The sequence below is a fragment of the Aminobacter sp. GW821-FHT11F06 genome (assembly GCF_058808215.1).
Window position 1 is genome coordinate 657,161 of sequence record NZ_JBXARL010000002.1, and the last position, 56,209, is coordinate 713,369.

The window sequence follows — 56,209 nt, forward strand, 5'->3', positions numbered from 1 at the left end:
CACTCTATGTCGCTTGGTTCAGGCTCGAGGAGCCCAAAAAGGGAGCTCCCGCGCATCAGCCGGCAGAGGCACCGGCAGCATAAGCTGCCGGTTGGTCAGCTCAGTGCAGGCCGCCGACGCCGAGCAGGCGCTCGACGACATCAGGCTGAGCGGCAAGCTCAACCGGCGTGCCCGACCAGGCAATGCGGCCACGCTCCAGGATGATGGCGTGGTCGGCGAAATCGAGCGCGCTCTGGATGCGCTGTTCGACAAGGACGACTGTCATATCGCCACCCGAGGCGAGTTTCGAAAACACCACCATCAGCTCTTCGCAAATGACAGGGGCCAGGCCTTCCAGCGGCTCGTCGAGCAGCAGCACCGTCGGCTTGCCGAGGATGCTGCGGGCGGTCGACAGCATCTGCTGCTCGCCGCCGGACAGTTGCGAGCCCAAGTTCTTGCGGCGCTCCTTGAGGCGCGGGAACATGTCGTAGGCTTCCTCGATCGCCGAGCGGTCGCGGCCCTTGAGTCCGACAAACAGGTTTTCCTCGACGGTGAGCGAAGGAAAGATGCAGCGCGCCTGTGGCACGTAGCCGAGGCCGCTGCGGGCACGCGCCGCGCTTTCCTGGCTGCTCATGTCAGTGCCGCCGAGGCGGATCGAACCGCCATAGCGCTTGGTCTGGCCGGCGATGGTGGCAAGCAGCGTCGTCTTGCCCATGCCGTTGCGGCCAAGCACGGCAAGGCGCGAGCCGGCGGGCACGGAGAAGCTGATGCCTTCCAGCACGCGCGTCGGGCCGTAGCCGGCGCTCAGGTCTTTGACTTCAAGCGGCGCTGCGGTCATTGGCGTAGCTTCCGAGATAGGCTTCGCGCACACGCGCGTCCTTGGTGACGTCCCCGGGCGAACCATCGAAGATGATGGCGCCGGCGGCGAGAACGATGACACGCTTGGCGAAGCGGAAAACGAGATCCATGTCGTGCTCGATCATCAGCACGGCAAGGTCGGATGGCAGGCCGGCAAGGGCGGCTTCGATGCGCGGCGTATCGCTTTGCGGCACGCCAGCGGCAGGTTCGTCGAGCAGCAGCACCTTGGGCTTGAGCGCCAGCGCCAGGGCGATCTCCAGCAGACGCTGCTGGCCATAGGCGATCTCGCTGACCTTGCGGGTGGCGATGTGATCGAGGCCAAGCGTGCGCAACAGCTCGGCAACCTCGGCCATGACATCCGGCATGGAATGGAAATGGCCGAAGATGCGACCGGTGCGGCCGGTACGCTGCATGACGGCGAGTGCGAGATGTTCTTCCGGCGTCATGTCGGGGAACAGCCGCGTGACCTGGAACGAGCGCACGAGCCCTTGGCGGACGCGCGGCACAGGCCCAAGGGACGTGACGTCGTTGCCGCCGAGCATGACCTTACCGGAATCGGGCTCCAAGTGGCCCGTCACCAGATTGACGAAGGTGGTCTTGCCGGCGCCATTGGGGCCGATCAGCGCCACCCGGTCGCCGGGGTTCATGGTGATCGACACGTCCTGCGTGACGGCCAGGCCGCCGAAGGATTTTTTCAGGTTTTCGACCTGGAAGACCGCACTCATTTGCCGGCTCCCTTGAAACGATCGAGCAGCGTCAAGGCAGTGCCGTAGAGGCCGCGCGGTGCAAACAGCACGACGGCGATCAGCAAGGCACCGACGATGGTGAGCCAGTGGAACGGGTTGGCCGCCGAAACGAAATCCTCGAACCACATGAAGCTGACGGTGCCGATGAGCGCGCCATAGAGCGAACCCGTGCCGCCGAGCACCAGCATGACCAGCGCTTCAGCAGAGAGCGTGAAGCTGAGCGAGTCAAGGCCAACGACCTGGGTCGAGATGGCGTTGAGCGCGCCGCCGACGCCGGCGACAGCACCCGAGATGACATACATCTTGAGCAGCGTGCCCTGCACCGATGCGCCCATGGCGCGGATGCGGATCGGGTCTTCCTTGATGCCGCGGCAGAGCATGCCGAAGGGCGAGCGGGTGATCAGGCGCAGCACGATGAAGGTGATGACCACCAGCGCCACGGCGAAACCGTAGGCGGTGCGGCCCCAGAGATCGAAGGCGAACATGCCGAAGATCGGGTCGGGCGAGATGCCGGACAGGCCGTCGCTGCCACCGGTATAGGCGGAGGCCTTGTTGGCGGCCTCGTGGAACAGGTGGACGACCGCGATCGACAGCACCAGCTGTGCCAGCCCATGGCCGCGCAGGATAACCGCACCGGAAACGATGCCGGCGAGCGCCCCGCCAATGGCACCTACGACGACCATCAGCAGCGGGTCGGTGATGCCGAAATGGACCGCGGCGATGCCCGAAGCGTAGGCGCCGGCGCCGAAGAGTGCTGCATGGCCAAGGGTGGCGACGCCGCAGAAGCCGGTGACGAGGTCGATTGACAGGACCAGCAGTGCGACGCCCAAGATGCGCGTCAGCAGGGCCAGATTGTTGGGGAACAGGAAATAGCCGATCGCGGCGAAGGCCAGGATCACGGCGAGACCGATGAGGTCGCGCACCAGCCAGTTCGGGCGTGCCGCGGCAGGCTTGGCAGCGGCGGTGTTTTCGATGGCGGCCATCTACTTGCTCCTGCCCAAAAGGCCGCGCGGGAAGACGCAGACGATGGCAATGACGGCGAGGTAGAAGAAGAACTCGCCATATTCCGGCAGAAGATAGCGGCCGGTTGTGTCGATGGCGCCAAGCAGCAGGCAGGCGAGCAGCGCGCCAGGGATGGAACCAGCGCCGCCGACCGAGACGACGACCAGGAAGGTGACCATGTAGCGCAGCGCGTAATAGGGCTCGATCGGCAGAAGCTCGGCGCCGACGATGCCACCGAAAGCGGCGAGGCCGACGGCGACCGCGAAGCTCACGGCGTAGACGATCTTGGTACGCACGCCGAGCGAGGCAGCCATGGCGGCATTATCGACCGAGGCACGCAGCTTGACGCCAAAGGATGTCTTTTCGATCAGGAACCACAGCGCACCTGCAACGGCAACGCCGCACGCGATGGCAAACAGCTTGTGGGCAGCAATCGAGCGGAAGCCGAGATCGACCGGGCCGCGCAGCGTTTCGGGCAGAGGAATTGTCTTCAGCGTCGGGCCGAAGACATAGTTGGCGATGCCGATGACGCAAAAGGTGATGCCGATGGTCATCAGCACCTGGGTGAGTTCAGGCGCGCCATAGATACGGCGATAGAGGAACCGCTCGACCGGAATGGCGATGATGATGGTGCCCACCACCGCGACAAGGATCGCCACGCCATAGCCGAAGCCGAGCGTTTGGGTGGCATAAGAGGCGATATAGCCGCCGATCATGGCGAATGCGCCATGGGCGAGGTTGACCACGCGCATCAAGCCCATGGTCACCGAAAGTCCAATCGAGATGACGAACAGCACCATGCCATAGGCAAGGGCGTCGATCCCAACACTGAAAACGGTTTGCATCGTTTTATCCAGCAGCAGCCCGGAAGCCGAGGTGGCGTCCGGGCCCTGTCGTTGGCGTAACGCTGTTACTTCGCAGCCGCAAGGCCGGGGTCGCCCTGCTTTTCGAAGGTCGCGATTTCCTTGTTGTAGTAGGTGCCGTCAGCGGCCTTGGCGACCTCGCGCAGATAGATGTTCTGCGTCATGTGACGGCTCTCGGGATCGATCGAAACCGGTCCGCGCGGGCTTTCCCAGGCAAGGCCCTTGACGGCATCGACCGCTTTCTGGGCGTCCTGCTTGCCGCCGGTCGCCTCGATCATCTTGTAGATGACGTGCATGCCGTCATAAGCACCGACCGAAGGGAAAGACAGCTCGGCCGGGTTGCCGATCGCCTTGTGGGCGGCCTCGACGAACTTCTTGTTTTCAGCCGAGTCATGCGAGACGGCATAGTGGAAGGTCGTCAGCAGGCCTTCGGCCGCCTGGCCGAGTGCCGGCAGGTCGGACTCCTGGGTCAGGTCGCCCGGCGCCAGGAACTGGACGCCAGCCTTGGCGAGGCCGTTTTCGTTGTAGGCCTTGACGAAGCCCAGCGTGGTCGGGCCCGACGGCAGGAAGGCGAACACGGCATCGGCGCCGGAATCCTTGACGCGCTGCATGATCGGGCTGAAGTCGTTTGTCGACAGCGGCAGGCGGATGGACTCGACGACCTCGCCGCCTTCGGCCGTGAAGGTGGTCTTGAAGGCGTTTTCGGAATCGACGCCCGGGCCGTAGTCGGAGACCACCGTGATGACCTTCTTGACGCCGCGCTCCTTGGCGACCGTGGCCATCGGCGCCGAGGTCTGCCAGGTGGTGAAGGAGGTGCGCACGACCAGTGGGCTCTTGGTGACGATCGCCGAGGTGGCGGCGTTCATGACGACCAGCGGCACATTGGCCTGCACGAGCAGCGGGGTGACCGCCATGGCGTCGGGGGTGAAGTAGAAGCCGGCGAGATACTGCACGCCTTCCTTGACGACCAGCTCCTGGGCCAGCGCCTTGGACTGTGCCGGATCGGCGGCCGGCAGGTCGCGGTAGACGATCTCGACGTCGCTGTCGCCGACCTTGGAGCCGTTCAGCGCCATCCAGGCGTCGATGCCGGCTTTGAAATTCTTGCCCTGGATGGCGAACGGGCCGGAGAAAGGACCAACGACGCCGACCTTGATGGTGTCGGCAAAGGCAGCGCTCGAAAGCGCCAACACCGCCAAAGCGGCCAAAACAGACTTCTTCAATTTTTCCTCCATGTGGTCGAGCCGGCACTGTCGGGCGCGCCAGTCTCGGTTTCTCCGTATCGTGCCAAGTGTCATGCTCGAAACGGTAATGTAAAATGAAAAGAAACGCACATCCTATAACCTGACGGATATGTGACCTGCTTGTTTCCTCAGTAAATCAGTAGGGCAATCCAACGTAGTTTTCGGCGAGCGAGGCAGATGCCGCTTGCGAATGGACGAGATAGTCCAGCTCAGCCTCCTGGATGCGCTGGCCGAAATCGTCGGTGTCGGGGAAACGGTGCAGCATGGTGGTCATCCACCAGGAGAAGCGCACTGCCTTCCAGACGCGCGACAGGGCCCGCACTGAGTAGACATCGATGCCGGCGCGCGACTTGTCCTGGTAGAACTCGCGCAGGCCATCATAGAGGTAACGCACATCGCTGGCGGCGAGATTGAGGCCCTTGGCGCCTGTCGGCGGCACGATGTGGGCAGCGTCGCCGACGAGGAACATGCGGCCCAAGCGCATCGGCTCGGCAACGAAGGAGCGCAGCGGCGCGATCGACTTTTCGAAGGACGGGCCCGTGACGACGCGTGCGGCGACCTCCGGTGGCAGGCGAAGGCGCAGTTCGTCCCAGAAGCGGTCGTCGCTCCAGTCCTCGACCTTGTCGTCGAGCGGGCACTGGACATAGTAGCGGCTGCGGTGGGTCGAGCGCATCGAGCACAGCGCGAAGCCCCTGGGATGATTGGCGTAGATCAGCTCGTGATCGGCTGGCGGCACCTCGGCCAGGATGCCGAGCCAGCCGAACGGATAGGCCCGCTCATAGGTCTTGATCGCACCTTCTGGCACCGATTTGCGGCTGACGCCATGGAAGCCGTCGCAGCCGGCGATGAAGTCGCAATCGATGCGATGGGTAATGCCATCCTTCTCGTAGGTGACGAAGGGAGCGTCGGTATCGAAGCCTTGCGGCGTAACGTTCTTCGCGTCGTAGATGGTGGTCAGGCCTTCGGCCTGGCGCTTGTCCATCAAGTCGTGCGTTACCTCGGTCTGACCATAGACCATGACACGCTTGCCGCCGGTGAGCGCGGCAAGGTCGATGCGGTGAAGCCGGCTGTCAAAGGCAAGCGAGATGCCGTCATGCGGCAGTCCCTCGGCATGCATGCGCGCGCCGGCACCCGCCTCGTCGAGAAGGTCGACCATGCCCTGTTCCAATACGCCGGCGCGGACGCGACCGAGCACGTAGTCGCGGTCGACGCGTTCGAGGATGACGTTGTCGATGCCGCTGTTGGCAAGCAATTGTCCGAGCAGAAGACCCGAAGGGCCGGAGCCGATGATGACCACTTGCGTGCGCATTTGTTGTCCTTCTTGCCGCGCTGCCCATCCGTCGCGTGGCCGTCTCGGCCAGCCGTCGGCCGGGGCGCTTGGTTGCCTGGGCCTCGGCTAGTTGCCCGCTTTTGCGCCTATGCTTTCGATCTGTCCGGCGAGCGTATTGGCCAACCTTAGAGACGCCGCCGTCGCCACCGCCATCTGCGGCAGGAGAAGCCATTCCAGCGTCCAGGCCGCGCCGGAGCGTTCCTGTTCGTGTACCAGCGCCTGATGCATGCCCGAGAGCTGCGTCGCATTGAAACGCGCGAGCGTGACCAGCACTTCGGCTGCGACCGGGTTCTGCTTGTGCGGCATGGCCGACGAGCCGCCACCACCGCTGAGCGCGATCTCGTCGCCCCCCTGCGCCATCAGCGCGATGTCCTGGCCGAACTTTCCGAGGCTGCCTGTGATCAGCGACAGCAGGCTTGCGAAATCGGCGAGCCGGTCGCGCTGGCTGTGCCATTGCGGCGCGTCGTTGAGGCCGAGTTTTCGCGCCAGCGATGTGCGCACGGCGGCACCCTTTTCGCCGAGCTTTTCCAGCGTGCCGGCAGCACCGCCGAACTGGACGACAAGCAACTCCGGCTTCATGGCGGCCAGGCGCGCACGATGACGCTCGAGCGGTTCGCGCCAGGCGCGGATACGGTCGGCGACCGTGATTTCGATCGCTGCCTGCATGCGTGTGCGGCCCATCATGGGATTGGCGCCGAAACGCCGTTCGAGCGCGGTTAGCTTCGAGACTATTTCGACGAGCAGGCCGTCGAGCCGGTCGGCAATCACCTTCAAGCGCAGCACCAGTGCGGTGTCGATGACATCCTGGCTGGTGGCACCGAAATGGAGCTTGTCGCTGTGCGGCTTGCCGACTGCTGCACGCAACTGGCGCACCAGCTCGGGCACGACGACGCCATCGCGAGCAACGGCTTGCTTGAGCGCAGGCACGTCAGGCACAAACGAAGCCAGCGCCGAAACGATGGCGTCTGCGGCATCGCCGCCAATCACGCCCTCGGCGGCTTGCGCTTCGGCAAGCGCGCGCTCGAATGCAACCATCGCCGCCACCTCCGCTTCCACGGAAAACTGGCGAGACGCCTGCTCGTCGCCGAGCAGGCCTGACAGATAGGGGTGATCGAATGGCGAAACTGTCATGATCTAGATGTCAAGGAACACGGTTTCCTTGTCGCCCTGGAGGTGGATGTCGAAGACATAGGCATCGCCCGCGCGCGCGGCGATGAGGGTCGCCACGCGATGACGATGCTCGATGCGGGCGAGCACGGGATCCTCCGCATTGGCCTGTTCTTCGTCGGCAAAATACATGCGCGTGTTGAGGCCCAGATTGATGCCGCGCGCGACGATCCAGAAGCTGATGTGCGGCGCCATCAGCCGGCCGTCCTTGAATGGAGCGCGGCCGGGCTTGATGGTTTCGAAGACACATTCGCCCGAAACCATGTCGGTGGCCTTGCGGCCCCAGCCGGTGAAATTGGGGTCGGCTGCACCACGCAGTTCGGACGGGGAATTGTAGAGACCGGCGGCATCGGCCTGCCAGATTTCGATCAGCGCGTCCTTGAGCGGGGTGCCGGTGCCGTCGAGCACGCGGGCACGCACTGTGATGCGCTCGCCCTTGGTCTTGGCATTGACCATTTCGGTGCCGAGATCCTTGTCGTAGACCCCCGTGATGCCCGAGAAGTTCGGCGTCAAGCCGATATGGACGTAAGGGCCGGCGGTCTGCGAGGGGCTTTCCTTGAGCCGATTGAGAGCCTGAACCATCAGTTGCCCTCCAGGCGGTTTTCAAACAGCGACGAACGGCGGCCGCGCAAAACGATGTCGAACTTGTAGGCGCGCGCGTCCATCGGGATTGTCGCCTGCATGTCGAGTGCTGCGACCAGCATCTCGATCGCAGCGCGGTCGGGGATCGTCTTGACGATCGGGCACTGCCAGATCATCGGGTCGCCCTCGAAATACATCTGGGTGATGAGGCGCTGGGCAAAGCCGTGGCCGAAGACCGAGAAGTGGATATGCGCCGGGCGCCAGTCGTTGACGCCGTTCGGCCAGGGATAGGGTCCCGGCTTGATGGTGCGGAAAGCGTAGGAACCGTCCTCGTCGGTGATGGCGCGGCCGCAGCCACCGAAATTCGGGTCGAGGGCGGCAAGGTAGCTTTCCTTCTTGTGGCGATAGCGGCCGCCGGCATTGGCCTGCCAGAATTCGAGCAAGGCACCCGGCACGCCCTTGCCGCGCTCGTCGAGCACGCGGCCATAAACGATGATGCGTTCGCCGATCGCGCTCTCGCCGGGCTTCGCAAAATTATGGATCAGGTCGTTGTCGAGCTCGCCCAGCATATTGTGGCCGAAGACCGGGCCGGTGATCTCGGAAATGGTGTTGTCGAGCGACAGGAGCGCCTTTTGCGGCGAGCGCAGCACCGAGGTCTTATAGGTCGGCGTGAAGGCCGGCGGGTGCCAGTCGCGGTCACGCTGGAAGAAGGCACCTGTCTCGGGCTTGCGGTTGGAACTGGGATCAGTGGTCATCGGACTTGCCTGCATCCATTTCGGCGAAGACGTGCTTGGCGATCTTGATGGCGCGGTTGGCCGCCGGCACGCCGGCATAGATCGCGACATGCAGGAAGGCCTCGCAGATGTCCTCGCGCGAAGCCCCGGTGTTGGCGGTGGCGCGCACATGCATCGCCACTTCCTCGTCATGGCCAAGGGCTGCCAGCAGCGCCAGCGTCACCATCGAACGCTCGCGCTTGGTCCAGGTCGGGCGCGCCCACACCGTGCCCCAGGCGGACTCGGTGATCAGCTCCTGGAACGGCCGGTCGAAATCGGTCGAGCCCGTTTCGGCGCGGTCGACATGGGCATCGCCGAGCACGGAGCGTCGGACGGCGAGACCTTCGCGATACCTGGTCGAGGCTGGCGCCGATGGGTTCATTGTCAGTTCACTCCAGTGGAAGGCGGGCAACGAAGCGCCGCATGAGGGCGACCAGCGCTTCCGGCTGCTCGACACAAGGGATGTGGCCGGCGCCGTCGATGATCTTGAAACGCGAACCAGGGATGAGATCGGCCATGGAACGCACCAGTGCAGGCGGCGTCGAGCCATCCTGGTCACCGACGACGCAAAGCGTCGGCACCGATATCGCCTTGGCGGCTTCGGTGTAGTCGGCGTCGCGCAGCGCGGCACAGGTGCCCGTGTAGCCGGCAAGCGGCTGGCGCGCCAACATGTTGCGGTAGCCGATCAGGTCGTCCTTGCGCTTTTCATGGAATTCCGGCGTGAACCACAGCTTGAGAACGCCATCGGCAATGGAGGCGATACCGTCCTTTTCGACAGCGGCGATGCGGCTGTTCCAGTATTCGGTCGTGCCGATCTTGTGGGCGGTGTCGCAAAGGATCAGCGCGCTTACCAGATCGGGGCGCCTGGCATAAAGGCCCTGCGCGATCAGCCCGCCGACCGACAGGCCGCAGATGATGGCGTTCTTGACCTTCAGATGATCGAGCAGGCCAGCGAGATCGCCGATATGGTCGTCCATCGAATAAGGAGCAGTGCCGATGTCGGAAAGACCATGGCCGCGCTTGTCATAGGTGACGATGGGAAAGTCGCCGGCAAGGCGAACGATGACGTCGCGCCAGATACGGAAATCGGTGCCCAGCGAATTGGCGAAGACGATGACCGGCTTGTCCGCGGGCCCGCCGATGAGCTGGTGGTGCAGCGTGATGCCGCCGATGTCTGTGAACTGCACTCGATTTCTCCTCGTGATGACAGTGGATGAGTTGTTTGGTTTGGTAAAATGATATTTTGTGGCCTTCTCTTAACTGCTGGGTTATGAAAAGCCATGATCGAAAGCCGTGTCAGGTTCCGCCATCTCCAGACGTTCCTAGAAGTCGCGCGCCAGAAAAGCGTGGTCAAGGCGGCCGGGCTCCTGAATGTCAGCCAGCCGGCGGTGACCAAGACGATCCGCGAGCTGGAAGAAGCGCTCGGCGTTTCCGTGTTCGAGCGCGACGGGCGCGGCATCAAGATCACGCGCTCGGGCGAGGTGTTCATGCAGCATGCCGGCATGGCGATCACGGCACTTCGCCAAGGCATCGATTCGGTTGCCAATTCACGCGCCGAAGGGGCTCCGCCGATCCGTATCGGCGCGCTGCCGACGGTTTCAGCACATATCATGCCGCGCGCGATGAGCCTTTTCCTGAGCGAAAATACCGGCGGCACGATCAAGATCGTCACCGGCGAAAACGCGGTATTGCTCGAACAGCTCAGGCTCGGCGAGCTCGACCTCGTCGTCGGCCGCCTGGCGGCACCCGAGAAGATGACCGGCTTTTTCTTCGAGCACCTTTATTCCGAGCAGGTGGTGTTTGTGGTGCGAGCCGGCCATCCCCTGCTCCAGGCGGATCAGGATGTGTTCGAGCGGCTGAGCGAGTTTCCGCTTTTGATGCCGACACGTGGCTCGATCATCCGGCCCTTTGTCGAGCGCTTCTTCATCACGAATGGCGTGGCCTCGATCCCGACCGAGATCGAGACGGTTTCAGATGCTTTCGGCCGCGCTTTCGTGCGCCAGAGCGACGCGGTGTGGATCATCTCGCACGGTGTTGTCAGCGACGACATCAAGGCCGGCACGCTGAAGATGCTGCCCGTCGACACCTCGGAGACACGCGGGCCGGTGGGGCTGACCATGCGCACCGACACGCAGCCCTCGCCCGCGTTTTCGATCCTGCTCAAGACCATTCGCGAGGCCGCCGCCGAACGCGGCTGAAAGCAGCCGCCATTCGTCGCGCCCCCTCGCAATGGCAAGGTGCATCCGCTACATACGCTTCAAGCTTGGAATGAGGATGAGATGGCCGAGAAAACCGAAGGGCGAAAGACGATCGTATTGACCGGAGCCAGCCGTGGTATCGGCCATGCGACGGTGAAGCGCTTTTCGCGCGAAGGCTGGCGCGTCATCACCTGCTCGCGCCAGGCATTTTCCGACGACTGCCCGTGGCCGGCCGGCCCGGATGACCACATCAAAGTCGACCTCGCCGACCAGGGCGACGTCGGCAGCGCTGTTTCGGAAATCCGCCAGCGGCTCGAAAAAGAAGGCGGCCTGCTGCACGCACTGGTCAACAATGCCGGCATCTCGCCCAAGCACCAAGGCGGCGGGCGCATGAACTCGATCGACACGCCGATGCATGTCTGGCGCGACGTGTTCCAGGTCAATTTCCTGGCGCCGATCATGCTGGCGCGCGGCCTGTTCAAGGAACTCGCGGCAGCCAAGGGCTCGGTGGTCAATGTGACGTCGATCGCCGGAACCCGCGTCCACCCCTTTGCCGGCACGGCCTATGCAACGTCGAAGGCAGCGCTCGGCGCGCTGACGCGCGAGATGGCCGCCGATTTCGGCCCGCACGGCATCCGCGTCAATGCGATCGCGCCCGGCGAGATCGACACGGCAATCCTATCGCCCGGCACCGAAAAGATCGTCGAGACGATCCCGATGCGCCGGTTGGGCCTGACCTCGGAGGTCGCCGACATCATCTATTTCCTGTGCTCGAGCCAGGCGTCCTACGTCTCCGGCTCCGAAATCCACATCAATGGCGGCCAGCACGTGTGAAGGCACCCTTTCCTTCTCCCGTTGCGGGAGAAGGTGCCGCTATCCCGCCGACCCGGGTTGCTCATGCCCCTGGGGTGTGGGGAGACTTAGCTTGTCGAAGGGCCAGGCAAGTTAGGATGCGCACCCGCGCACATAAGCGTGACATTGCACCGCTTCAGACGTCGCCTGCGTCACGGCATAGATTCCCGACACTCTCCGCTCGTTTCACTCGCTCACGAGGTCGGGAATGACGACTTCATGTGCCGGTTTTAGCCAAACTCGAATGTCGGTGACCGGTGCAGGCGGCAACATGGCAAATGTTGCAGCCATTGGAGCTGTCGGCACAGCTGGTAGTTGGCGAAGGCGCCCCAATTCAGCCCGTCATTCCCGACCTCGTGAGCGAGGAACGAGCGGAGAGTGTCGGGAATCTATGCCGTGACGCATCTGAAATCCGACGCGGTGCAATGCTAACCTTGTGTGTACCGCTCAGGGAGCGCGCGCCCAAGCAGGGCACGGCCAAAACGAAAACGCCCGCCGAAGTGGAAACTTCGGCGGGCGTTTTGATTTGGTGGCCTGATATCAGGCCTTGATCTGCTTGGCTGCCTGATCGAGCGACAGCTTGACCGCGTCGACGATGTCGTCGACCTGCTTTTCGGTGATGATCAGCGGCGGGCAGAAGGCGAGCGCGTCGCCCATGTTGCGGGAGATGACGCCGTTCTGCTGCAGGATGCCGTTGACGAGGCCGCCGAGCGCGCCGACATTGCCCCATGGTGCCTTGGTCGCCTTGTCGGTGACCAGCTCTATGGCGCCGATCAGCGCGACACCGCGCACTTCGCCGATCAGGTCGTGCGAGGTCAGCTCGCGCAGGCGCTTTTGCATGTGGGCGCCGACGTCGCGGGCGTTGTCGACAAGGTTGCGCTCTTCGATGATGGCGATGTTTTCAAGTGCTACAGCCGCGGCGACCGGGTGGCCGCCGGCGGTGAAGCCATGGCCGAAGGTGCCGATGCGGTTGCTTTCGTCGGCAATCGGCTCGAACACCTTGTCGTTGATCAGCATGGCCGAAATCGGCAAATAGGACGACGAGATCTGCTTCGACATGACCATGATGTCGGGCTTCATGGCGTAGGTCTCGGTGCCGAACATCTTGCCGGTGCGGCCGAAGCCACAGATGACTTCGTCGGCGACGAGCAGGATGTCGTATTTCTGCAGCACGGCCTGGATCTTCTCCCAGTAGCCGGCTGGCGGCACAACGACACCGCCCGCGCCCATGACCGGCTCGCCAAAGAAGGCGGCGATGGTCTCAGGGCCCTCAGCCAGGATCAGCTTTTCGAGATCGTCGGCGAGACGGGTTGAGAATTCCTGCTCGGTTTCGCCCGGCAGCGCCTCGCGCCAGTAGTGCGGCGAGGAGGTGTGCAGCACATTGGCGATCGGCAGGTCGAAGGACAGGTGATTGTTGGGCAGGCCGGTGAGGCTGGCCGAGGCAATGGTGACGCCATGATAGGCGCGCTTGCGCGAAATGATCTTCTTGCGTTCAGGCTGGCCGAGCGCATTGGAGCGGAACCAGATCATCTTCATGGCCGTGTCGTTGGCCTCGGATCCGGAATTGGTGAAGAACGCCTTGCTCATCGGCACCGGCGCCATGGTGACCAGCTTCTCGGCCAGGTCGATCAGCGGCGAGTGACCCTTGTGGGTGAAGTTGTGGTAGAAGGGCAGCTTGGACATCTGCCGGGTTGCCGCATCGACAAGGCGCTGCTCGGAGAAGCCGACGCCGACGCTCCACAGGCCCGACATCGCCTCGATATAGCGTTTGCCGGCGATGTCCTCGACATAGATGCCGTCACCCTTTTCGATGATCAGCGGGCCGACTTCCTGATGCCGGCGGGCATTGGTGTAGGCGTGCATATGGTATTTCTTGTCGCGCGCCTCAGGCGAATTGGGCTGGCTGTCCATGGTGAGTTCCTCTGCTCGGTTTGCGGGCAGGCTTGTCGCCATCCGCGCTCAATCGGTCCGGCCGGTCGACGGCCGCTCTTGCAAAATCCGCGTTTTGCTGTTTGATGCATCATGTTTTTCCGACATTGGACTGTCAAGGGCCAGCGCGTGCCCGCAAGCAGGCCACGCCGTGTCGGCAGGATCGGGCAACGATGAACGAGAATTTCGGCTTACAGATGGTGGAACACGACAATCTCGGCGAGATTGTCTATGCTCAGCTGTCGGACGCGCTGATCAAGGGACGCTTTGCGCCAGACGCGCGGCTGACCATCCGCGATCTCGCGCAGTCGCTCGGCACCTCCGTGACACCGGTGCGTGACGCCATCCTGCGGCTGATCCAGGACGAGGCTTTGGTGCAGAAATCGGCGCGCGAGGTGCGCGTGCCCGTCATGACGCTGGAGCGCTATCTCGAAATCCGCCAGATCAGGATGAAGCTCGAGGGATTGGCCGCCCGCGAGGCTGCACTCAAGGCCGAGGACAAGGACATCGCCCGCCTGCGCGACCTGATCGCGCGCAACGAACAAGCGATCACTAACGAGGACTGGGCGACTGCGCTCGAACTCAACCAGACCTTCCACTTCGCCCTTGCCCAGATCGCCAACATGAATGTGCTGCGCGGCATCCTCAACCGGCTGTGGCTGCAGATGGGGCCGATGATCGCGGCATCGTACGAGCATGGCGGACGAGCGATGATCGACCAGCATCATGTGATCCTCGCGGCCATCGAGGCCCGCGACGCCGACAAGGCCGAACGCGCCATCGTCGACGACATCAGGGGTGCCAGCTCGTTCATCATCGACCAGCTCGCAGCGCTGAAGCCCGCCGGGAGTGCCGCCTGAGATGGACACTGTCGACTGCATCATCGCCGGCGCTGGTGTCATCGGCCTTGCCGTGGCGCGTGAGCTTAGCCGGCTTGGCATGGAGACTGTTATCATCGAGGCGGCCGATGCCATCGGCACCGAGACCAGCTCGCGCAACTCGGAGGTGATCCACGCCGGCATCTATTATCCAACCGGCAGCCTGAAGGCTGCGCTGTGCGTTGCTGGCCGCGGCAAGCTTTATGCCTATGCCGCCGAGCGTAACATTCCGCACAAGCGGTGCGGCAAGCTGATCGTGGCAACACTGCCCGAGCAGGTGGCGACGCTTGCCGGCATCATCGACAAGGCCAAAGCGTGCGGCGTCGATGATCTCGTCATGCTGAGCGCTGCCGAAGCGATGGCCATGGAGCCGCAGCTGACCTGCCAGGCCGCCGTGCTGTCGCCGTCGACCGGCATCGTCGACAGCCATGCCCTGATGCTTTCGCTGCTCGGCGAAGCGGAAGAAGGCGGCGCTTATCTCAGCCTCAATACGGAGATCGTATCAGGGCGGATCGAAGCCGACCGTTTTGTGCTGCGCACGCATGATCGCAGCACCGGCAGCGAATACGAGATCGCCGCCCGCCATTTCGTCAACGCGGCCGGGCTCGGCGCGAATGCACTGGCAAGCAGGCTCGAAGGTCTCGACCCGCAATTCGCACCAAAACTTCGTCTGGCGCGCGGCAACTATTTCTCGGTCACCGGCAAGCGAGCCTTTTCCAGGCTGATCTACCCGGTGCCGGAGCCGGGCGGGCTTGGCGTGCACCTGACGCTCGATCTCAATGGCGGCATGCGCTTTGGCCCCGATGTCGAGTGGATCGAAGAAAAGGACTACAGCGTCAATCCGCGCCGCGCCGACCATTTCTATGGCGAGATCCGCAAATATTGGCCCGACCTCGCCGACGGCAGCCTGAGCCCGACCTATAGCGGCATCCGTCCCAAGCTTTCCGCGCCCGGCGAGCCGGCAGCCGACTTCGTCATCCAGGGCCCGGAAACCCATGGCGTCAAAAACCTGGTCAATCTGTTCGGCATCGAAAGCCCGGGGCTGACCTCGTCGCTGGCGATCGCCGAACTGGTGGCACAAAGACTTATGCCAACCTATCTCTAGCCAAGCCTCCCAGACTCGCGTCTAGGCCAGCGCCGACGCAAGCCCCGCCCACTCCTCACGAACGACCCAGCAAGGACACAACATGTACCCGGAAGTGAAACTGTTCATCGATGGCAAATGGACGGCTGCTGAAGGCGGCAAGACCATCGACGTCTACAATCCCGCGACCAACGAGGTGATCGGCAAGGTCGCTTCGGCCGGCAAGGGCGATCTCGACCGGGCACTCGCCGCCGCCGAGCGTGGCTTCAAGGTGTGGCGCAAGGTTTCGCCGTTCGAGCGCTCCAAGGTGCTGCGCCGCGCCGCCGAACTGATGCGCGAACGCGCCGACGCGATTGCGGCACTGATGACGCAGGAACAGGGCAAGCCGGTCGGCGAAGCCAAGATGGAGATTCTGTCGTCGGCCGACCTGTTCGACTGGTTCGCCGAAGAAGGCCGCCGCACCTACGGCCGCGTCATTCCCGCCCGCGCTCCAGGCATCCAGCAGCTTGTCGTCAAGGAGCCTGTCGGCCCTGTCGCGGCGTTCACGCCGTGGAATTTCCCGGTGTCGCAGGCCGTGCGCAAGATCGGTGCTGCATTGGCCACAGGTTGCTCGATCATCGTCAAGCCGCCGGAAGAAACGCCTGCCTCGCCGGCTTGCCTGGGCGACATCTTTAGGGATGCCGGCCTGCCTGATGGCGTGCTCAACCTCGTCTATGGCAACCCGCCGGAGATTTCGGGCTATCTCGTACCGCATCCCATCATCCGCAAGGTGTCGTTCACCGGCTCGGTGCCGGTCGGCAAGCATCTCGCAGCCCTTGCCGGCACGCATATGAAGCGTGCGACGATGGAACTCGGCGGCCATGCGCCGGCGATGGTGTTCGACGACGCCGACATCGACGCCGCGGCGTTGACGCTTGCCACCTCGAAGTTCCGCAATGCCGGCCAGGTCTGCGTGTCGCCGACGCGCTTCCTGATCCAGGAAGGGTCCTACGACCGCTTCCTTGGCAAGTTCGTCGAACACGCCAAGGCGGTGAAGGTCGGCGACGGTCTCGACGCCAGCAGCCGCATGGGCCCGCTGGTCAACGAACGCCGCCTGGAAGCGGTCGAAAAGCTGATCAACGAAGCCGTCGCCGACGGCGCCAAGATCGAGACCGGCGGCAAGCGCATCGGCAACAAGGGCTCCTATTTCGAGCCGACGGTGCTTTCGGGCCTGCGCACCGACATGCGCATCATGAACGAGGAGCCGTTCGGCCCCGTCGCACTGGTTGTGCCGTTCAAGAGCTTCGACGATGTCGTGACCGAGGCCAACCGCCTGCCCTACGGGCTTGCGGCCTATGCCTTCACCACGTCGAACAAGACGGTCACCAACCTCGGTGCCGAGATCGAAACCGGCATGCTGACGATCAACCATCTTGGGCTGGCGCTGCCGGAGGTGCCGTTCGGCGGCATCAAGGACAGCGGCTACGGCTCGGAAGGCGGCTCGGAAGCGCTCGAGGCCTATCTGGTGACCAAATTCGTGACCCAGGCAGCCGTCTAAGCAACCATCAAGCCGGCGCCCCAAAAGGGCGCCGGTTTTCCTTCACGACGTCTTCGGTCGTTTCGACTGCAAGATGTTGCGGATCGAAAAGCTCGAATGGATGCGGGCGAGCCCCGGCAGCGCCGACAGGATCTCCTTGTGCACGCGCTCGAAATCAGCGGCACTCGCCACCTCGACGCGCAGGAAATAATCGGAGTCGCCGGTCATCAGGTAGCACTCCTTGATCTCGGGATAGCGCCGCACGGCAAGCTCGAAGCGGTTGAAATATTCCTCGGTCTGCCGCTCCAAAGTGATCTGGACGATGACGGCGATGCCCTCGTCGGCGGCGGCGTTGCCGATGATCGCGGTATAACCGCGGATCACGCCCTCCTGTTCCAGCAATTGCACCCGCCGCAGGCATGCCGATGCCGACAGCCCGACCTCGGCCGCCAGCTTGGCATTGCTGACGCGCGCATTGGCGCGCAACGCCCGGATGATGCCGCGGTCGATGGCATCCAGAGACGACATCGCATTTCCTTTCAAATAGACGATGAAAATTTCACTCAAGCGCAATTGTTCGCATAGTCTTCGTCACATTGGCAAGATTTCCGTCGATCATTGCGGTATTCTCTTGGCTTGGTGAGGACAGTTTTCCGGAAATGAACATGGGTGCGCAAAGCGACATCGAAAGCCGTGCGGCTTGTGGCGTGCTGACCATCGACCTGGCAGCGCTGGTTGCGAATTACGAGCAGTTGTGCCGGCAAACCGCACCCGGCAAGGCTGCGGCGGTGGTCAAGGCCGACGCCTATGGGCTCGGCGTGGCAGAGGTGGCACCGGTGCTCTACGATGCGGGTTGCCGCGACTTCTTCGTTGCGCATTTCATCGAGGCGATCAGGCTGAAGCCGCATCTCGCCGCCGACGCGCGCATCCTGGTGCTCAACGGCCTTTTGCCCGGCAGCGAGGATGATTGCGCCGACCTTGGCATCGTTCCGGTGCTGAATTCGCTCGAACAGGTCGCCAACTGGTCGGCCACGGCCAAGGCGCGCGGCGTTACTTTGCCAGCGGTGCTCCAGGCCGATACCGGCATGTCGCGGCTTGGCCTCGCGCCCGAAGAACTCGACGCGCTGCTTGCCGAACCAAAGCGGCTCGACGGCATTCATGTCGACATCATCATGAGCCACCTTGCCTGCGGCGACGAGCCGGCGCATGGCGCCAATGCCCGCCAGCTGGCACGCATGGGCGCTGTTCGCGCCCGCTTTGCCGACGCCAAACTGTCCTTTGCCAATTCGGCCGGCATCTTCCTCGGTGAAGATTTTCGTGGCGACCTCGCCCGGCCGGGAATAGCACTTTATGGCGGCGCACCGCTCGCCGAAGGCGACAATACGATGCTGCCAGTGGTGGGGCTTGAGGTCGGCGTGGTGCAGACCCGCACCGTGCCGTCAGGTGCCGAGATCGGCTATGGCGCGAGCTTCGTTGCCAAGTCCGAGATGCGGCTTGCCACCATCGCCGCCGGTTATGCCGATGGGCTGCCGCGCCATCTCAGCAATTCGGGTGCTGCCTATTTCGGCGACGTGCGCCTGCCGATCGTCGGGCGTGTGTCGATGGACAGCATCATTCTCGATGTCACCGCCCTGGCGCCCGGCACGCTCAAGCTCGGCGACATGGTCGAGCTGATCGGTCCGCACCAGACGCTTGAGATGATCGCGGCGGATGCCGGCACCATTTCCTACGAAATCCTGACCAGCCTGGGCCGGCGCTACAAGCGCCGTTACCTCAGCCCGGCAGCGCGCTAACCACAGGGGCAATCATGCGCATAGTCATTCTCGGTGCCGGTGTCATCGGCGTCACCTCCGCCTACTATCTGGCCAAGGCCGGACACAAGGTCACCGTGCTCGACCGCCAGTCGGGTCCCGCACTTGAGACCAGCTTTGGCAATGCCGGCGAGATCTCTCCCGGCTACGCCTCGCCCTGGGCGGCACCCGGCATTCCGCAGAAGGCGATGAAGTGGCTGTTCATGAAGCATGCGCCGCTGATCATCCAGCCGATGCTCGACATCTCGACCTGGCGCTGGGTGACGGCGATGCTGCGCAACTGCACCTCGTCGCGCTACGCCCTCAACAAGAGCCGCATGGTGCGCCTTGCCGAATACAGCCGCGACTGCCTGATTTCGCTGCGCGACGACACCGGCATCGAATACGACCACCGCACGCAAGGCACGCTGCAGCTGTTCCGCTACCAGAAGCAGCTCGACGGCATGGCCAAGGACATCGAGGTGCTGCAGAGCGACGGCGTGCCGTTCGAGGTGCTGGACGCCTCAGGCTGCGTTGCCGCCGAGCCGGGCCTGGCGCCCGTGCGCGAAAAGGTTGCCGGCGGCCTGCGCCTGCCCAATGACGAGACTGGCGACTGCTTCAAGTTCACCAACGAGCTGGCAAAGCTTGCGGAGGCACTCGGCGTCGAATTCCGCTTCGGCGTCAAGCTCGAGGGCCTGCGCCAGCAGGGCAACCGCATCGTTGCCGTCAGCACCTCGGAAGGCGAGGTCGAGGCCGACATGTTCGTCGGCGCGCTCGGCAGCTTCACGCCTGCCTTCGTCAAGCCGCTCGGTCTCAAAGTGCCCGTCTATCCGGTCAAAGGCTATTCGATCACCGTGCCGATCATCGACGAAGCGCGCGCGCCGGTGTCCACCGTCATGGACGACACCTACAAGATCGCCATCACCCGGCTCGGCGACCGCATCCGCGTCGGCGGCATGGCCGAGATCGCCGGCTTCAACACCGATCTGTCGCCGTCGCGCAAGGCAACGCTGCAGTTTTCGGTCGAGGACCTATTCGGCGGCGCCGGCGACCAGAGCCGCGCAACCTTCTGGAGTGGGCTCAGGCCGATGACGCCAGACGGCACGCCGGTTATCGGGCGCACGAAGTTCGACAATTTCTACCTCAACACCGGCCACGGCACGCTGGGCTGGACCATGGCCTGCGGCTCGGGCCGCGTGCTCGCCGACATGATCGGTGGCATCCGTCCGGAGATCGACGTCGCCGACCTTTCGCTGTCGCGCTACGCCTGAGCAAAGTCGCTGGGCTGAGAAATCTCGGTCCAGCTACTCGGCGGCCTTGAGCAGCTTTGGTCCCTCGGCCGGTTTCGGCTCGACCTGTTTTGTCCCAACGGTAGCCCGCTTCACCCATTCGCCAAGCCGCTCCATGTAGAGATAGAGCACGGGCGTGACGAACAGCGTCAGCGTCTGGGACACCACGAGCCCGCCGACGACGGCGATGCCGAGCGGCTGGCGCAACTCGGCACTGGCGCCGGTGCCCAGGGCGATGGGCAAGGTGCTCATCATCGCGGCCAATGTCGTCATCATGATCGGACGGAACCGCATCAGGCATGCCTTGTGGATCGCCTGCGCCGCCACCATGCCGTCGCGCCGCAAGGTGAGTGCGACGTCGATCATCATGATCGCGTTCTTCTTGACGATGCCGATCAGCATCAAAAGCCCGATCACGGCGATGACCGACAGGTCGAAGCCGAGCCAGGACAGCGCAAGCAGCGCACCGACAGCCGCCGCCGGCAGGCCCGACAGAATGGTCAGCGGGTGGATGAAGCTCTCATAGAGCATGCCGAGCACGACATAGATGGTCAGGATCGCGCCGAGGATCAGCAGGCCCTGGTTGGCGGCGGCATCCTGGAAGGTCTTGGCCGTGCCGTAGAAGCTGGTCACGACATTCTGCGGCATGCCGATCTCGGCCTTGAGCTTGTCGATCTGGGCGATGCTGTCACCCAGGGCGACCTTGTCGGGCAGGTTGTAGGAGATGGTAACGGCGGGAAGTTGGCCGAGCTGGTTGACGGTCAGGGCACCAGCACTCCGCTCGACATGCGAGAACGAGCCCAGCGGTATGAGCGTGCCGTTGGCGCCGGCGACTTCGATTCGCGCCAGCCTCTCCGGCGTCCAGTCGACGCGCGGATCGAGTTCCATGATCACCTCATAGCTGTCGCTTGGCGTATAGATCGTGGAAACCTGCTGGGTGCCAAAGCCGCCATAGAGCGTCGAGCGCAGCACATCGGCGGTAACGCCAAGCGAAGCCGCCTTGTCGCGGTCGATGACCAGCTTGGCCTGGAGCGCGTTGTTCTGCAGGTCGGAACTGACATCGGCGAAAACTGTCCTTTCGGCGGTCATCGCGTCGGTCAGCTTCTGCGCCCACTGGTTCATCAGCTTTCCATCAAGGCTCTGGACGACCAGCTGGTACTGGCTGGCCGAGCCGCGCGCCCCAACCGACAGGTTCTGCACCGGCGACATGAAGGCCTGGATGCCCGCGATCGGCGCAAGCTGCCGGCGCAGATCGGCGAGCACCTGCTGCAAGGGCGGACGTTCGGTCTTGGGCTTCAGTTCGACAAAAAGCCGCGCCGCGTTCATGGCGCCGGAGCCGCCGCCACCGCCGCCGACATTGGAGGCGACGTGGGCGACATAGGGCGACTTGGCGAAGACATCCACGACCTTGGCCTGCAGCGCCTTCATCGCATCGAACGAGATATCCTCGCGCGCCTGGGTGGTGACCTGAAGCTGGCCGATGTCTTCGAGCGGAAAGAAGCCCTTGGGCATGGTTTGGAGTTGATAGGCGGTCATGGCGACCGTTCCGAGGAATATGGCGAAAACCACCGGATGGAAGCGGAAGCAAAGCTTGAGCATGCGGTCGTAGCCGCGCAGGACCGCTTCAAAGCCTCGCTCCAGCGCACCACCGAGCCCGGTGTCGCTGTGCGAGGCAATCGGCAGCCGTGACGCCAGCATCGGCGTCAGCGTCAGCGAAACGAATGCCGACACCAAAATGGCGACGACGACCACGACGGCGAACTCGTAGAAGATCTTTCCGATCACCCCACCCATCAGGAGCACGGGGATGAACACGGCGACCAGCGACAGCGAAATCGCGATGATGGTGAAGCCGATCTCGCGCGAGCCTTTCAGCGCCGCCGCGAATGCGCCTTCGCCATCCTCCTCGACATGGCGGACGATGTTTTCCAGCATGACGATGGCATCGTCGACGACTAGGCCCACCGACAGCGTCAAGGCCATGAGCGAGATGTTGTCGATCGAAAACCCGAAGAGATACATGACGCCGAAGGTGGCGATCAGGGAAATCGGCACGGCAAGTGCCGGGATCAATGTGGCCCAAAGCCGGCGCAGGAAGAGGAAGATCACCAGCACCACAAGCGCGATCGTCAGCCCAAGCGTGAACTGCACGTCGCTGACGGCAGCGCGGACAGACGCGGCTCGGTCGTTGAGGGACTCCAGCGACGCGGCCGCCGGCAACTCGCTGCGGAATGTCGGCAGCATTGCCTTGACCTTGTCGACCACAGCCACGGTGTTGGCGCCGGGCTGGCGCTGGACCGCCAGGATGATGGCGCGTGTGCCGTCATACCAGCTCGCCGTCTGCAGGTTGGCGACGGAATCGATGACCTTGGTGACGTCGCCGAGGCGGACAGGCTTGCCGTCCTTGCTGGCGATGATGAGATTGGAGAAGTCCGAGGCATTGTTCAGCTGCGTGTTGGCGACGATTGTCAATTGCTGCTGGTTGCCCTGGAGTGTTCCCAAGGGAGCATTGGAATTGGCGCCGGAAATCGCCGTCGAAAGCTGGGCGGTGGAAATACCGCGCGCCGCCAGAGCATCGGCATCGACCTGGATCCGCACGGCATATTGCTGGCTGCCAAAGATCGACACCTGCGCGACGCCGTCCAGTGTCGACAATGAAGGTGAAATGACCTGCTGGGCAAAGGCGTCGAGGTCGGTGAGCGGCACGACATCGCTCTTGAGGGCCAGCAGCAGGATCGGCGCATCGGCCGGATTGACCTTGCGATAGCTCGGCGGCGAGGGCATTTCGTCCGGCAACGCGCGGGCGGCGCGGGCGATGGCTGCCTGCACGTCGGCGGCGGCGGCATCGATGTTGCGGTTGAGCACGAACTGGATCGAGATCGACGTCGAGCCGAGCGAATTGGTCGTCGAGATGCTGTCTATGCCAGCGATCGTGGCGAATTGCTTGATCAGCGGCGTCGCCACCGAGGTGGCCATGGTGTCGGGCGCGGCCCCGGGCAGGCTCGCCGAAACGTTGATCACCGGGAAGTCGGCCTGCGGCAGGGCCGCCACCGGCAATCTGCCGTAGGCGAACAGGCCGGCAAGCACCAGAGACAGCGACATCAAAAGTGTCGCGACCGGCCGGCGTATGCAGAATTCGGAAATGTTCATTGCCGCGCTCCCGCGGAGCCAGGCCGCGCGACATAGGCCGCTGGCTGCACCTTGGCCGCATCGCCGGTCGCGGCTGCAGCGGCGGAGGGCCGTACGGCAGCACCCGGCTTCAGCCGCAGCTGGCCTTCGGTCACCACCTGGTCGCCAGGATTGAGGCCGGAAGCGATGGCGGAGTTCGCGCCGTCGCTGACCGCCACCTGGACGGGGCGAAGCTCGACGGTGTTGTCGGGCCGGACAAGATAGACGAACTGGCCGTTCTGGCCGGATTGCAGGGCAACCGTCGGGATGATCGTCGTATTGGGCACGGATGGCTGATCGACCTCGACATCGACATACTGGCCCGGCCATAGCGCAAGGTCGCCGTTGGAGAAGGTGGCGCGCATGGCGATGGTGCCCGATGCCGTATCGACAGCAGAATCGATGAAATCCATGACGCCTGAGGCAACAGGATCCGTACTGCCCGCCATCAGTGCCCTGACTATCGGCGGCGTACCGGCATCGACAAGCTTCTTGAAGATGGCCAACTGTGCTTCGGGAAGGTGGAACATCACCTCGATGGGGTCGACCTGCGTGATGGTCACGAGCCCGTTGTTACTGGACGAGGACGTGTTGCCGACGACATCTCCAACAGCGATCTGCACCGCGCCGAGCCGACCCGATATCGGCGCCTTGATCAAGGTGTAGTCGAGCTGGACCTGATCGGCATCGATGGCTGCCTGGTCGCCGGCGACATTCGCTTGTGCTCCCAGCTGCAACGCCAGCGCAGTGTCATAGGCCTGCTGCGTGCCGGCCTGCTTGGAGGCGAGATCTTTTGCGCGGTTCATATCGGCGGTGGTGCTGACCAGCAGGGCATTGTCCTTGGCAAGGGTTGCCTGATCGCGTGCCAGTTGCGCGCGCAACGAACGGTCGTCGAGCGAGATCAACAGGTCGCCGGCCTTCACCATTTGACCGTCCTTGACGTGGATTTCCGTCACCTGGCTCGATATCCGAGCCCCGACCTCGACAACGGCAGGCGACTGCACGGTGCCGAAACCTCTGGTAACAATGGGAAACGTGCCGCTCTCAGCCGCCGCGACCGTCACCGCTATCGCGTTGCCGTGTTGCGCTGTCGGATCCTTGGACGATGCGGCCACCGGCTGGCCGGTTTTTTGCGCAGCGGTGCCCAGACCAGCCACAGTGTTGGTGAGATAATGCCGCGCCGTATCGGTCAGCTGCGGAAACAGCAGAAGTGCGGCGGCAACCACAAGCGCCACTGGCGCCAAGACGGCAGACCGGAATGTCCACATAAGACAGCTCCCGAGCGCATGAACCCGTTTCCGCGCGCGCCCCGCGACAACACGTCATGGCACAACCAAGCTCTTTCGGCTGCGTATTACGACGAGCAGTCATTGCACATGTAGGAAGCGGATCGGCAGCGGCGAGCAAATCGAGGCTGTGTTACCAAGAATTAATCTGCGCGAATGGCACGGCGATCATACCCTGCCAAGGGCTCATGCCTTGGCCAGAATGGCCCGGGCGCGGGCAATGATCGGTGCGTCGACCATCTTGCCGTCGAAAACGAAGGCGCCGCGGCTCTCGCTCGCGGCCATTTCGGCTTCGGCAACAAGGCGCCTCGCCCAATCGAGTTCGGCTTCGGTCGGCGAAAAACCTGCGTTCAAGACAGCAACGGCGGAAGGGTGGACGCAGGTCGCGCCATCGAAACCAAAGGTTTTCGCCTCGGCGGCGGCGGCCCCGATGGCGTCGATGTCGGCATAATCGGCGATACCGCGCAGCAGGCCAAACGACAGTTTTCCGGAGGCCTTGGCGGCCATGTGCACCATCTGCTTGGGAAGGCGAAGCACCGCGGGTGTCGCTGAAGCCCCCATGGCGGTGGCGAAATCCTCGCCGCCAAGCGCCAGCCCCATCACGTTGGGGTGCGCGGCGAGCGCACGGGCGTCGAGCACCGCCCCGGGGTCCTCGACAAGGCCGATGAAGGGCATCGGATCCCTTATTGGCGCGAGATGGGCCGCAAGACGGTCAAGCTGCTCCAATGTCGCCAGCTTAGGCAACATCAGACCGCAAGCCCCTGCCCTGCAGGCGGCCGCCGCATCCTCGAACTGGAGATCGGTTTCGGAGTTGATGCGCACAAAGACGGTAGCTCCCGCCTGCCCGACATGTCGGACCGCCTCGCCCAAACCTTCGCGTGCCGCGAGCTTGCTGTTCGCCGGTACCGAATCCTCAAGGTCGAGGATGATCGCATCGGCGCCCCGCTCATATGCCTTGGCGATGAACCGCTCGGCATGGGCCGGCACATAAAGCAGGGAGCGCAGTTTCATTTTTCGGCCCCCGCGACGATTGCCGCGACAGCCTCGGGTGCAACACCGGCCTCCTCAAGCACCTCGGCGGTGTGTTCGCCCAGCCCGGGTGCTGGGCGACGAAAAGTTCCAGGCGTCGCCGACAGTCGCGGCACGATGTTGTGCATAGGCAGGGTGCCGTGGTCCTCATCGTCGAGCGAAACGATCACTTCGCGCTCGGTGAAATGTGGGTCGGTGGCAGCGTCGGCGATGCTGTAGATCGGCCCGACGGTAGCGCCGCTGTCGCGCATAACGACCAGCGCTTCGTCATGCGAGCGGGTGGCGAACCAGGCGCCGATCGCCTCGTCGACAAGTTCGCGATGCTTGAGGCGTTCGCTGTTGGTGGCAAAGCGCGGATCGGCATTCATGTCGGCCCGGCCGATGATCTCGAAGATGCGGCGCGCCACAGCCGGCGTCGAGCCGGAAAGGGCGACGTATTTGCCGTCGGCGCAGCGATAGACGTTGCGCGGGCTTGCGGTGTTCGAGGCGCTGCCGACACGCTCCTTGACCTTGCCGGTGAGCGCATGGATGCCCGCTTCGGGTCCAAGCACGGAGAAGATCGGTTCCAGCAGCGACAGGTCGACGACCTGGCCACGCGCCTTACCCTTTTGGCGGGCGAAAAGGGCTGTCATCGTCGCCGACATGCCATAGATGCCAGCGATCATGTCGGCCAGCGCCAGAGGCGGCAGAACCGGCTCGCGGTCGGGAAATCCGGTGCGATAGGCATAACCGCTCATGCCCTCGACGATGGTGCCGAAGCCGGGGAATTCGGCATAAGGCCCGGTCTGGCCAAATCCGGAAATGCGCACGACAACGAGATCGGGATTGCGCTCAAGGAGCAGGTCCGGGCCGAAGCCCATCTGCTCCAGCGTGCCGGGACGGTAGTTCTCGATCAGTACATCGGCGCCGTCGATCAGCGCCCACAGTGCGGCGCGATCGGCGGGCTCGCGCAAATTGAGGACGACCGAGCGCTTGTTGCGGCCATAGGTCTTCCAGAAGATCGACAGGCCGTCTTCTTTCCACTCGCGCAGCGGATCGCCGACCGGCGGCTCGATCTTGACGACGTCGGCGCCAAAATCGGCGAGCTGCAGCGACAGCATGTTGCCGGCGACGAGCCGCGACAGGTCGAGCACCTTGATACCCTCAAGCGGCCCCTCGGCGGTCGGGTCCCAGTGCATGTGGGAAAAGCCGGTCATCGGATACGCTCGCCTGTCTCCTTGTCGAACAAAAGCACCTTGGCGGGATCGAAGCCGAGTGTCACGCGCTGGCCCGACTGCAAAGGTGCAGCCTCGCTCAGCACCATGGAGATGTCGGTCGACACGATACGCAGCAGCACCTCCTGCGCATCGCCGGTGGGCTCGACAAGCACCACCTCGGCACCAACACCATTGTCGGCAAGGCCGATGTGTTGCGGCCGGATGCCGTAGACGATCTTGCGGCCCGGCGCGAGATTGGCGCCCGCAGGCAACGGCAAGGTGGCGCCATCGGCCAGGCGCAGTTCCGATCCGTCGACCTCGCCATGCAGCAGGTTGATCTCGGGCGAGCCGATGAAGCCGGCGACGAACAGGTTGCACGGGTTCTTGTAGAGCTCCAGCGGCGGGCCCATCTGCTCGATCTTGCCGCCATTCAGCACCACGATCTTGTCGGCCATTGTCATGGCCTCGGTCTGGTCGTGGGTGACGTAGATAGTGGTCTTGCCCAGGCGCTGATGCAACTTCTTGATCTCGCCGCGCATCTTGACGCGCAGCTTGGCATCGAGATTGGACAGCGGCTCATCGAAGAGGAAGGCGCGGGGGTCGCGTACGATGGCGCGGCCCATCGCCACGCGCTGGCGCTGGCCGCCGGAGAGTTCGCGCGGCAGGCGGTCGAGCAGCTTTTCCAACCCGAGGATTTCGGCGGCCTCCGCGACACGCTTCTGGATCTCGGCCTTGGAGACGCCGGCGAGCTTGAGCGCGAAGCTCATATTGTCGGCAACCTTCATATGCGGATAGAGCGCATAATTCTGGAACACCATGGCCAGGTCGCGCTCCTTGGCCGGCATGTCGTTGACGATCTTGCCGCCAATGGTGATCTCGCCGGAGCTGATGTCTTCGAGCCCGGCGATCATCCGCAAGAGCGTCGACTTTCCGCAGCCGGACGGTCCGACCAGGACGACGAATTCGCCCCTGCCCATGTCGAGCGAAATGTCGTCGAGCACCGGCACGCTGCCATAATTCTTGCCGACATTCCTGAGTTCGATTTCTGACATGCTTCTCCCTTTCGATACGCCCACGCAGGTCCCCGCCCCAGCCGCCAGGCCTGGAGCGGGGACCACAGTCTCAGGCCGTCTCGATGATTTCGACAGTGCCCACGCTCATGCGGGCGAGCGCGCCGAGGCGCAGGCCGGCCATGCCGTAGGTGTATTTGCCGTCTTTCGCCTCGATCAGCGTCTTGCCGTCGATGGCAAAGGACAGCGCATCGCCCGCCGCCGAAAACGCGAAGGCATAGTTCTGCCCGAACGCGCGCTTGAACGGCGCGCGCGCCAGAACCGTCGTGCCGAAATCCTCCTTGATGATCACCACATCGTCGCCATCGAAGCCGGCGGCGTAGAACTGGCTGGTGCCTTGCGCGCGCGCTGTCACCAGTTGCGATGCACCGGCGAGCGGCTGGATGTCGGCCACAACCTTGACGTCGCGGGCGTAATAGTGGCCGGCCCACATGTCGGCGTCGCTGGGCGTGTGCGCATGGATGCGGCCGTTCTGCAGGGTCCAGTGGCCGCGGTTCCAGGTGAAGCGCGAAACAGCGCCCCACTCCTGCACTTCGGTACGCGGGTCGATGACGGTGCGGCCAGCGCCCTCGACCTTGAAGTCGGCGAGATACAGGCGGCCCAGGAACTTCAAGCGGCCGAAATATTCGACCTGGATGCCGATCTCGTCGATCGCTTCCAGCCCTTCAGGCACGGTGAATTCGTAGTCCTGCCAGCCCTCGTGACTGGGCACATGCCAACCGCCGATCTCTTCGATGGCACCCGACATGGCGCGGCGCACGTATGGCACCACGCGCAGATTGCCGTCGCCGTTCCACGGATCGAGCCAGAGCTTGAACGACACCTTCTGGCCGGCATCGACCAGCGGGGTGAACATCGGGCGATAGCGCTCGTCGTCGAAATCCTCGCGGCGGTAGAACGGCTTCCAGAAGATGCGCCCGCCATGACCGCGCTCAAGCCGGTCGAGCTGGATTTCGAGCGAGCCGCGCGAACCTTCGACGTGCCTTTCGGTCGAAGCCTTGACGCTGATCTGGTTGAAGCCAGCGGTGCGGAAGGCGTGCGTCGAGCCGGGCAGGTCGAAGTCGAAGCGCACGCCGCGCCGGGTGAAATCCTCCAGCCAAAGTGCCGGCACCTCGTCGCCGCGCAGCTGCAGCGCAAGCACGGTCAGCTCACGGGCGAAGGAGGGAATATCGACGATATTGAGCGAACCGACGACGCCCGAGGCGATGACAAAGTCGTTGATCGGCTTGCGGTATTTGTCCCAGCCCGGCTGCACGCCCTGGAAGGTGCCGACGATGGCACCGGCATTGCCAGCATTGCAGTCGGTGTCCCAGCCAGCCATGGTGGCGATCTCGGCGGTGCGCGGCAGGTCGCCTTCACCGTAGAGGATCGCCATGACAGTCACACCCGCATTGGGGATGATGTGGCAGACGCCGGGATAGCGGTCATAGCCCCATTCGGCGGTCAGCATGTCGCGGCAGGCGCGCCAGTTGCCTGGATTGGCCTTGTGGAAGGCAATCACCGCATTGGCGACACGTGCATAGGTCGAGCGTGCATCGATGGTTGCAAGTGCCGCTTCGATGATCTCATTGATCGAGGTTGCCTCGAAGGCCTTGGCGATGGCAGCCGCGCAGAAGCGCGCGCCGTTCAGCCCCTCGCCGTCATGGGCGACGGATGCCGCACGCGCCGATGCGTCGGCGGCCTTTTGCGGCTCGCCCGGATGCACCCAGCCCCAGCTGTCGATGAAGATCTGGCCGCCGATCTGCTCGGCGACGCTTGCGCCGTTCTGGGCGATGGAGCCCGACTGCGGCGCGGGGATGCCAGCGCGCAGATTGCGATAGGCGGTGTGTTCGGTCGACACGCCGAAACCGCCCCACCAGTACATGCCGTGTTCTTCCGCAGCGTAGTTGACCCAGGTCTTGCCGACATGTTCGGCGGTCGCTTCGAGACCGTAGTCGCGCAGCGCGCGGATGAAATAGACCGGGCCATTGGTGTCGTCGTCGGCGGCGAAATTCTTGAAATCGCGCAGATACTGGGTGACTTCGCCATAGGTTTTCTGGATGCGCTCATAGCTCCAGATTGTGGGTTCCACCGGTGCGCCAAGCCGCACGCCGATGGCCTTGCCGATGAAGCCGGCATAGATCTTTTCGTAAATCGTCTCTTTGGTGAGCTTGGGCATCATCGGTCTTTCGTTATGGACTAGAGCGTAAGGGCGGCACGGCGCGTGGCGCGCGCGTCAGCGGCGGCCTGGTCGGCGGAGATGATCGCCTTGACCGTTTCGGTAAAGGCATCGGCCGAGGCGTTGAGGTCGAGCCGATTGGTCTTGTCGAGCAGCGCGCGGTCGGCTTCGGAGATGACGCTTTCGCCATGCATGGCGCCGAGGATCGCGCCGGCCATCACGCCGATGGAGTCGGTGTCGCGGCCTGAATTGATGCCGTCCTCGATCGACTTGCGGAAGTCGCCGTCATTGAGAAGGCAAAAGCCCAGCGCCAGCGGCAGCTCCTCGATGGCGCCCAGGCGGCTCGGCTGGTAGGCGTTGGTCAGCCTTCCGACCTTGCCGGGCGTGTGGTTGACGTCGTCGCCCATCGGCGAATAGGGCGCCATGGCCTTGTGGAATTCTGCAACGACAGTCGCGTAATCGGCCTTGGACGCCTTCAGCTTCCTTGTCACCGCGACAATGTCGGCGATGGCATTCTTGGTGCCGTCCTTGGCAAGGGTCAGCACAGTGTCGATCACGGCTTCGATCGACGTGCCGGGAATGAAGGCCGCGGCAACCGCCGCCGCGAACACGCCGGCAGCTTCGAGGCCGTAGCTTTCCTGATGGCCCGAGGCGAAAGCAATCGCCTCGTCATAGGCGGCCTTGGGATCGCAGGCGTTGACCACGCCGATCGGCGCCACATACATCGCAGCACCACAATTGACCATGTTGCCGATGCCCCCCTGGCGCGGGTCGCAGGATGCCAGCTGGTGGCGCTGGAAAATCCACTTCTCGGGATAAAACAGCCGCTCGATCAGCATCGCTTCGCGCTGCAATTCGGGCACATAGCGCGGGATCCAGGCGATCTGGCGCACCATGCCGTCGGCCATGTCCCAGGCGTCGAGATGCCTGCCGGTCTCGGCGTAGATATCCATCAGGCACAGCGTCATCATCGTGTCGTCGGTGACGATGCCGCTGCCGCGCACCCTGCCGTTGCGCGCCGTGGTATCGAGCGACATCTTGTGCCACTGCGTGTCGAGCGAGGTCACCCGCCCGTAGCGTTGAGCGATTTCGGCGGCGGAAAGCTTTTCGATCGGCGCTCCGATGGCGTCGCCTAAGGCGACGCCATGGATGAGCGCTCGGACCCTGCCCTTCAGCGAGAGCCCTTGTGCATCACTTGGCAGCATCAAGAACGGTCCTTGCGTATTCGTTGAGACGCTTGCCGCCGGCGGCTTCCCATTCGGCGACATACTGGTCCCACTGATCCATCTTGGCTTCGCCGGAGATGAACTTGTAGACCCAGGCACGGTAGACGTTTTCGGTGGCGTCGAGATCGGCGGCATAGTCGGCCGGCCAGACGAAGGCGTTGTCAGGCTTGAAGTACTTCTGGGTTGTCGTCATCCACTGCTGGGCGGCTTCGGACTGCCAGACCACAGGCGGCTTCCAGTTCGCCGCCACCATGAAGCGGGCATACCAGGTCGCGATCTTGTCGGTGACCTTATAGGTGTCGCCGTCCTTGGTGTATTCTTGGCCTTCGAAGCCCAAGCGGTCCATCATCTGGCCCTCGGGGCTCGCCATGAAGTCGAGCAGCTTCATCACCTCGGCCTTGTGCGTGGACGTGGCCGAGATCGCCAAACCGCGCGATTCCTTCGACACGTCGACAGCCGCCAGCCCCTGGCCAGCCGGGCCCTTGGGCGGCGACAGCAGCACCAGTTCGGTACCCGGATGCACCTGGCGCATCTTGCCGCCATAGATGTCGATGACTTCGCCCGACGAGCCGAAGATCACACCGACCTTGCCGGTGTAGAACTTGTCTTCCTTCACGTCGAACTTGGTGGTGATGTATTCGGGATCGAAAAGGCCCTGCTCGCGCAGCGAGGCGTAGAAGGCGATCTTGTCCTTCTCCTGGCTGGTGATACGGGCATTCACCCATTCGCCAGCCGCATTCTTCATCCACGAGCCGGTGACGCCGAACGCCTGGTTGAAGATCGAATCGAGTTCGTTGGTGTTGCCAGCGGTGGTCACGCCATAGGTGTCGGCGACGCCATTGCCGTCGAGATCGCCATCCTTGATGGCCTTGAACAACTTCACATAGTCTTCGACCGTTTCAGGCGCCTTGAGGCCGGTCTTTTCCAGCCAATCCTTGCGGATCACCGGCTGCGGCCCGCGCACGGGATAGACATAGAGAAGGTAGGGATAGTTCTTCAGGCGCTCGACATTGTGCGGCCACAGCGCGTCCTTCACATATTTGGACTCGGCGATGGCAGGGGTGAGGTCTTCGAGAACGCCCTGCTCGACCATCTTGGCGTCGCCACCCTGGAAGTAGATCAGATCAGGGATATCGCCCGAAAGCAGCATCACCGAGAGCTTGTCGGCATAACCCGACGAGGGCAGGTCGACGAGTTCGATATCGAGGTCGGTGCCCTGTGCGCGCAGCGCATCCTCGATGCGCTGGATGTGCTTGACGTCGTCCGGGTTGGACGACACGAAATCCTTGGACACGACGCGGATCTTGACCGGCTCGGCCATTGCAGGGACAGCCACGCCAAGGCTCAGCGCCAAGGCCGTCGATGTCATAAGGATCATTCTTCTGAACATTTCATCTCCTCCGTTTTGATAGGCTTTTTTTGGCAGGCACATCGTCGCCATCAGCCCTTGAGCGCGCCGCTCATGGTGCCTTTGGTGAAGAATTTCAGGATCAGCGGGTAGATCGCCAGGATCGGCACGATGGTCAGAAGGATCATGCCGGCCTTGAGCGACCTCAGATCAAGCTGGCCCGCGCCAGTGTTGTTGTTGGCATTGTCGACGCCGACGATGGCGATCTTGTCGCCGTCGATGACGAACTGGCGCAGCACCACCTGCAACGGCCATTTGCTTTGGTCGTTGAGATAGATCATCGCGTGGAAGAACTCGTTCCAGTGGAAGACGAGGTAAAACAGCGAGATCGTCGCCAGCGCCGGCTTGGCCAGCGGCAGCACCACATACCAGAACACCTGGAAGGGGTTGGCGCCGTCGAGCTCGGATGCCTCCAGGAGTTCCTTGGGGATCTCCTCGAAGAAGCGGATGAGGATGATCAGGTACCAGGCGTTGACCGCCTTGTAGAGGATCACCGACCAGTAGCTGTCGAGCAGCCCGAGCCGCTTGTTGACGAAATATTCGGGAATGATGCCGGGCTCGAACACGATGGTGACGAGCACCAGAATGAACAGCGCCTTGCGCCCCGGCAGGCCCGGCCGCGACAGGCCCCAGGCCATCAGCGCGGTGCCGACGACGCCGATCAGCGTGCTGACAAAGGTGATGAAGATCGAATTGAAGATGCCGCGCTGCACATTGGGGTGTTGCAGCAAAACGCTCCACACATCGAGTGAGAAGCCTCGGGGCAGGATTGTCAGGCCATTCATGCCCGGCACCTTGGCCGGCTCGGACAGCGACACGGCCAAAAGGTTGAGGAGCGGCTGCACAGTCACCACGACCAGCAGCAGCAGTGTCGAAACGATGATGGCGTATTCGATGCGTTCGAGCGGGGTCTTGCGCGACAAGGCCATTACCAGACTCCCTTGCCGGTCAGGCGCTTGGACACGAAATGGGCGGTAACGATCATCATCGTGCCGAGCACCGCCTTGAACAGGCCGGCTGCGGTTGCCAGCGAGTATTCGCCGGTCTGCAGGCCGATGCGGTAGACATAGGTGTCGACGATATCGATCTTGGAGCGCACCACGTCGTTGGTGAAGTTGATGACCTGGTTGAGATCGGCGTTGAGGAACATGCCGGCGTTGAGGATGAACAGCGTGGCGATTGTCGGCACGATGCCGGGCAGCGTCACGTGCCAGATCTTTTGCCAGCGATTGGCGCCGTCGATTTCAGCGGCGTCATAAAGCTGCTGGTCGATGGCGATGATGGCGGCGAGATAAAGCAGGCTGTCCCAGCCGGCGGAGCGCCAGATCTCGGTGAACACCAGCACCCAGCGAATGGCGCCGGTATCGGTCATGAACGAGCGCGGCGCGATGCCGGCCATGCCCATCAGATTGTTGACCGCACCGTCGGTGGGCGACAGTGCGGCGATGAAAACACCTGCAATGACCACCCAGGACAGGAAGTGCGGCAGATAGATCGCCGACTGGATGAACTTGCGCAGCCGTCCGCCGCGCACCTCGTTGATCAGCAGCGCCACCAGGATCGGCACCGGCAGGAAGAAGGCCATCTTCATCGCCGAGATGATCAAGGTGTTGGCAAGCACCTGCCAGAACACCGGCGAGGCAAACAGCACGTAGAAATGCTTGAGCCCGACCCAGATGTTGGGCGGAACGATCCTGACCTGCTCGAAGGCGATCCTGGCTTCCCAGATCGGCAGGTAATGCAGCACCAGGAAGAAAATCAGACCCGGCGCCATCATGACGTAGAACGGCCACCAGCGGCGCCAGCCATTGGCAAAGGCTGTCGCCCGTTTCGGCCGGCCGCGTACGGCAGAATTGGGAACGTTCCCAATCCGATCCACACTCAGCGCCTGGTCATGATCGGTCATCGTCTGCTACCTCCCGTCCCCGACCGCGCGCCTGGGCTGGTTCGCCGACAGGTCGGCAAGCGACCCCCGCTCGATCAGCCGGCACGGCAGGAACACCCGGCCGTGCTCCGAACGGCCGGCAATTTCATCGAGCAGGCTATCGAGAGCGCGCACGCCCATCTCGCGGCCCGGCTTGGCGACGGTCGTCAGCCCAGGCCACGAGAATGCACCCGCCGGCACGCCGTCGAAGCCAAGGATCGAAACATCTTCGGGGCAGCGCAATCCGGCTTCCCGTACCGCCACCATGGCCCCCAGCGCCATCAGGTCGTTGGCGGCGAACACCGCGAAATGGCCAACCCGGTCACGCGCAAGCAGCCGCTTCATGGCTATGCGCCCGCCTTCGACCGTGTATTCCCCGTCCTCCATCGGCAGCGCCGCCGGGTCGATGTCGCGCTCGACGCAGTGTTCGTGGAAGGTGCGCAGGAACCGCGCCCGGGCGATACGCGACTTCGGGCCGAGGATCAGCGCCGGCGCATGATGGCCCTTGGACACCAGGTGATCCATGCCCAACCGCACGGCTTGGGCGATGTCGGAGCCGACGCTCGAGGTCGCGGGGAAGCGCTCGGCGCTTGAGCCGATCAAGACAAAAGGCAGGCCAAAACGGTCGAGGTCGTCGAAATTATCGGCGACCGGATTGATGATCGCACCATCGACGCGCGCCTGGCGCAAGGCGCGCAGATGGCTGGCCTCGCGCTCGTGGTTCCAGTCGGAGGAAAAGACCAGAAGCGACGCGCCATTCTCGGCGGCGCGGTCCTGCGCGCCACGCGCAACCTCGGCCCAGAACGGGTTGGTGATGTCAGGGATGACGAGACCGAGCAGCCCGGTACGTCCCGAGCGCATGCCGACCGCAAGATCATTGCGCTCGTAGCCGACAGCTTTTGCAGCTTGCAGGACCCGTTCGCGCGCTTCGTCGGTCACATTGGAGGCACCGGAAAGCGCTCGACCGGCGGTGCTCTTGGACACCCCCGCCTTCTCCGCGACGTCAATGATCGTCGGACGCCTCCGCTGCACCTGCACGCTCCTCCTCAGCGATTTCTCGTGGGAACGTTACCATGGGGCTGACGGATCGGCAAGCTCACCTTTTGAAAATGGCGACACATGTTGATGTCGCGCGCCAGATGGACAAGAGCGTCGCCCACGGCGGCGCCCTTGTCGTTCAATTGCAGCAGCTTAACCGCTTGTGTCCCGGGCGTCGGCTCGCTTGTCGAACGCTAAGCGCGCCAGCGCCCTATCACCCGGTCGATCCGCTCCTGGCCCTTGGTCAACAGACCGCCGAGAACGGCCAGCAGCAACAGGATGGCGAAGACCTGGCCGGTTTCGAGGATCTGCCCGGACAGTTGCAGTCGGGCACCGAGGCCATATTTGGCGGTCAGCATCTCGGCCGCCACGACCATGATGATGGCAATGCCAAGCGCCAGCTTGAGGCCGCTGAAGATGCTTGGCACGGCGGCCGGAAAGACCACCTTCCACTTGATCTGCCGCTCGCTGGCGCCGAGGTCGCGGGCAGCGAGGATGAGCCCCTGGTCGCATTGTCGGACACCGAGGATGGTGTTGATCACCACGGGGAAGAAGCAGCCAAGTGCTGCGAGCACGATCTGGAAAAGGTTGCCCGATCCAAACCAGATGATCAGCAGCGGCACCAGAGAGATCTTCGGAATCGGGTATATCACCGCGATGAAGATGTCGCAGATGGCGTAGAGCTTGCGCGAGGTTCCCATGAGGATACCGAGCACAATGCCGACGACCGCCGCCAGCAAGAAGCCGGCGAAGATGCGGTAAAGCGTAATCGCGAGATCCTGAAGGATGCCACCTTCGGTGAAGAGCAGATAAAGGTTCTGCGCGATCACAGTCGGGCGCGGCAGATAGAGCTCCGGAATGTCCGACAAGCGGAGCCCGACCTCCCAGACGATGAGGAACACGGTCATGGCGATCGGCCCGTAGAAGGGGACATAATCGCGCTTGGGCGTACGCTTGATCATAACCGGCGCGATGCCGCTGGCGGATTGGGCGATGTTTTCGTTCGTCGACATGGTTTATCCCATCATTGACTTGACGACTTCGTCGCGCAGCACGTCGTAAATGTCCGTGAACAGCGCGCTGAAGCGAGGATCTTTCTGCACCTCGATGGCGCGCGGTCGCGGCAGCGGGATGTCGCGTGTGGCGGCCACACGTCCGGGTCGTGCGGTCATGACGATCACATGATCCGAAAGAAAGACCGCTTCCTCGATCGAGTGGGTGACCAGTATGACGGTCTTGCCAGCCTGCTCGACAAGACCGGCGAGTTGCTCTTGCATGTAGACCCGCGTCTGGGCATCGAGAGCGCCAAATGGCTCGTCCAGCAGCAGGATGTCGGGAGACATGACAAGCCCGCGCGCCAGGCCGACGCGCTGGCGCATGCCACCGGAAAGCTGGCCTGGAAAGTGGCTCTCGAAGCCGCCCAGTTCGACGGCCTTGATAGCCTGCTGGGCCTTGGCATAACGTTCTTCCTTCGACACGCTTGCCAGTTCGAGACCAAAAGCGACGTTGTCCAGTACTGTACGCCACGGCAGCAGGTTGAAGGACTGCCAGACGGTCGCCATCTTCGCCGGGCCGCCCTCAACAATCGCACCGCTGCCATTGGCGTAGCGAAAGCGGATCGCACCTTGGGTGGGCTCGATCAGGCCGCGCAGGATCAGCAACAATGTGGACTTGCCGCAACCACTGGGGCCGACGATGGCGGTGACTTTCCCCGCCGGGAATGTGCAGCTCACATTGTCTATGGCGAGCGTCGGCGGCCGGTTCTTGCTTGTCCATTGATGGCTGATCTGATCGGCCAGGACTTCATGTAATTGCATGCGGTATTGCCTTTTGCATCAAGAGCAATGCCGGGCCGGGTGAGCGGCCACGGCAGCGCGAAATATCGGACCGGAAGGCCCTAGATGAACGGATTGGCGTCGCTCAGGCGCTGCGCCGCTTCCTTGACGATGTCGGTGTTGATGATCTCGCTGGCGTCGAGCATGCGCGGCACAAGCCCCGCTTCCGTCCAGAACTTCGCCTGTTCCAGGACCGACGCTTCATTCGGCAATCCGTCGAGGGCATAGCCGGTCCATCTCGGACGGGCGGTCTCGATCACCTCGGCCGGGAGCCGGGTGGCCTCTGCGATGATCTTGACGATTTCCGGATTGCCGTTGGTCGCGGCATCGACGAATTCGCGCACCGACTGCAGATGCACCATCGCGTAGCGCACGGCGACGGAACGCTGCTCCGTCAGGAACGTTTCCTTCGCTGCCCACGCCGCAAGCTGGACGTCCGGCATGATGTCGTCGCTCCAGGTCGCGATCTTGGCAGCACCTTTTGCCTGGACGGCATGGGTCAGCGGGATCGGAATGTTGGCGATGCCGATCTGGTTGGCCGCAAGCAGCGTCGGCGCGGACTTGGTGTCGACACCCCACTGCCATTCGCAGTCTTCAGGTGTCAGCCCGGCACGTGCCAGCGCCTTGGTATGAAGCAGCTGCGAGATCGAGCCGCGCACGCTGATGCCGATCTTCTTGCCCTTCATCAATTTGTAGCCGGAGATGTCGGTGAACCCCTGCTCATAGAGTTCGTTGTTCACCATCATCGCCTGCGAGCCCATGCCCACGCTTTCGCGACCACGGTCGGTGAACAGTCGGAACTGCGCGCCCTTGGCGATCGTGTTGAACAGGCCCGCATTGCAGGTCGAAACGATGACGTCGAGCGCGCCACCGACAAGCGAAGGGATAGCCAGCCCGCCATCCTGGAAAAGCTCGGATTCCACTTCGAGATTGAGCTTCTGGAAGTAACCCTTGGCCTGGGCGACCATGAACGGCCCAGACGAGATGTAAGGCACGATGCCGACCTTGAGTTTGGCCGGCGCGGTAAACGAGTCCTGTGCCCGCACCCATGGCATCGGCAGTGCCATCGCGGTCGCGGCAGCCGCCATGCCGACAAAGCTTCGCCTCGAAATCCTGTTCATTCACTTCCTCCCATTTTTTCTTGTTGAACGCCCGTCAGCTGATGTGGCGATAGCCTGCCCTCAGGTGAGGGTGATCGTGTCGGCCTGCCGGTCGATGCGCTGCTGAGCCTCCGAAACCTGTTTCTTCAGGCTTGCCCAGTCGATGCCGATCATCTGGCCGAAGCGCTTCCTGGCGGTGCCGCGCACCCAGACGCTGTCGATATCGGGAAGGCTCGCGAAGTTGACGACCCGGTCGGCAAGCGTGCCGGCGCTGGCAAAGCCCATGCGGTCGGTTCTCAGCAGCACCAGATCGGCGAATTTGCCCACCGCGATGCTTCCCGTGACATCGCCCATGCGCAGCGCCTTGGCGCCCCAGCGGGTCGCGAAATCCAGCACGTCCGTTGACTCGTAGTCATTGGCGATCTTGGCATATTCTTCCGACCGGTAGAGGCTCCAGAAGCCGGCCCGCACATGCTCGAAATAGTCCTGCGTCAGGCCGGTTCCGATATCGAGGCCGATGCCGGCTGGAACCCCCATCTGGCGCGCCTTGCCGTGGATGGAGGCGGCGATATAGGGGAATTCGCCCATCGTCGTTGCGCAGAGCATGCCGCCGGTGTCGCGAAGCATGATCAGCTCCTCGTCGGTCATTTCAACGCCATGCGCGACATGGAAATCGGGACCGAGCAAGCCGGCCGCATGAAGATCGGCGACAGTCCGGAAGACGCCCGCCGGCGGCATCGGGTTGGGCTTGTGGATGTGGCAACCGACAATGAACGGATCGAACGTGCGGGCGCGCTCGAACTCGGTCTTCATGTCTTCCATCTTGCGGCGGCCGGTGCCTTCGCTGATGGTGATGCCGAACTGCGCCGGCGCATCGATGCCCGAAGCAAACTTCTGGCGCAGCAGCCCCGCGGTCACGTAGTTCGATTCCTGCGGCGCGCCCTGGCGCTCGGCGCTGGCCTGCGCCTCCGGAAGCGTGTCGCCCGGCCCATAGGTCGTATTGTGCGAAGCCTGGTAGCAGAAAACGCCGCCGACGCCTGAATCGAGGAAACCCTGGGCACCGGCGAGCGCTTTTTCCTGGGTGTGATGCGCGTGCGCGTAGTCGAGCACGTTCGTCACCCCTGAATCGATCGCCTGGAGACCGCCGACATAGCCGGACAGATGGAAATCTTCCGGCGTCATGCACACCATGGTGCGCATTTTCCAGGGCTGATACCGAGAGTATTTCTTGGCGTCGGTTTTCACCAGCCTGCCTGCGTGCAGGCCAAGCCAGAGATGCCTGTGCCCGTCATTCATGCCAGGCATCAGGATCATGCCCGCTGCATCGATCACTTCGGCATCGGTTGCGGCGAGCCTCTTGCCGATTTCGGCGATCTTGCCATCGACGACCAGCACATCGGCGCCCTTCATCTCGCCGAGCTTCTCGTCCATCGACAAGATGTCCGCGCCGCGGATCAAGGTCGCGCGGGGCGAGCCCTTGGCTGTTGCAGCCACCGTCTGCTGGGCGGTGGCCCGTGAGCTGACGAGAGTTGCAGCTGCGCCCGCAACGCCCAGCCGGAGAAAATCCTTACGGGTGATTTTCGTCATCTGATGCTTTTGCCTTTCATCTGAGATGTCCGCGGAAAAGCTCCGCGCGGTGTTTGGCCTTGTCTTCTTCGCTAGTAGAGCGGCAGCTGGACCCCGGCATCGCGCATGACGCGCGCAACCGACTGCGCAAGCGCGCCCTTGCGCTGCCGCAGGGTTTCTCCCGAAAACAGAAGCTTGCCGTGCCGTTTCACCGGCTGGCCGGCGATGAACACCGAATCGACATTGGCCCCGCTGGCGTAGCCGACCACTGTCACCGCAGGGTCGTAGACGGGGTAAACATCGAGATCGTCCATCGAGACAAAGGTCAGGTCGGCCTGTTTGCCCGGAGTAAGCGAACCGATCCGGTCATCGAGCCGCATCGCCTTGGCGCCGCCCATCGTTGCCCATTTGAGCACCTCGCGCGCCTTGACCGGCATTTGCGGCGTCTGCGCTGCCCCTGCCTGTTTGGCGGCGACCAGCGCAAAGTTCCGGGCATGCATCCAGGCGGCGCGCATCTCGTTGAACATGTCGCCAGAGCACAGCGGCTCCGTGTCGATGCCCAGCGACGGCAAGGCGCCACGGCCGCGTATGCGCACCGTCAGCGGCGGCTCGGCCTTGGCCTGCAATTCCAGCATCACCGTCGGTGTGACGGTCACGCCATGATCGAGGATGAAGTTCAGATCGTCGTCCGACAGCGCGTTGCCATGGCAGATATTATGGTCAGGCCCAAGCAGGCCGCGTTCCGCCAGCAGCGGCCAACCATTCTCCTGGACGCGCTGGCCGCTCGGATAAGACACATGGCAGGTCGATAGCAGCCCGAATTCGCGTGCCAGCGCATAGTCCGCCTGGCAGACCTCGGCGGTCGATATCTCAGGCCCCAGAATGGCCAGGGCGAGCGTGACCCGTCGATCGTCGGCGCTGAACCGCCCCCGGCGCAACGCTTCCACCCGGTCACGGGGGTGGGCTACCTCGGAGTGATGCGGTTCGCCGGGTTTTGCCGGCGGCTTGGCGGTGCCATGGCCAAACACCGCGCGAATGCCACTCTCCTCCAGCGCATCGGCAGCACGTTCCGCCATCTCGAGATCGCGCAAGATGTGACACCAGTCGAAGATGGTCGTGACGCCATTGTCGATCTGGTTGAGCGCGCCGACGAGATTTCCGAGATAGGTGTCTTCCGCCGAATAGAACGTCGCCATATTGCCATGGACGTGACGGTGATAGGCACCCGAAGGCCACTCGGCGCCGATGCCGCGCAGGCCTGTCTGCCAGGTATGGATATGGGCGTTGACCAGGCCCGGCATGACGATCATGTCGCGCGCGTCGATCACTTCGTCGGCTTCGGCATCAAGCGTTTGGCCTACGGCTGCAATCTTGTCTCCGACCATCAGAAGTTCGCCATTGCGAATATCCTGGATGCCGTCATCCATCGTGAGCAGCCAGCCGCTTTTGATAAGGGTGCGTTTCATCATGCTTTCCGTGTTGTGATCTTGGGATCGGCGCGCCGATCGGTGGCGGCCGGGCCATGGCGGCCCGCGCCTTGCTTATGCTTGACCCGTCAGACGGCGTCGCGCCGCCCTGCGAGCAGGAACGTCATCTATCGCCCCGCCCCGCAAACTTGCCTCCCTCTCGACAAGCAGTGCTTTTCGCGTGTCAGCGAATGTATGTGCAATCGTTTGCTCTGTCGTGGAACAGTAAGGATTGCCCGGCGAAGGTCGAGCACTTAGGGTGTCGCCAGGAGGACAATCAGTTGTGAGTTTCGGCCAATGCGATGAGGGAGGAGACCGCTCGCATGCAGACACCTGTTTTTTCGTTTTCGCCCGTCGTCTACAGCTATCCGCGTGGCTACGTCATTGGCCCGCATACCCACCCTTTTCCGCAGCTTCTCTACGCATCGTCGGGGGTCATCTCGGCCGAAACACCGCACGGGACATGGATAGTTCCCCCGCAACGCGCCGTTTGGCTGCCGACCGAGTGCAAGCATCAGGTGCGCATGCTCACCGACGTCGAAGTCACGTCGATGTATCTGAAGCAGATCGGGGAAATGGATGGTGTCGAATGCGGCATACTCGAAGTCAGCCCGTTGCTGCGCGAGCTGCTGTTGTCGGCCCTCACGATCGACTCCGACGCTGCCCTGACCAACAGGGACAGTCTCATCCTGCAATTGCTGCAGGATGAGCTGCGGCAGGCAAGGCGAGGCATCTCGCCGATACCCATGCCGCGGGATCCGCGGCTGGCGGAGCTGTGCGGCAAGATCCTGCAGGACCCATCGCTGGACCACCCCCTGGCGCAACTGGCCCTGGAGGTTGGCGCCAGTGCGCGAACGATCGCCAGGCTGTTCGACAGCGAACTGGGCATGTCCTACCGGAAGTGGCGCGAGCTGGCTCAGGTGGCCTACGCTCTGGCACAATTGGCCGAAGGCAAGCCAGCCAAGGTCGTGGCCTCGGATCTCGGGTACACGGCAAGTGCGTTTTCAGTGATGATGCGGCGGACGGCACTGAAGGCGCCTCCACTCCGGCACTGACATCTCGCGGATGATCAGCCGCCCATCAGCGTCTCGACCAACCGCTCCCGCGTCAGCGGCAGGTCGCGCATGCGCATGCCGAGCGCCCGGGAGGCAGCGTTTCCGATTGCCGCTGCGACCGGTCCCTGCGCGGCCTCGCCGGCACCCAGCGGCGAGCGCGTCGGGTCGACGATGAAGCGCGTCTCGATCTCGGGGATCTCCGAAAACTTCAAGATGGGATAGCTGCTCCAGTCGAAAGCCGGCACGCGGTCGTTTTCGACCTTGACCTCTTCCTTCAAGGTCCAGCTCGCGGCCTGGATGGCACCACCCTCGATCTGGCTTCGGGCCCCTTCCGGATTGATCAGCAAACCGGCATCGACGCAGAGCCACAGCCGCTCCAGCCTGACCTCCTCGTCCACCGCAACCTCGGCGACGGCAGCCAGCCAGGCGCCCTTGTTCTTGTAACGCGCGGCGGCAATGCCCAGCGCGCGCCCTTCGCCCGCGACATGGCCGCCGGGCCAACCGCTCATCTCCGCAGCCCCCAAAAGGACAGCGCGGCAGCGGTCGTCGCCCAGATGACGAAGCCTGAAATCCAGCGGGTCAACGCCTGCCATCTCGGCCAGCTCGTCCATCGCCGATTCGATGGCGAAGACGTTGAGGTGGGCGCCAAGCGAACGCAAGGACGAGGTCCTGATACGGCTTCGCGTGTCCAGTTCGACGCCGACCTCCTGGTTTGGAAAATCGTAGATAGCCACCGAATTGCGCGCCGCACCGCCGCCCGCGGCATCTGGCAGGTCTTCGACCTTCTTTGGCAGGCGGGTGCTGTCCAGCGCCTCGGCCGAGGTCAGGTTCACATGGCCGCCGAAGCCTGGGCGCTGGGCATGCGCTTCGCTCACCACCGACAGTTTCCAAGAGGCCACCTGACCGGCAACATCGAGTTCGGCTTCAACCGTCGCCGACATGGCAGCCCCCAACGGGCCGCGGGCGAGTTCGTCTTCCCGCGACCACAACACCCGTACCGGCTGGCCCGCCAGTTCCATCGCAACGATGGCCGCGTCCAGTGCTGCGTCGTCGGCGCCGTTGTGGCCGTAGCAGCCGGAGCCATGGGCATGGACAACCCTGACCAGCGAGGGGTCGAGCCCCAGGCATTTGGCGATCTGGCCACGAAGCGGAAATATGCCCTGCGAATGGGTCCATACGGTCAGCCGGCCGGCCTCATAGTGCGCCAGCGCGCAGGACGGCCCGATCGACGCATGCGCGACATGCGCTCGCGAATAGCGCGCCGCGATGTTCGCGGACCGGACACCTGGAACAGTGGAGCCAAGGACTGTGCGTTTCTCCCCGGGTGCCGCGGCAGGCTGCCAGAGATTAGGCACCTCTTCCCATTGGGCGAAGTTCTCAGCCTCGGCATGCGCACGATGCACGACATGTTCGTCGGTTCCGACAAGGGCAAGGAAATTTTCCTTCCGCAATACGCTCACATTGGGATAGCGGCGTTGCAGCCATGCCTCGTCGAGCTGGGCCAGGCGCGCAAGCCGGAAGGGTTGTCTCACGACACGGACATGCAGCATGCCTGGTAGCGACAGGTCGTGAATGAACCCGCCATCGCTGCGTTTTTTCGCCATGTCTGCGCGCGGCTTGCTGGCGCCGACTACGGAATAATCACCGACGGGCTTTACCGGGACATCGCCAGTGACATGCTGGTTCCAGTCGATCTCGGATGCGAGCGACCAGAAATCCAGCCCGGTCGACGCCTCGTCGCGCAGAATTCTCCCGTCCAGGCAAGACAGCGTGTCGACACCGGTCCCGAGCCGAGCCGCCGCCGCCTGGATGAGGGCAGCGCGCGCCTGTGCCGAAGCCAGGCGGATCGATGCGCCGGACACTTCGACCGACTGGCTGCCGGCGGTAAGGCCTTCGTCCGGCGAACGGTCGGTGTCAGCCGCCAAGAGGGCAATCCGCTCGGGACCGACCGCCAATTCTTCGGCGGCGATCTGCGCCAATGCCGTCAGGATGCCTTGGCCAAGTTCGACCTTGCCCGAGCAGACAGTGACAAGACCGGGTCGATCAAGGGATATCCAGCACCCAAGTTCGGGATTGTCCTGAATGCTCTTGGGCAGCGCATTGCCGATCATCGCACGGCCTCCTCGAGGCGAGCTGCAGCACTCTCGACGGCGCGTAGAATGCCGCCATGCGCGCCACAGCGACACAGATGCCGGTCGAGTGCCGCGACAATCGCCTCGCGGCTTGGGCGACGCTCCGCCTTGAGCAGCGTGTAGGCGCTCATCAGGATGCCTGAGATGCAATAGCCACACTGTCCGGCTTGCTCGCGCTCGAACGCGTCGAGCAGGGCCACCCCGACGGGATCGCCAGCGAGGGCCTCGGCAGTCGTCACCGTGGCGCCGGCCAGCGCCGCGATGGGCAGCGTGCAGGAATAGCGGGCCTGCCCGTCGATGCTGACGACGCACGCCCCGCACTGCTCCAGGCCGCAGCCGAAATGCGTCGCCTTGAGATCGAGCCGGTTTCTAAGCGCAAACAAAAGAGGCTCGTCGCCGACATTCTCCAGGCTGACCTCCAAGCCGTTGAGCTGGAACGAGACGGATGCGCTCATGGTTTTTGCCCTACGGGGGCTTCAAGCGAAGGCGGAGACGAACGCTTCGCCGTGCCTATGCGCAAGGGGCCCGCATCGGCCTCCACTGCCCCGGCAATGGTTTCCTTGGCCCGTTTCGATCGATAGGCGCTCGGTGTCATGCCGACCGAATTCTTGAAGGCGCGGAGGAAATATTTCTCGTCGTTGTAGCCGACGGAATAGGCGACCTGGCCGATGGTGTCGTCAGTCAGCACCAGGCGCTCGCGGGCATCTTCAATGCGCATCTCGCGGATCAGCGCGTTGAAGCTGGTGCCCGTGTACTGGCGGATCAAGGCGCAAAGCCGGCTCTTGGAGAGGCGCGCGGCGTCCGCCGCTTCGCTGAGGCTCGGGCCGCGCGTGTAGTTTTCGCCGATGAACTCGGCGATGCGGCGCATGTGGCCGCTGTCGCGTCCCATCACCGGCAGCTTTGTTGATAACTCGGCGAATTCGGCTTCGTAATCCTGGCACAGCGTGGCAAGCACGAGCGCCAGCTCGGCGCGCACGATCTCTGTCGCGCATGTACGCTCGGAGCCATGCTGGCCGATCATCGATGCGATCGCGCGCTCCATCCGCTCAGCCTGCGACTTTACGAGTTCGAAGGCGACGTGGTTCTGCCAGGCAAACGGCGTCAGTTCCGGCGCCAGCCGAACCAGCTCCGTCACCGGGTAGGAACGGGTGATGCTGGGACGCAGAAAATCGAGGTCGAAATAGATGACGACGCAGCGCGTCGCGTGATCGAACCTGATCTGGTGCGGTACCATCGGCGCGATGAAATAGATCGAGCCTGGTTTGGGCTTGTGCGATGTCAGCCCGACACGAATGGCCGGGGCATCGGACTGGAAATACAGGATCTGGAAATAGTCGTGCTTGTGGGCCGGGTAGAGTTTCTGGGTGTTTTCGACGCGCCTGATGTGAAAACGCGGGCTGTCGGACCGGTCGAGCGCATAGGAGCGGAACGGCGTTTCCGGTGCACCGTCCTCGGCCCCGCGCCTGAAACGCCGGGGCATTTCAATCGTAGCCTTGGCCATGTCGTCTCCTCTCATGCACCAGTTCCGGGCGGCCCGACATCTTTCACTCAGGGCCTTTCCGACACAACCGCGCGAAACTCCGGAACCGCCTCGAACAGGTCGGCCACCAGGCCATAATCGGCGACCTGGAAGATCGGCGCTTCGGGATCCTTGTTGATGGCGACGATCACCTTGGAATCCTTCATGCCGGCCAGATGCTGGATCGCGCCAGAAATGCCGCAGGCGATGTAGAGATCGGGGGCTACGATCTTGCCGGTCTGCCCGACCTGGAGGTCGTTCGAAACATAGCCGGCGTCGACAGCCGCGCGGCTCGCCCCGATCGCCGCACCGAGTGCGTCGGCGAGCGGCGCGATCACGGTCTCGAAATTGTCGGACGAGCCCAACGCCCTGCCGCCGGAGACCACGATGCGGGCGCCTGCGAGTTCGGGACGCTCCGAGGCGGACAATTCGTTGCGCACAAAGGCTGAGAGGCCGAGTGCTGCCGGGATGGCGACGGCTTCGACCGGTGCCGCATTCGCTGCCCCAACAGCGGGAAAGGACGAGATGCGGACCGTCAGCACCTTTTTCGCATCGGTAGAGCGAACTGTCTGGATGACGTTGCCGGCATAGACCGGGCGCTGGAAAAGGTCGGGGCCGTCCACGGCGATGACGTCGGAGATCTGCATCACGTCAAGGCGTGCCGCGAGCCGCGGCATGATGTTCTTGCCCGATGTCGTCGAGGGGGCGAGGAATGCATCGTAGCCGCCGGCAAGGCTGACGATCAGCGCTGCGACCGGCTCGGCAAGCCGGTTCGACAGGCTGGTATCGTCGGCGAGGAGGACCTTTGTCACGCCGTCCAGCCGCGTGGCGGCGTCGGCAGCGGCACGGCAACCGGCTCCCGCGACCAGCACATGGACGTCGCCGCCCATGCGCGTTGCGGCCGAGACCGCCTTGGCCGTGGCCTCGTCGAGTTGCGTGTCCTGATGTTCCGCCAGAACGAGAATAGCCATCACAGAACTCCTGCTTCGGTGCGCAGCCGCTCGACAAGTTCGGCGACCGAACCGACCTTGATGCCTGCCTTGCGGCTTGCCGGCTCGTGCACCTTGACGACGATCAGACGGGGCTCGACAGCGACGCCGTAGTCGGCGGGTGTCTTTTCATCGATCGGCTTTTTCTTCGCTTTCATGATGTTCGGCAGCGAGGCGTAGCGCGGCTCATTGAGCCTGAGGTCTGCCGTGACCAGCGCCGGCAAGGCAAGCCTGAGCGTCTGCAAGCCGCCATCGACTTCGCGGGTGACCTCGATCGCGGCACCGGCGACGGCAATCCTGGAAGCAAATGTCGCCTGCCCCCAATCCAGCAGCGCTGCCAGCATCTGGCCGGTCTGGTTGCTGTCGTCGTCGATCGCCTGCTTGCCGGTGATGATCAGGTCCGGCTTTTCCGCCTCGGCCACCGCCTTCAATATCTTGGCGACGGCAAGCGGCTCGACGGCCGCGTCCGTTCGCACGAGCAGGCCACGATCGGCGCCCATCGCAAGGGCGGTGCGCAATGTCTCCGCCGATTTTTCGGAACCGATCGACACCACGACGATTTCGGACGCGTGGCCGGCTTCCTTGAGGCGAACCGCCTCTTCGACGGCGATCTCGTCAAAGGGGTTCATCGTCATCTTGACGTTGGCCAGATCGACGCCCGAACCATCGGCCAGTGCACGCACCTTGACGTTGGGATCGGCGACGCGTTTTACGGCGACCAGGATCTTCATCTCAGTTCCTCCCTAAACCAGATAGGGCGACGACGCCATGTGGCGCTGCCGCCCATCCGGATTGCCTCAGTTTTCGGGACCGGCATATTTGCCGGCGGTGGCGGGGAACATGTTCTTGATGATCTTCATGCGGCTGACGTCGACGGTGGCGTCCATGTGCAGGAAGATCGCGGCGTCGCGGAACAGCTTTTCGATGCCGAATTCGAGCATCGCGCCGTTGCCGCCATGCAGTTCCAGCGCATGGGTGGCGACCTTCATGATCTCTTCCGAGGCGTAGACCTTGGCCATGTTGCACAGCACGTCGGCATCCGGGTGCGCTTCGTCGACAGCTTTTGAGGCACGTTCGATCAGCGAGCGTACAGCTTCGATGCGGGTCGCCATGTCGGCCAGCCGCAGCGCCACCGCCTGATGCTTGATCAGGATGCGCCCGCCCTGGACGTAGTTCTGGACATAGTCGGCGGTGCGCTCGAAGCAGGCGACGCCGACGCCGAGGTTCTTGGCCGCCTGGATGATCTTGCCGGCGCGGAAATACTGGCCGGCACTGCCCAGCGCCGAATTCTGGACGAGCAGGTGGTCGGCCGGCACGCGGCAATCCTCGAAGACCAGCTCGCCATTGTTCATGAAGCGGCAGCCCATCGTCTCGTTGCATTTGGTGACGGTCAGGCCCGGCGTGTCGCGCGGCACCAGGAAGCTCGACGTGCCCTGCATCATGCCAACCGACGTATCGGTGTTGGCGTAAACGACATAGAGGCTGGCGTCGAAACCGTTGGAGATGAACTGCTTGCGGCCGTTGATGACCCAGTGGCCGTCCTTGAGCACCGCCTTGGTGTGCATGGCGGCTTCAGGGACGTTGTAGGGCAGCCAGCGGTCGGAAGCGCCACGCGGTTCGGTCAGGCAATGCGCGAGCAGGAACTGCGGATCGGCCAGCAGGCGCGGGAACCACTTGTCCTGGAGGTGTTTTGGCGCGAATTCGCGCAGCAGGATCGACACCTTCCAGTTCTGCACCAGCTTGTCGGCGAGGCCGGAATCGCCGCGCGCGATGCCCTCGGAGATCAGGGCGAAGGTGCGAACCTCGCTGTCGCGCTCCAGGTCGACGCCACCGTACTCCTCCGGCACGCCGAGGGTGCGCACGCCGATGGCCTCGGCGCCCTCAAGGATCGAGCGCGGCAGCCGCTCGCCGGGGCTCATGTCCCATTCGCGCTGCCAGTTCGAGCGGATGAACGGCGTCACCACGTCGTCGACAAACGACCGGCAGCTGTCGCGCATCAGGCGCTGTTCCTGAGACAAGGACCCATCATCGGCGTGTATCATTTTTCGCTCCCTTCGAATTCAATCGGTCGGCTTGGGTGCCTCCCACCACGCAACAATTGGTATCAGCGCGTGTGATTTCGGGTCAGGCCGTGGCGTCCGCTTCTGGTGGACTATCGTCCAATTCCAAGTGGATATTTCGCGACCGGCACCGCGCCAATCGGCTGGTCATGCAAGGCGTCTGCCTGCCCAGGCGCACGATTGATTTCCCTAGCGTGTGAACCGCTCGGCCAGCCAGTCAGCAACCAAGGGCCGGTAGAGCCAGGGGATGTTGTTGCAGACATGGTTTCCAGCCGGGAAGACATGGAGTTCCGCGCCATTGCCGCAGAAATCGGCGCATTTCTGAGCTTCGGACGGTGGAAATATCTTGTCGCGCCCGCCATGCAGAATGAGCGCGGGGACCGTGGGGCCATCGATGCCGTCCAGCGTGAAGTGCTGGGCGCTTTCGACAACATCGTCGCCGCCAAGGGCAAAAGTCATGTTGTCCTGATAGACTTTCGGCAGCGTCGGCCACATCGCGCCGAGGTCGTAAAAGCCATTGATCGAAACAACGGCCGCGAGGTTTTCCAGCGATGCGGCGGCCCGAAGCGCCAGCATGCCGCCAAAGGCCATGCCGACCAGACCGACAGCACCCGACAGGCCGGGCTTTCCCTTGACCGCCGATATCGCTGCGGCAATCGCCGGCGCGATATCCGCGCGCAGATGGCCGTGCGAACGCCCTTCGCCCTGGCCGGGACCATCGAGCGACAGTGTTGCCATGCCACGGCTGAGGAAGTGGAGTTCGAAGGCGGGGAATTCTTCCTTGGTGGAATCCGAACCGGGAATGATCAGCGCCAAGGGATGCGGCCCTGGTCCCTGCGGCAGCCGCAAGTAGGCGCGCAGGACACCAGCCTCGAACGGCACCTCGATCAGATCGCCGGGCAGGTCGAGCAACGGGGCTGCCTTGCGGAACAGTTCGACCTTGCGCGCCGCAGCAGCTTCTTTCGCAAAGAGGTTGTCGAAGGCCATGAACTGCCCGAAATGATAAAACAGGCTGGCGCGGGCAAAGGCTTCGCCGGCGGTGACCTTGCGTCCCCGCGCGAGCGCGTCCGCGCCCATCTCGGCGTGACGCTCACCCTCGGCACTCCATGCCGCCAGCCAGTTCTCCCAGACTCCGGCGCTGTCGACCACAGCCCGCGCTGTCGCCGAAGGGATGCCGGCGACCTCCATGCGCGGCAGCCAATGCTCGACCACGCTCAGCAGCCTGTTTTCGGTCTCGCCCATTCCCACGTCCTTCGTGATCCAGCACCCAAGAGATGCCTGAGATTTCTACAATTACAACTCGACCGGCTTCAGTTCGGCCGGATAGGCTTTGGCCTTGTCGCGATATCTGGCCGCACCGCGCGACAGATTTTCCGCCGCGTCCTCATCGAGCGACCTGATGATCTTGGCGGGAACGCCGATGACCAGCGAGCCATCCGGCACGACCATGCCTTCGCGCACCAGCGAATTGGCACCGACAAGGCACCGCTCGCCAATGACGGCGCCATTGAGGACCGTCGCGCCCATGCCGATCAGGCTGCCTTTACCGATGCTGCAGCCGTGGATGATCGCGTTGTGACCGATGGTGACGTCGGCGCCGATGTCGACTGGGAAACCCGGATCGGTGTGAATGACGCACCCGTCCTGCACGTTTGAGCCGGCACCGACAGTGATCGGTTCGTTGTCGCCGCGCAGCACCGCGTTGAACCAGATGCTGGCGCCGCTGCCGATGCGCACGTCGCCGATGACCACGGCACCGGGAGCAACGTAGAAATTGCCGTCTTCGGGCAAGGTGGGCTTTCGTTCGCCCAGCTGGAACAGCGATGGCTTGGTCATGCTAGCATACGCCCATTCAAGAGGTCGGCATGGCGAGCAGGATCGAGGCCGGCGCGTTGGTGTTGTTGACCAGCGCGCGCGCTTCGCCAGGCGCCAGGCGGCAGCTGTCGAGCATGCCCAGCGTCACCGAGCCATCCACGGTTTCGACAGTCACCTCGCCGGCAACGACAATGTAGATCTTTTCGACCGGAGCATCCTTGAGCGAGGTGCGCCCGCCCGGCAGAAGATGCGACAGGCCGATCCAGATCGTATCTGTCGTCGTCGCCTCCTTGCCCTGCAAGCGCAGGCAGCGCATGTCGTAATGCTCCGGCGCCTCGTAAGGCTTGGCCTCGCTGTAACGCGTAAGCTGCATGTCGGGTCCCCTTACGGCTTGAGCAAGACCCGCTCGGGCGTGCCGCGCAGCACCGAGGCATAGGCCTTGGCGGCATCGGCAAAACCGTAGCAGGTGGCCGGATTGATGGGGAACGGCTTGAGCAGGCCTTCCTCGAACTTCAATTTCAGCCTGTCGAAGATGCGGGCGCCGTCGACAGACGAAAGCGCCAGCGTGTCGACGCCGATATATTTGTGGCGTCCGCGGAAGAAGTTGAAGATGTCGAAGGGCACGGCGCGGTCGAAGGTCGAGATGAAGATCTGCCGCGCCTGCTTGGCCATCGCCTTGTTGGCGATCTCGAAATAGGGGCTGCCGACAGTGTTGAAGACGATATCGGCACCGTGGCCATCGGTCATCTCGCGGACGATCGCCGCGACATCCTGCGCGCCGCTGTTCAGCATCGTGACCGGGCCATTGGTATGACCCATCAGCGGCTGGTCGTTGTACTCGACGGCGAAGACCTTCGCGCCGGCCATCGTCGCCAGCTGGATCGCCGCCTGCCCGACCTTGCCGTTGCCGCCGCAAACCAGGACGACGTCGGTCGGCTGGACGCCGCCGGCCTCGCGGAAACCTTCATAGGCGGTGATGAACGGCACGCCGATCGAACCTGCCTCCTCCATCGAAAAATTCCTCGGCTTGGCGCGCACCGCCTTCTGGTCGAGCACCATCCATTTGGCGTGGCTGCCATCCTGGCTGATGCCGAGTTCGCCGCCGCCGCCCCAGACCTCCATGCCGATCATCTGCGAAGGCCCTTCGCGCACGATGCCGCCGAAATCGCGGCCGGGCGTGCGCGGCCACACCGCATGCGGCATGTGGCCGAGCGATGCCTTGACGTCGCTCGGATTGACGCCAGCGGCGACGATCTCGACCAGAACCTGGCCGGGACCGGGGCGCGGCACAGTAACCTCGGCGACCTCGATCAAAAGGTTGTCGAGATCGGGCGACTTTTGCGAGACCCTGAGGGCATTGCCGGTCTTGGCGCTTGCTTGAATGTTCATCTGGTTTGATCTCCTTTACGCAAGCTGCGCCGCCTCAGGCGGCAAGCCCCAGCATTTCCCTGGCTTCCGACGGGCCGGCAATCTGCCCGCCGAGTTTTTCGATGAGGTCGCGAACGCGCTCGACCAGCTCGCCATTGCCTTTGGCGAGCACGCCCTTGGCGATGTAGGAATTGTCCTCCAGCCCGACGCGGACATGGCCACCGAGCAGATAGGCCTGCATCGCCATCGGAAACGACATGCGGCCGACGCCGAACCCGGTCCACACGGCGTCAGCAGGCAGCATGCGCGCGGCGGCGGCCATCATGTCGGTCGTTGCCGGAAAGCCGTATTTGACGCCGGTGACGATGGTGAACATCGCCGGCGATTTCAGCACGCCCGCTTTCAGCAGGTCCTGCGCCAGAACGATATGGCCTGAGTCGAAGACCTCAAGTTCCGGCTTGGAGCCAGCCTCGTTGATGATGTCGGCCATGATCTTCACATTGCCGGGCGTGTTGATCACCACCTCGTTGCCGAAGGTCATGGTGTTGAGGTCAAGCGTTGCGATGTCGGGCTTCAGCGCGACGATATGCTCGACCCGCTTTTCCGGCCGTATCAGCGTCGTGCGCGGACCGGCGACGGCCGGGTTCTCGTCACTTGGATGGTAGCGCCCGCCGGGACCGGTGGTGATGTTGAGGATCAGCGCGTTGTTTTTCGCCCGGATCCTTTCCACCACTTCGCGGTAATATTTCAGCTCCATCGACGGTTTTGCCGTCTCGGGATCGCGGACGTGGATATGGGCGATAGCAGCACCGGCATCCGCCGCTTCGAGGCAGGAATTGGCGATTTCCTCCGGTGTCACCGGCAGGCCGGGATGGTTTTCGCGCGTCGTCAGATTGCCGGTGACGGCACAGGTGATGATGACTTTCGGCTGCATCAGAGGTGCCTCCCCCCGTCGACGACAATGCGGCTGCCGGTCGAGAATTTGAGCTGGGTCGCGCAAGCGATGATGGCTTCGGCGACATCGGTCGGGCTGGTGATCCGCTTGAGCGGCGTGGTTGCCGCGACCTTGTCGGCGAACTCCTTGCCGCGTCCCGGCACGAACTGGGTGTCGACCGCACCGGGGGACACCGTCATGACGCGGATCTCCGGCGCAAGCGCCCGGCCGAGCGAATTGGCCATGATGTCGAGGCCGGCCTTGGCGCCGCAATAAGCGACGTTGGAGCCGATGCCGGTGAAGGCGGCGATCGACGAGACATTGACGATCAATCCGTCACCGCTGACTTTGAGCGCCGGTGCGAAGGCGCGGATGGTGGCGAAGACGCCGCGCCAGTTGTTGATGAAGATGCTGTCGATCAGCTCGTCGGTCAGCGCGTCGAGATCGCCATGCGCCACCGGCTGGGTGATACCAGCGGTATTGACCAGGATGTCGGCCCGCCCGAACCTGGCGAGCACGGCATCGCGGAAGGCTTCGATCGTTGCGGTGTCCTCGATTGAAACCGGCAAGGCGGCATGACCCGCGCCCGGCAAGCTCGCGACGATCTCTTCGGCCTTTTCCCTGCCCGAGCGGTAGCCGACAATGACGGTTGCGCCGGCTTCGGCAAACAAACGGCAGGTCTCGCGGCCGATGCCTCCCGAGCCACCGACGACGACAGTCACCTTGCCTTCAAGCGGATGGGATGAATTCTGGGCAGTCATCGGTCAGCTCTTCTTTCCCGAGATCGGCGGGATGGGGAAAGTCGGCGTTCCCGCCACCAGCTTGAAGTCGTATTCGCAGGTGTAGAAAGGCAGCGTCGCGCCAGCGAAATCGGGATGCGGCTCGGTATGCATGACAAAATCGCCGACGATCTGCTGCTTGGCGCCGAATACAACATCGGCGGCCAGCGCCTCCGGCGTGTCGGAGAAGATCTGGGTGATCAGCGTCTTGTGGCCGGGAGCCGTGACGATGAAATGGATATGGGCCGGACGCATCGGCTCCCGGTTCTGGGCGCGCAGCAGCACGCCTACCGGGCCATCGGTCGGCACCGGATAGCCAGCCGGCTTGACCGACTGGAAATGGAACCGGCCGTCGGCACCGCTGGTGAACTTGCCGCGAAGATTGAAATCCTCCTGGCTTTCGTCCTGGTTTTCGTAGAGGCCGACAGGCGACGCCTGCCACACGTCAAGCGTAGCACCGGCGATCGGGGCACCGTCCGCGCCTATCACCTGGCCCTTGAAGAACAGCGAGGCTCCAGGCGTGTCCGAGCGGGCGATGCAATCGCCGGACTGGCACAGCGGCGCGTGGCCGCGATAGAACGGCCCGAGAAGCGCCGACATCGTTTCGCCCTGCATGCCGTTATTGTTGATCAGGTCGATCAGCGTCGAAGCACCGAGCACGTCGGCGGCGAGCACGACCTCGTTGTGGAACTCGTTGGTGAGCTGGCCGATCTCGACGATCCAGCGCAGCGCGTATTCGAATTCCTCTTCGGTCGGGCGCGTCTCGAGCACGAACTGGTGCAGATGCGTCACCAGTGCCGTCATGATCTGCTTGAGCCGGGGATTGTCGGTGTCCGCCATCGCCGCGAGCACCGTCGGGGTCACATCGGCTTCCCTGGTGATGAGCTTGGGCTCGATGCTGATATGGTTCATGGTCATTCTCCAGTGCTTCCGAAGTCAGGCTTCGGCAGGTTCGGCTTGGTTTGCGGCCGTGCGCAGATGCGGGTATTTTTCGGTCAGCAGCGAGCCGTGGTAGTAGGTCCTGGCGAAGGCGTCGGTGGCCCTGATATTGTCGAGCCAACGGCCAATCTCCGGTGCGTCCCGCCACATGCCGCCAAGATTGATGTCGTCCATCCGGACAATGACGGGCATGATCGAGATGTCGGCCAGCGTCATGTCCTTGCCCATCAGCCAGGGTCCGCCGCTCGTCGCCAGCCATGTCGCCATGCGGTCGATGCCGCGCTGGAGACGACCGAGCGCTTCGTCCATGTCCGCCCTAGGGAAACCGGTGCGGCCCATCTTCATCAGGAACTCGCGGCGCAGGGGCTTGCTGTCGCACAGCGCCTGAAATTCCTGCTCGCTCATCGCCTGGTAGTGCGGCAGGAAGGCAAGGTTGTAGGACGGCACGCGGATCGCCGGCGTCGGCACCTCGTCGATGAAGCGCATCATCGCCCGCATCTCAGCCACCTTGAGCGGATCGCGCGGCCTGAGCGGCGCCACGTCGCCCAAGATATCTTCAAGGTATTCGACGATGACGGCGGAGTCGGTGACCGCTGCACCTTCGTGCAGCAGCGTCGGCACCACGCCATTGGGGTTGATCGCCAGATATTCCGGCTTGAGCTGGTCGCCCTTGAACAAATCGAGCTTGTGTTCCTCGAAGGCCTTGCCCTTGGCGTGAAGGACATAGCGGACACGCTGGCTGCAGGTCGACTGCGGCGCGTTATGAAGCACAAATTCCGGCATGTCTTTTTCCTCTCGCTGTCTGCACGAGGTTTGGGTTCACGGCTTGGGCTCGAAGGGCGAGCAGCTAGTCCCAGTTGAGAATTCGAGGCAGCTTGCCGTTCTTGGCCAGCGTGCCGATCAGCCCGAGCGGGAAGAACATCAGCCCCAGCGCCATGACGAGGCCGGTGCCGAGGATGTTGACCTCGGACGCGCCCATTGTGGCGACGAAGATCTCGTTGAGCGCCACGATCATGATGGCGCCGACGACCGGCCCGGCGATCGTGCCCTTGCCGCCGAGGATGCACATCAA

Annotated in this window: 53 protein-coding genes (2 of these 53 cut by a window edge); 9 read left to right on the top strand and 44 right to left on the bottom strand. The window is 63.4% G+C overall.

The window, feature by feature from the left end:
• Positions 1-83 carry the 3' end of an efflux RND transporter permease subunit gene (locus tag AC1RTB_RS07655; protein WP_492876211.1) on the top strand. 3,001 nt of this gene lie to the left of the window's left edge, so 83 of the gene's 3,084 nt are visible here — the last part of the coding sequence; the start codon falls outside the window, past its left edge; the stop codon is at positions 81-83.
• Positions 84-100: 17 nt separating this feature from the next.
• Here AC1RTB_RS07655 and AC1RTB_RS07660 read toward each other — a convergent pair whose 3' ends face one another.
• From AC1RTB_RS07660 to pcaD, 11 genes are all read right to left on the bottom strand, one after another.
• Complete coding sequence (locus tag AC1RTB_RS07660; protein WP_492876213.1) at positions 101-817, bottom strand: ABC transporter ATP-binding protein; 717 nt, start codon at positions 815-817, stop codon at positions 101-103.
• Positions 798-1,562 (bottom strand): ABC transporter ATP-binding protein, encoded by a 765-nt coding sequence (locus AC1RTB_RS07665; protein WP_492876214.1) that lies wholly within the window; start codon positions 1,560-1,562, stop codon positions 798-800. Before AC1RTB_RS07665 ends, AC1RTB_RS07660 begins: the two co-directional genes overlap by 20 nt.
• Positions 1,559-2,566, bottom strand: a complete 1,008-nt coding sequence (locus AC1RTB_RS07670) for a branched-chain amino acid ABC transporter permease (protein ID WP_492876216.1) — start codon at positions 2,564-2,566, stop codon at positions 1,559-1,561. The genes AC1RTB_RS07665 and AC1RTB_RS07670 overlap by 4 nt, the downstream gene beginning before the upstream one ends.
• Entirely contained in the window at positions 2,567-3,430 is an 864-nt protein-coding gene (locus tag AC1RTB_RS07675; RefSeq protein WP_476784091.1) for a branched-chain amino acid ABC transporter permease, read from the bottom strand. It abuts the gene before it with no gap.
• Positions 3,431-3,495: 65 nt separating this feature from the next.
• Positions 3,496-4,668 carry an ABC transporter substrate-binding protein gene (locus tag AC1RTB_RS07680; RefSeq protein WP_492876218.1) on the bottom strand — a complete coding sequence of 391 codons (1,173 nt, stop codon included), beginning with the start codon at positions 4,666-4,668 and terminating at the stop codon, positions 3,496-3,498.
• Positions 4,669-4,825: 157 nt separating this feature from the next.
• A complete protein-coding gene (gene pobA, locus AC1RTB_RS07685; RefSeq protein WP_492876220.1) occupies positions 4,826-5,998 on the bottom strand; it encodes a 4-hydroxybenzoate 3-monooxygenase in 1,173 nt (390 codons plus the stop codon).
• An 87-nt stretch (positions 5,999-6,085) separates the two neighbouring features.
• The gene (locus AC1RTB_RS07690; RefSeq protein WP_492876222.1) at positions 6,086-7,150 is read right to left on the bottom strand and encodes a 3-carboxy-cis,cis-muconate cycloisomerase; all 1,065 of its coding nucleotides are present in this window, start codon (positions 7,148-7,150) and stop codon (positions 6,086-6,088) included.
• 3 nt (positions 7,151-7,153) lie between these two features.
• Positions 7,154-7,768, bottom strand: coding sequence for a protocatechuate 3,4-dioxygenase subunit alpha (gene pcaG / locus AC1RTB_RS07695; protein WP_492876224.1), 615 nt, complete (start codon positions 7,766-7,768; stop codon positions 7,154-7,156).
• Complete coding sequence (gene pcaH / locus AC1RTB_RS07700) at positions 7,768-8,523, bottom strand: protocatechuate 3,4-dioxygenase subunit beta (RefSeq protein WP_492876226.1); 756 nt, start codon at positions 8,521-8,523, stop codon at positions 7,768-7,770. The genes pcaG and pcaH overlap by 1 nt, the downstream gene beginning before the upstream one ends.
• Positions 8,513-8,923: a 4-carboxymuconolactone decarboxylase gene (gene pcaC, locus AC1RTB_RS07705; RefSeq protein ID WP_492876228.1), complete on the bottom strand. Its 411-nt coding sequence runs from the start codon at positions 8,921-8,923 to the stop codon at positions 8,513-8,515. Before pcaC ends, pcaH begins: the two co-directional genes overlap by 11 nt.
• A gap of 7 nt (positions 8,924-8,930) precedes the next feature.
• On the bottom strand, positions 8,931-9,728 hold the full coding sequence (gene pcaD / locus AC1RTB_RS07710; RefSeq protein ID WP_492876230.1) for a 3-oxoadipate enol-lactonase: 798 nt from the start codon (positions 9,726-9,728) through the stop codon (positions 8,931-8,933).
• A gap of 93 nt (positions 9,729-9,821) precedes the next feature.
• On the opposite strand from pcaD, the gene pcaQ reads away from it, so the two are divergent.
• Together pcaQ and AC1RTB_RS07720 are read left to right on the top strand one after the other, a co-directional pair.
• Positions 9,822-10,739: a pca operon transcription factor PcaQ gene (gene pcaQ, locus AC1RTB_RS07715; RefSeq protein WP_492876232.1), complete on the top strand. Its 918-nt coding sequence runs from the start codon at positions 9,822-9,824 to the stop codon at positions 10,737-10,739.
• An 81-nt stretch (positions 10,740-10,820) separates the two neighbouring features.
• Complete coding sequence (locus tag AC1RTB_RS07720; RefSeq protein WP_492876234.1) at positions 10,821-11,573, top strand: SDR family NAD(P)-dependent oxidoreductase; 753 nt, start codon at positions 10,821-10,823, stop codon at positions 11,571-11,573.
• Positions 11,574-12,131: 558 nt separating this feature from the next.
• Here the strand turns inward: AC1RTB_RS07720 and AC1RTB_RS07725 are convergent.
• On the bottom strand, positions 12,132-13,502 hold the full coding sequence (locus tag AC1RTB_RS07725) for an aspartate aminotransferase family protein (RefSeq protein WP_492876236.1): 1,371 nt from the start codon (positions 13,500-13,502) through the stop codon (positions 12,132-12,134).
• Between the two features lie 191 nt (positions 13,503-13,693).
• On the opposite strand from AC1RTB_RS07725, the gene AC1RTB_RS07730 reads away from it, so the two are divergent.
• From AC1RTB_RS07730 to AC1RTB_RS07740, 3 genes are all read left to right on the top strand, one after another.
• Positions 13,694-14,380, top strand: coding sequence for a GntR family transcriptional regulator (locus AC1RTB_RS07730; RefSeq protein ID WP_492876238.1), 687 nt, complete (start codon positions 13,694-13,696; stop codon positions 14,378-14,380).
• A gap of 1 nt (position 14,381) precedes the next feature.
• Positions 14,382-15,503, top strand: a complete 1,122-nt coding sequence (locus AC1RTB_RS07735; RefSeq protein WP_492876240.1) for an NAD(P)/FAD-dependent oxidoreductase — start codon at positions 14,382-14,384, stop codon at positions 15,501-15,503.
• 82 nt (positions 15,504-15,585) lie between these two features.
• Positions 15,586-17,019: an NAD-dependent succinate-semialdehyde dehydrogenase gene (locus AC1RTB_RS07740; RefSeq protein WP_492876242.1), complete on the top strand. Its 1,434-nt coding sequence runs from the start codon at positions 15,586-15,588 to the stop codon at positions 17,017-17,019.
• Positions 17,020-17,061: 42 nt separating this feature from the next.
• On the opposite strand, the gene AC1RTB_RS07745 is transcribed toward AC1RTB_RS07740, so the two are convergent.
• Complete coding sequence (locus AC1RTB_RS07745) at positions 17,062-17,526, bottom strand: Lrp/AsnC family transcriptional regulator (protein ID WP_476784874.1); 465 nt, start codon at positions 17,524-17,526, stop codon at positions 17,062-17,064.
• 131 nt (positions 17,527-17,657) lie between these two features.
• Between AC1RTB_RS07745 and alr the strand changes: the two genes are divergently transcribed.
• The gene (gene alr, locus AC1RTB_RS07750) at positions 17,658-18,791 is read left to right on the top strand and encodes an alanine racemase (RefSeq protein ID WP_492876245.1); all 1,134 of its coding nucleotides are present in this window, start codon (positions 17,658-17,660) and stop codon (positions 18,789-18,791) included.
• A gap of 14 nt (positions 18,792-18,805) precedes the next feature.
• Positions 18,806-20,059 (top strand): D-amino acid dehydrogenase, encoded by a 1,254-nt coding sequence (locus tag AC1RTB_RS07755; RefSeq protein ID WP_492876247.1) that lies wholly within the window; start codon positions 18,806-18,808, stop codon positions 20,057-20,059.
• Between the two features lie 33 nt (positions 20,060-20,092).
• Here AC1RTB_RS07755 and AC1RTB_RS07760 read toward each other — a convergent pair whose 3' ends face one another.
• From AC1RTB_RS07760 to AC1RTB_RS07835, 16 genes are all read right to left on the bottom strand, one after another.
• Positions 20,093-23,227, bottom strand: a complete 3,135-nt coding sequence (locus AC1RTB_RS07760; protein WP_492876249.1) for an efflux RND transporter permease subunit — start codon at positions 23,225-23,227, stop codon at positions 20,093-20,095.
• The gene (locus AC1RTB_RS07765; RefSeq protein WP_492876251.1) at positions 23,224-24,513 is read right to left on the bottom strand and encodes an efflux RND transporter periplasmic adaptor subunit; all 1,290 of its coding nucleotides are present in this window, start codon (positions 24,511-24,513) and stop codon (positions 23,224-23,226) included. The genes AC1RTB_RS07760 and AC1RTB_RS07765 overlap by 4 nt, the downstream gene beginning before the upstream one ends.
• A 204-nt stretch (positions 24,514-24,717) precedes the next feature.
• Positions 24,718-25,542, bottom strand: a complete 825-nt coding sequence (locus AC1RTB_RS07770) for an HpcH/HpaI aldolase/citrate lyase family protein (RefSeq protein ID WP_492876252.1) — start codon at positions 25,540-25,542, stop codon at positions 24,718-24,720.
• Positions 25,539-26,756 carry a CaiB/BaiF CoA transferase family protein gene (locus AC1RTB_RS07775; RefSeq protein WP_492876253.1) on the bottom strand — a complete coding sequence of 406 codons (1,218 nt, stop codon included), beginning with the start codon at positions 26,754-26,756 and terminating at the stop codon, positions 25,539-25,541. The genes AC1RTB_RS07770 and AC1RTB_RS07775 overlap by 4 nt, the downstream gene beginning before the upstream one ends.
• Positions 26,753-27,808 carry an ABC transporter ATP-binding protein gene (locus AC1RTB_RS07780; RefSeq protein WP_492876255.1) on the bottom strand — a complete coding sequence of 352 codons (1,056 nt, stop codon included), beginning with the start codon at positions 27,806-27,808 and terminating at the stop codon, positions 26,753-26,755. Before AC1RTB_RS07780 ends, AC1RTB_RS07775 begins: the two co-directional genes overlap by 4 nt.
• Positions 27,809-27,878: 70 nt before the next feature.
• Positions 27,879-29,984 (bottom strand): ADP-ribosylglycohydrolase family protein, encoded by a 2,106-nt coding sequence (locus AC1RTB_RS07785; protein ID WP_492943801.1) that lies wholly within the window; start codon positions 29,982-29,984, stop codon positions 27,879-27,881.
• Between the two features lie 20 nt (positions 29,985-30,004).
• Positions 30,005-31,189: an ADP-ribosylglycohydrolase family protein gene (locus AC1RTB_RS07790; protein WP_492876259.1), complete on the bottom strand. Its 1,185-nt coding sequence runs from the start codon at positions 31,187-31,189 to the stop codon at positions 30,005-30,007.
• A complete protein-coding gene (locus AC1RTB_RS07795) occupies positions 31,176-32,579 on the bottom strand; it encodes an extracellular solute-binding protein (protein ID WP_492876260.1) in 1,404 nt (467 codons plus the stop codon). The genes AC1RTB_RS07790 and AC1RTB_RS07795 overlap by 14 nt, the downstream gene beginning before the upstream one ends.
• A 71-nt stretch (positions 32,580-32,650) precedes the next feature.
• Positions 32,651-33,547 (bottom strand): carbohydrate ABC transporter permease, encoded by an 897-nt coding sequence (locus AC1RTB_RS07800; RefSeq protein ID WP_492876262.1) that lies wholly within the window; start codon positions 33,545-33,547, stop codon positions 32,651-32,653.
• Positions 33,547-34,524 carry an ABC transporter permease gene (locus AC1RTB_RS07805; protein WP_492876263.1) on the bottom strand — a complete coding sequence of 326 codons (978 nt, stop codon included), beginning with the start codon at positions 34,522-34,524 and terminating at the stop codon, positions 33,547-33,549. The genes AC1RTB_RS07800 and AC1RTB_RS07805 overlap by 1 nt, the downstream gene beginning before the upstream one ends.
• A gap of 6 nt (positions 34,525-34,530) precedes the next feature.
• On the bottom strand, positions 34,531-35,580 hold the full coding sequence (locus tag AC1RTB_RS07810; RefSeq protein WP_492876265.1) for a LacI family DNA-binding transcriptional regulator: 1,050 nt from the start codon (positions 35,578-35,580) through the stop codon (positions 34,531-34,533).
• 194 nt (positions 35,581-35,774) lie between these two features.
• Positions 35,775-36,593 (bottom strand): ABC transporter permease, encoded by an 819-nt coding sequence (locus tag AC1RTB_RS07815; RefSeq protein WP_492876266.1) that lies wholly within the window; start codon positions 36,591-36,593, stop codon positions 35,775-35,777.
• 3 nt (positions 36,594-36,596) lie between these two features.
• On the bottom strand, positions 36,597-37,397 hold the full coding sequence (locus AC1RTB_RS07820) for an ABC transporter ATP-binding protein (RefSeq protein WP_492876267.1): 801 nt from the start codon (positions 37,395-37,397) through the stop codon (positions 36,597-36,599).
• 80 nt (positions 37,398-37,477) lie between these two features.
• Positions 37,478-38,536 carry an ABC transporter substrate-binding protein gene (locus AC1RTB_RS07825; RefSeq protein ID WP_492876269.1) on the bottom strand — a complete coding sequence of 353 codons (1,059 nt, stop codon included), beginning with the start codon at positions 38,534-38,536 and terminating at the stop codon, positions 37,478-37,480.
• 60 nt (positions 38,537-38,596) lie between these two features.
• Positions 38,597-40,102 carry an amidohydrolase family protein gene (locus AC1RTB_RS07830; RefSeq protein ID WP_492876271.1) on the bottom strand — a complete coding sequence of 502 codons (1,506 nt, stop codon included), beginning with the start codon at positions 40,100-40,102 and terminating at the stop codon, positions 38,597-38,599.
• A 71-nt stretch (positions 40,103-40,173) separates the two neighbouring features.
• Positions 40,174-41,547 (bottom strand): amidohydrolase family protein, encoded by a 1,374-nt coding sequence (locus AC1RTB_RS07835; protein WP_492876273.1) that lies wholly within the window; start codon positions 41,545-41,547, stop codon positions 40,174-40,176.
• A gap of 323 nt (positions 41,548-41,870) precedes the next feature.
• Between AC1RTB_RS07835 and AC1RTB_RS07840 the strand changes: the two genes are divergently transcribed.
• Positions 41,871-42,602: an AraC family transcriptional regulator gene (locus AC1RTB_RS07840; protein WP_492876275.1), complete on the top strand. Its 732-nt coding sequence runs from the start codon at positions 41,871-41,873 to the stop codon at positions 42,600-42,602.
• Positions 42,603-42,616: 14 nt separating this feature from the next.
• Here the strand turns inward: AC1RTB_RS07840 and AC1RTB_RS07845 are convergent, their stop codons facing one another.
• From AC1RTB_RS07845 to AC1RTB_RS07915, 15 genes are all read right to left on the bottom strand, one after another.
• Complete coding sequence (locus tag AC1RTB_RS07845) at positions 42,617-44,713, bottom strand: xanthine dehydrogenase family protein molybdopterin-binding subunit (RefSeq protein WP_492876276.1); 2,097 nt, start codon at positions 44,711-44,713, stop codon at positions 42,617-42,619.
• Positions 44,710-45,189: a (2Fe-2S)-binding protein gene (locus AC1RTB_RS07850; RefSeq protein ID WP_492876277.1), complete on the bottom strand. Its 480-nt coding sequence runs from the start codon at positions 45,187-45,189 to the stop codon at positions 44,710-44,712. Before AC1RTB_RS07850 ends, AC1RTB_RS07845 begins: the two co-directional genes overlap by 4 nt.
• Positions 45,186-46,235 (bottom strand): helix-turn-helix transcriptional regulator, encoded by a 1,050-nt coding sequence (locus tag AC1RTB_RS07855; protein WP_492876279.1) that lies wholly within the window; start codon positions 46,233-46,235, stop codon positions 45,186-45,188. The genes AC1RTB_RS07850 and AC1RTB_RS07855 overlap by 4 nt, the downstream gene beginning before the upstream one ends.
• A 47-nt stretch (positions 46,236-46,282) precedes the next feature.
• Positions 46,283-47,224: an electron transfer flavoprotein subunit alpha/FixB family protein gene (locus tag AC1RTB_RS07860; protein ID WP_492876281.1), complete on the bottom strand. Its 942-nt coding sequence runs from the start codon at positions 47,222-47,224 to the stop codon at positions 46,283-46,285.
• Entirely contained in the window at positions 47,224-47,973 is a 750-nt protein-coding gene (locus AC1RTB_RS07865) for an electron transfer flavoprotein subunit beta/FixA family protein (protein WP_492876282.1), read from the bottom strand. The genes AC1RTB_RS07860 and AC1RTB_RS07865 overlap by 1 nt, the downstream gene beginning before the upstream one ends.
• A 66-nt stretch (positions 47,974-48,039) precedes the next feature.
• Entirely contained in the window at positions 48,040-49,284 is a 1,245-nt protein-coding gene (locus AC1RTB_RS07870) for an acyl-CoA dehydrogenase family protein (RefSeq protein WP_492876284.1), read from the bottom strand.
• Between the two features lie 207 nt (positions 49,285-49,491).
• A complete protein-coding gene (locus AC1RTB_RS07875) occupies positions 49,492-50,544 on the bottom strand; it encodes an alpha/beta hydrolase family protein (RefSeq protein WP_492876286.1) in 1,053 nt (350 codons plus the stop codon).
• A gap of 51 nt (positions 50,545-50,595) precedes the next feature.
• Complete coding sequence (locus tag AC1RTB_RS07880) at positions 50,596-51,138, bottom strand: gamma carbonic anhydrase family protein (RefSeq protein ID WP_492876288.1); 543 nt, start codon at positions 51,136-51,138, stop codon at positions 50,596-50,598.
• A gap of 16 nt (positions 51,139-51,154) precedes the next feature.
• Entirely contained in the window at positions 51,155-51,490 is a 336-nt protein-coding gene (locus AC1RTB_RS07885; protein ID WP_492876290.1) for a cupin domain-containing protein, read from the bottom strand.
• An 11-nt stretch (positions 51,491-51,501) separates the two neighbouring features.
• Positions 51,502-52,506, bottom strand: a complete 1,005-nt coding sequence (locus AC1RTB_RS07890) for a quinone oxidoreductase family protein (RefSeq protein ID WP_492876292.1) — start codon at positions 52,504-52,506, stop codon at positions 51,502-51,504.
• Between the two features lie 34 nt (positions 52,507-52,540).
• Positions 52,541-53,419, bottom strand: a complete 879-nt coding sequence (locus AC1RTB_RS07895; protein ID WP_492876294.1) for a beta-keto acid cleavage family enzyme — start codon at positions 53,417-53,419, stop codon at positions 52,541-52,543.
• Entirely contained in the window at positions 53,419-54,180 is a 762-nt protein-coding gene (locus AC1RTB_RS07900; protein WP_492876296.1) for an SDR family NAD(P)-dependent oxidoreductase, read from the bottom strand. Before AC1RTB_RS07900 ends, AC1RTB_RS07895 begins: the two co-directional genes overlap by 1 nt.
• 3 nt (positions 54,181-54,183) lie before the next feature.
• Positions 54,184-55,110 (bottom strand): dioxygenase family protein, encoded by a 927-nt coding sequence (locus tag AC1RTB_RS07905; protein WP_492876297.1) that lies wholly within the window; start codon positions 55,108-55,110, stop codon positions 54,184-54,186.
• Positions 55,111-55,134: 24 nt separating this feature from the next.
• Positions 55,135-55,920, bottom strand: coding sequence for a glutathione S-transferase family protein (locus AC1RTB_RS07910; protein ID WP_492876298.1), 786 nt, complete (start codon positions 55,918-55,920; stop codon positions 55,135-55,137).
• Positions 55,921-55,984: 64 nt separating this feature from the next.
• On the bottom strand, positions 55,985-56,209 hold the 3' end of the coding sequence (locus tag AC1RTB_RS07915) for a branched-chain amino acid ABC transporter permease (RefSeq protein ID WP_492876300.1). It continues 819 nt past the right edge of the window; only the last 225 of its 1,044 coding nucleotides appear in the window; its start codon lies beyond the right edge, outside the window; the stop codon is at positions 55,985-55,987.

What these genes read in the sequence shown, in the direction of transcription:
- AC1RTB_RS07780 (WP_492876255.1), bottom strand. Translation starts at nt 27,808, where the DNA reads ATGTCAGAAATCGAACTCAGGAATGTCGGCAAGAATTATGGCAGCGTG.
- AC1RTB_RS07795 (WP_492876260.1), bottom strand. Translation starts at nt 32,579, where the DNA reads ATGACATCGACGGCCTTGGCGCTGAGCCTTGGCGTGGCTGTCCCTGCA.
- AC1RTB_RS07745 (WP_476784874.1), bottom strand. Translation starts at nt 17,526, where the DNA reads ATGTCGTCTCTGGATGCCATCGACCGCGGCATCATCCGGGCGTTGCGC.
- AC1RTB_RS07790 (WP_492876259.1), bottom strand. Translation starts at nt 31,189, where the DNA reads ATGCTGCCAAGTGATGCACAAGGGCTCTCGCTGAAGGGCAGGGTCCGA.
- AC1RTB_RS07870 (WP_492876284.1), bottom strand. Translation starts at nt 49,284, where the DNA reads ATGATACACGCCGATGATGGGTCCTTGTCTCAGGAACAGCGCCTGATG.
- pcaG (WP_492876224.1), bottom strand. Translation starts at nt 7,768, where the DNA reads ATGGTTCAGGCTCTCAATCGGCTCAAGGAAAGCCCCTCGCAGACCGCC.
- AC1RTB_RS07890 (WP_492876292.1), bottom strand. Translation starts at nt 52,506, where the DNA reads ATGAACATTCAAGCAAGCGCCAAGACCGGCAATGCCCTCAGGGTCTCG.
- pcaQ (WP_492876232.1), top strand. Translation starts at nt 9,822, where the DNA reads ATGATCGAAAGCCGTGTCAGGTTCCGCCATCTCCAGACGTTCCTAGAA.
- AC1RTB_RS07825 (WP_492876269.1), bottom strand. Translation starts at nt 38,536, where the DNA reads ATGAACAGGATTTCGAGGCGAAGCTTTGTCGGCATGGCGGCTGCCGCG.
- AC1RTB_RS07730 (WP_492876238.1), top strand. Translation starts at nt 13,694, where the DNA reads ATGAACGAGAATTTCGGCTTACAGATGGTGGAACACGACAATCTCGGC.
- AC1RTB_RS07775 (WP_492876253.1), bottom strand. Translation starts at nt 26,756, where the DNA reads ATGACCGGCTTTTCCCACATGCACTGGGACCCGACCGCCGAGGGGCCG.
- AC1RTB_RS07845 (WP_492876276.1), bottom strand. Translation starts at nt 44,713, where the DNA reads ATGATCGGCAATGCGCTGCCCAAGAGCATTCAGGACAATCCCGAACTT.
- AC1RTB_RS07725 (WP_492876236.1), bottom strand. Translation starts at nt 13,502, where the DNA reads ATGGACAGCCAGCCCAATTCGCCTGAGGCGCGCGACAAGAAATACCAT.
- AC1RTB_RS07720 (WP_492876234.1), top strand. Translation starts at nt 10,821, where the DNA reads ATGGCCGAGAAAACCGAAGGGCGAAAGACGATCGTATTGACCGGAGCC.
- AC1RTB_RS07820 (WP_492876267.1), bottom strand. Translation starts at nt 37,397, where the DNA reads ATGCAATTACATGAAGTCCTGGCCGATCAGATCAGCCATCAATGGACA.
- AC1RTB_RS07885 (WP_492876290.1), bottom strand. Translation starts at nt 51,490, where the DNA reads ATGCAGCTTACGCGTTACAGCGAGGCCAAGCCTTACGAGGCGCCGGAG.
- AC1RTB_RS07875 (WP_492876286.1), bottom strand. Translation starts at nt 50,544, where the DNA reads ATGGGCGAGACCGAAAACAGGCTGCTGAGCGTGGTCGAGCATTGGCTG.
- alr (WP_492876245.1), top strand. Translation starts at nt 17,658, where the DNA reads ATGAACATGGGTGCGCAAAGCGACATCGAAAGCCGTGCGGCTTGTGGC.
- AC1RTB_RS07675 (WP_476784091.1), bottom strand. Translation starts at nt 3,430, where the DNA reads ATGCAAACCGTTTTCAGTGTTGGGATCGACGCCCTTGCCTATGGCATG.
- AC1RTB_RS07865 (WP_492876282.1), bottom strand. Translation starts at nt 47,973, where the DNA reads ATGAAGATCCTGGTCGCCGTAAAACGCGTCGCCGATCCCAACGTCAAG.
- AC1RTB_RS07785 (WP_492943801.1), bottom strand. Translation starts at nt 29,984, where the DNA reads ATGCCCAAGCTCACCAAAGAGACGATTTACGAAAAGATCTATGCCGGC.
- AC1RTB_RS07670 (WP_492876216.1), bottom strand. Translation starts at nt 2,566, where the DNA reads ATGGCCGCCATCGAAAACACCGCCGCTGCCAAGCCTGCCGCGGCACGC.
- AC1RTB_RS07850 (WP_492876277.1), bottom strand. Translation starts at nt 45,189, where the DNA reads ATGAGCGCATCCGTCTCGTTCCAGCTCAACGGCTTGGAGGTCAGCCTG.
- pobA (WP_492876220.1), bottom strand. Translation starts at nt 5,998, where the DNA reads ATGCGCACGCAAGTGGTCATCATCGGCTCCGGCCCTTCGGGTCTTCTG.
- AC1RTB_RS07690 (WP_492876222.1), bottom strand. Translation starts at nt 7,150, where the DNA reads ATGACAGTTTCGCCATTCGATCACCCCTATCTGTCAGGCCTGCTCGGC.
- pcaH (WP_492876226.1), bottom strand. Translation starts at nt 8,523, where the DNA reads ATGACCACTGATCCCAGTTCCAACCGCAAGCCCGAGACAGGTGCCTTC.
- AC1RTB_RS07910 (WP_492876298.1), bottom strand. Translation starts at nt 55,920, where the DNA reads ATGCCGGAATTTGTGCTTCATAACGCGCCGCAGTCGACCTGCAGCCAG.
- AC1RTB_RS07840 (WP_492876275.1), top strand. Translation starts at nt 41,871, where the DNA reads ATGCAGACACCTGTTTTTTCGTTTTCGCCCGTCGTCTACAGCTATCCG.
- AC1RTB_RS07665 (WP_492876214.1), bottom strand. Translation starts at nt 1,562, where the DNA reads ATGAGTGCGGTCTTCCAGGTCGAAAACCTGAAAAAATCCTTCGGCGGC.
- AC1RTB_RS07900 (WP_492876296.1), bottom strand. Translation starts at nt 54,180, where the DNA reads ATGACTGCCCAGAATTCATCCCATCCGCTTGAAGGCAAGGTGACTGTC.
- AC1RTB_RS07835 (WP_492876273.1), bottom strand. Translation starts at nt 41,547, where the DNA reads ATGAAACGCACCCTTATCAAAAGCGGCTGGCTGCTCACGATGGATGAC.
- AC1RTB_RS07740 (WP_492876242.1), top strand. Translation starts at nt 15,586, where the DNA reads ATGTACCCGGAAGTGAAACTGTTCATCGATGGCAAATGGACGGCTGCT.
- AC1RTB_RS07755 (WP_492876247.1), top strand. Translation starts at nt 18,806, where the DNA reads ATGCGCATAGTCATTCTCGGTGCCGGTGTCATCGGCGTCACCTCCGCC.
- AC1RTB_RS07760 (WP_492876249.1), bottom strand. Translation starts at nt 23,227, where the DNA reads ATGAACATTTCCGAATTCTGCATACGCCGGCCGGTCGCGACACTTTTG.
- AC1RTB_RS07815 (WP_492876266.1), bottom strand. Translation starts at nt 36,593, where the DNA reads ATGTCGACGAACGAAAACATCGCCCAATCCGCCAGCGGCATCGCGCCG.
- AC1RTB_RS07805 (WP_492876263.1), bottom strand. Translation starts at nt 34,524, where the DNA reads ATGACCGATCATGACCAGGCGCTGAGTGTGGATCGGATTGGGAACGTT.
- AC1RTB_RS07660 (WP_492876213.1), bottom strand. Translation starts at nt 817, where the DNA reads ATGACCGCAGCGCCGCTTGAAGTCAAAGACCTGAGCGCCGGCTACGGC.
- AC1RTB_RS07860 (WP_492876281.1), bottom strand. Translation starts at nt 47,224, where the DNA reads ATGGCTATTCTCGTTCTGGCGGAACATCAGGACACGCAACTCGACGAG.
- AC1RTB_RS07735 (WP_492876240.1), top strand. Translation starts at nt 14,382, where the DNA reads ATGGACACTGTCGACTGCATCATCGCCGGCGCTGGTGTCATCGGCCTT.
- AC1RTB_RS07770 (WP_492876252.1), bottom strand. Translation starts at nt 25,542, where the DNA reads ATGAAACTGCGCTCCCTGCTTTATGTGCCGGCCCATGCCGAGCGGTTC.
- AC1RTB_RS07855 (WP_492876279.1), bottom strand. Translation starts at nt 46,235, where the DNA reads ATGGCCAAGGCTACGATTGAAATGCCCCGGCGTTTCAGGCGCGGGGCC.
- AC1RTB_RS07800 (WP_492876262.1), bottom strand. Translation starts at nt 33,547, where the DNA reads ATGGCCTTGTCGCGCAAGACCCCGCTCGAACGCATCGAATACGCCATC.
- AC1RTB_RS07880 (WP_492876288.1), bottom strand. Translation starts at nt 51,138, where the DNA reads ATGACCAAGCCATCGCTGTTCCAGCTGGGCGAACGAAAGCCCACCTTG.
- AC1RTB_RS07830 (WP_492876271.1), bottom strand. Translation starts at nt 40,102, where the DNA reads ATGACGAAAATCACCCGTAAGGATTTTCTCCGGCTGGGCGTTGCGGGC.
- AC1RTB_RS07905 (WP_492876297.1), bottom strand. Translation starts at nt 55,110, where the DNA reads ATGAACCATATCAGCATCGAGCCCAAGCTCATCACCAGGGAAGCCGAT.
- AC1RTB_RS07895 (WP_492876294.1), bottom strand. Translation starts at nt 53,419, where the DNA reads ATGCAGCCGAAAGTCATCATCACCTGTGCCGTCACCGGCAATCTGACG.
- AC1RTB_RS07765 (WP_492876251.1), bottom strand. Translation starts at nt 24,513, where the DNA reads ATGTGGACATTCCGGTCTGCCGTCTTGGCGCCAGTGGCGCTTGTGGTT.
- pcaC (WP_492876228.1), bottom strand. Translation starts at nt 8,923, where the DNA reads ATGAACCCATCGGCGCCAGCCTCGACCAGGTATCGCGAAGGTCTCGCC.